The sequence below is a fragment of the Herpetosiphon sp. genome, from assembly GCF_003512625.1.
Lineage (GTDB): Bacteria > Chloroflexota > Chloroflexia > Chloroflexales > Herpetosiphonaceae > Herpetosiphon > Herpetosiphon aurantiacus.
Map to the genome: position 1 here is coordinate 32,589 of NZ_DOPT01000097.1, position 43,456 is coordinate 76,044.

Annotated in this window: 24 protein-coding genes; 5 read left to right on the forward strand and 19 right to left on the reverse strand. The window is 49.4% G+C overall.

The window, feature by feature from the left end:
• The first annotated feature begins 329 nt into the window (after window positions 1–329).
• Window positions 330–542 (forward strand): hypothetical protein, encoded by a 213-nt coding sequence (locus DEF47_RS21600; RefSeq protein ID WP_041304420.1) that lies wholly within the window; start codon window positions 330–332, stop codon window positions 540–542.
• Between the two features lie 22 nt (window positions 543–564).
• Here the strand turns inward: DEF47_RS21600 and DEF47_RS21605 are convergent, their stop codons facing one another.
• The 4 genes from DEF47_RS21605 to DEF47_RS21620 form a co-directional block, all read right to left on the reverse strand.
• Window positions 565–1,365 (reverse strand): hypothetical protein, encoded by an 801-nt coding sequence (locus tag DEF47_RS21605; RefSeq protein WP_012189700.1) that lies wholly within the window; start codon window positions 1,363–1,365, stop codon window positions 565–567.
• Window positions 1,366–1,382: 17 nt separating this feature from the next.
• Window positions 1,383–3,953 carry an ATP-binding protein gene (locus DEF47_RS21610; protein WP_012189701.1) on the reverse strand — a complete coding sequence of 857 codons (2,571 nt, stop codon included), beginning with the start codon at window positions 3,951–3,953 and terminating at the stop codon, window positions 1,383–1,385.
• A 47-nt stretch (window positions 3,954–4,000) separates the two neighbouring features.
• Window positions 4,001–5,302, reverse strand: a complete 1,302-nt coding sequence (locus DEF47_RS21615) for a hypothetical protein (RefSeq protein WP_012189702.1) — start codon at window positions 5,300–5,302, stop codon at window positions 4,001–4,003.
• 97 nt (window positions 5,303–5,399) lie between these two features.
• A complete protein-coding gene (locus DEF47_RS21620; protein ID WP_012189703.1) occupies window positions 5,400–5,729 on the reverse strand; it encodes a glutaredoxin family protein in 330 nt (109 codons plus the stop codon).
• A gap of 130 nt (window positions 5,730–5,859) precedes the next feature.
• Here DEF47_RS21620 and DEF47_RS21625 point away from each other — a divergent pair, with 130 nt between their 5' ends.
• A complete protein-coding gene (locus tag DEF47_RS21625) occupies window positions 5,860–8,922 on the forward strand; it encodes a GAF domain-containing protein (RefSeq protein ID WP_012189704.1) in 3,063 nt (1,020 codons plus the stop codon).
• A 132-nt stretch (window positions 8,923–9,054) separates the two neighbouring features.
• Here DEF47_RS21625 and DEF47_RS21630 read toward each other — a convergent pair whose 3' ends face one another.
• The 8 genes from DEF47_RS21630 to DEF47_RS21665 all read right to left on the reverse strand — a co-directional run bounded on the left by DEF47_RS21630 (window position 9,055) and on the right by DEF47_RS21665 (window position 31,756).
• Entirely contained in the window at window positions 9,055–9,870 is an 816-nt protein-coding gene (locus DEF47_RS21630; protein ID WP_012189705.1) for a menaquinone biosynthetic enzyme MqnA/MqnD family protein, read from the reverse strand.
• A 76-nt stretch (window positions 9,871–9,946) separates the two neighbouring features.
• On the reverse strand, window positions 9,947–11,050 hold the full coding sequence (gene mqnE / locus DEF47_RS21635; RefSeq protein ID WP_012189706.1) for an aminofutalosine synthase MqnE: 1,104 nt from the start codon (window positions 11,048–11,050) through the stop codon (window positions 9,947–9,949).
• Window positions 11,051–11,173: 123 nt separating this feature from the next.
• A complete protein-coding gene (locus DEF47_RS21640; protein ID WP_012189707.1) occupies window positions 11,174–12,214 on the reverse strand; it encodes a class I SAM-dependent methyltransferase in 1,041 nt (346 codons plus the stop codon).
• 172 nt (window positions 12,215–12,386) lie between these two features.
• Entirely contained in the window at window positions 12,387–14,126 is a 1,740-nt protein-coding gene (locus tag DEF47_RS21645) for a glycosyltransferase family 4 protein (protein WP_012189708.1), read from the reverse strand.
• A gap of 9 nt (window positions 14,127–14,135) precedes the next feature.
• On the reverse strand, window positions 14,136–16,622 hold the full coding sequence (locus DEF47_RS21650) for a glycosyltransferase family 4 protein (RefSeq protein WP_012189709.1): 2,487 nt from the start codon (window positions 16,620–16,622) through the stop codon (window positions 14,136–14,138).
• Window positions 16,622–17,806: a class I SAM-dependent methyltransferase gene (locus tag DEF47_RS21655; protein ID WP_012189710.1), complete on the reverse strand. Its 1,185-nt coding sequence runs from the start codon at window positions 17,804–17,806 to the stop codon at window positions 16,622–16,624. Before DEF47_RS21655 ends, DEF47_RS21650 begins: the two co-directional genes overlap by 1 nt.
• Before the next feature lie 256 nt (window positions 17,807–18,062).
• Complete coding sequence (locus DEF47_RS21660) at window positions 18,063–18,542, reverse strand: hypothetical protein (protein WP_012189711.1); 480 nt, start codon at window positions 18,540–18,542, stop codon at window positions 18,063–18,065.
• Between the two features lie 140 nt (window positions 18,543–18,682).
• Window positions 18,683–31,756, reverse strand: a complete 13,074-nt coding sequence (locus DEF47_RS21665; RefSeq protein ID WP_012189712.1) for a LamG-like jellyroll fold domain-containing protein — start codon at window positions 31,754–31,756, stop codon at window positions 18,683–18,685.
• Between the two features lie 549 nt (window positions 31,757–32,305).
• Here DEF47_RS21665 and DEF47_RS21670 point away from each other — a divergent pair.
• The 3 genes from DEF47_RS21670 (at window position 32,306) to DEF47_RS21680 (ending at window position 34,884) form a co-directional block, all read left to right on the forward strand.
• Window positions 32,306–33,622: a sensor histidine kinase gene (locus DEF47_RS21670; RefSeq protein ID WP_012189713.1), complete on the forward strand. Its 1,317-nt coding sequence runs from the start codon at window positions 32,306–32,308 to the stop codon at window positions 33,620–33,622.
• A 3-nt stretch (window positions 33,623–33,625) separates the two neighbouring features.
• A complete protein-coding gene (locus DEF47_RS21675) occupies window positions 33,626–34,282 on the forward strand; it encodes a response regulator (RefSeq protein ID WP_012189714.1) in 657 nt (218 codons plus the stop codon).
• A gap of 473 nt (window positions 34,283–34,755) precedes the next feature.
• A complete protein-coding gene (locus tag DEF47_RS21680; protein ID WP_287045342.1) occupies window positions 34,756–34,884 on the forward strand; it encodes a hypothetical protein in 129 nt (42 codons plus the stop codon).
• A gap of 49 nt (window positions 34,885–34,933) precedes the next feature.
• Here the strand turns inward: DEF47_RS21680 and DEF47_RS21685 are convergent, their stop codons facing one another.
• The 7 genes from DEF47_RS21685 to DEF47_RS21715 all read right to left on the reverse strand — a co-directional run bounded on the left by DEF47_RS21685 (window position 34,934) and on the right by DEF47_RS21715 (window position 43,355).
• A complete protein-coding gene (locus DEF47_RS21685; RefSeq protein WP_012189715.1) occupies window positions 34,934–35,329 on the reverse strand; it encodes a hypothetical protein in 396 nt (131 codons plus the stop codon).
• 27 nt (window positions 35,330–35,356) lie between these two features.
• Window positions 35,357–35,923, reverse strand: a complete 567-nt coding sequence (locus DEF47_RS21690) for a hypothetical protein (RefSeq protein WP_012189716.1) — start codon at window positions 35,921–35,923, stop codon at window positions 35,357–35,359.
• Window positions 35,924–35,972: 49 nt separating this feature from the next.
• Window positions 35,973–36,866, reverse strand: coding sequence for a hypothetical protein (locus DEF47_RS21695; RefSeq protein ID WP_012189717.1), 894 nt, complete (start codon window positions 36,864–36,866; stop codon window positions 35,973–35,975).
• Between the two features lie 182 nt (window positions 36,867–37,048).
• Window positions 37,049–37,912 carry a glycoside hydrolase family 19 protein gene (locus DEF47_RS21700; protein ID WP_502697258.1) on the reverse strand — a complete coding sequence of 288 codons (864 nt, stop codon included), beginning with the start codon at window positions 37,910–37,912 and terminating at the stop codon, window positions 37,049–37,051.
• Window positions 37,913–38,701: 789 nt separating this feature from the next.
• Complete coding sequence (locus DEF47_RS21705) at window positions 38,702–39,214, reverse strand: hypothetical protein (protein ID WP_012189719.1); 513 nt, start codon at window positions 39,212–39,214, stop codon at window positions 38,702–38,704.
• Window positions 39,215–39,518: 304 nt separating this feature from the next.
• Window positions 39,519–41,255 (reverse strand): discoidin domain-containing protein, encoded by a 1,737-nt coding sequence (locus tag DEF47_RS21710; protein WP_012189720.1) that lies wholly within the window; start codon window positions 41,253–41,255, stop codon window positions 39,519–39,521.
• Between the two features lie 78 nt (window positions 41,256–41,333).
• On the reverse strand, window positions 41,334–43,355 hold the full coding sequence (locus DEF47_RS21715; protein WP_012189721.1) for a cellulase family glycosylhydrolase: 2,022 nt from the start codon (window positions 43,353–43,355) through the stop codon (window positions 41,334–41,336).
• Between the last annotated feature and the right edge of the window lie 101 nt (window positions 43,356–43,456).

The following is a 43,456-nucleotide window of genomic DNA, read 5'->3' on the forward strand; positions in this document are numbered from 1 at the left end:
GGGTGGTGAGTCACCATGATTGTTAAAAACCTACCATTGTAAGGAGATGACTAGGGGGTGAGGGCATATTAGCCGTTGGTCATGCAATAAACCATTACAACTAGACGATGATGGCTTGAGCCGCTATACTAGGTCATATCTCCTCACTAACCATCAGTGACGAAGGCTACAGTGATTGAATCACGAACCGCGACGATGCACCGGAGATAGTTGCCAAAATGCTTGCTACCACCAGCTTAGACACCGATCGATCCATCATTCGCTGTAGGCCGAACCACCGCACCCAACTCAGTGCAGAGTTGACTTAAGCTTCAATTCAAGGAGATCATATGTCAACTACTCATCCAAATTTGCCAAGCCTCGCCGCAATTGACCTCGATTCACTAGCGCTTGGCCCACAAACCCGCTTGACTCACAACCATACAAAGCACTACTTACCACAATTTCAAACGGGTTTTGCCCCAATTGTGCCGCTTATAGCCGATATCAATGACCTTGAATGCGAATTAAGTGAAGCCATCGATTCACCACCTGATGTTTAAAGTGGTAATTGTGCGCTAATCGTTAAGCTGCTGGTAGTGAGCTAATTGGCACCAAAAATTCACCATAGAGTTTCAAACGTTGGCTACTGGTACAAATTACCACCAAATTAGGGGCAATTTCAAGCAAGCGCCGCAACCACAAGGCATCATCGGCATGGACTTGATAGCCACATAAGATTAACAAGACATGCCGACCTTGAAACAGTTCAAGGATTGAATTCCCATTCAGGCTAGGCGTAAGTTGCCCATAATCGCGCAACCGTAACCCTAAAGCTTGCGACGAACTGGTAGTTAAATCAACCCATAAACAGCCGTGAGTAAATTGGGTTTGAACCTGATGCGCCACATCAAGCACCAATTGCTGCTGTAAAACCTGATCATTACCCACAACATTGATCAAACGCACACCCTGTTGCAGCAATTGTAGCGTCCGCTGGTAGGCTAGCAAGGTTCGATCAGTGCTTAAATGCGACGGCAATCCCGCCGAACGTTGGAAGTGTTCAAACAACGAACTTGGAGCCTGTGCGATACTTTGTTGGTTCAGAGCATGGGTAAGATTTCGCAATAATTTGCGTTGATGCCGATGAAACGTCGCTTTATGAATATGCAACTGCTGAAGATAATCATCGACCGATGCACCTGGTTGGGCTAAAATCGCCAATAATAAACGATACTCAGCATCATGCAACGGAATGCTCTTCAAGGCTTGATAACATGGCTGAATTCCGCCATATGCTTGAATCAGTTGAGCAATTTGAGGTTGATCGATGACTTTTTCCGGTGCATAAATTAAATCTGCAATTTGTTCTTCAGTAAATGGCATAGGTATTCCAATCTCCATCAATTAATACTATAGGAGTTTGAGTGAAATCCATAGATTATTCGCAAAAAATAATTCATTGTATCATTAAAACTATTCAAATCCCAATAGAAATCAGCATCGATCAGTGCATCAAAATCCTCACAGTATTGATTAAGAATAATTTTTGTTCGTTCTAGAAATTCAGATTCGTACCAACGCATTTCATAATGTTCAAGATATAATATATTTAAGAGATATATATATGCTGAATATGCAACTAAATAATATTCTTTAAATATAGCTATATAGATAATCGTCTCACAAAGTGTAAATACTTGTTCAATAAAAAACAAACTTCCCATCGATATAGGATACAATTTATGCACATAAATATCTATATCATCGGCTCTTCTTAAAAAAGAATAGATTTTAATTAATCGCAAATAAATGTCGAAGTCTCCAAGGTAAATATCGATATTTTTCCGATCCTCAGCTTGTTTAATGAGGTAAAGAAATTTCTCCTCGGCTTCATAATATTTCTCTTGGCAAACATAAATTACAGCAACATTCTTAATACTCGAATACATTCCATCATAGTCTTTAATTGCCTCAAATTTAATTATTAATTCATCATAAATATCACATGCTTGCTCAAATCTTTTTGTTTTATACAGAAGATTGGCATAATTCAGCATAGGTGTTAGAAAATTATCCTCATCGCCAATTTGGCGATAGATAGTAGCTGCATCTAATAATAAATCACCGGCTTCAACTAATTTATTTTGTTCCATTAAGATCAAAGCATAGAAATTTTTGGCTTTTGCTTCGAGTACATAGAATTGATTATGATGAGCAAGGTTAATTAAATAATGATAAGTCGCCAAACGCGAATAACTTGCAGTATCCTTAGCACAAAACAACAAAATTGAATACAATACACGGCATTGCAGATATGGCTCGCTGGTTGGTTGCAGCACCACTGGAATTGTGGGTTCGAGCCATGATTGGGCTTCAGCAATTAATTGAAAATTCCACCAACAACGATATAACGAACCCAGCAATTGCCAAAAACGGCGCGGGGTTGGATCGGCTTTGGCCGTATGCAAGGCCAATTGCACATTTGGGTACGATTGCAAGAACGCACAATGCCAAAATGCCGCATCCGGCCCAAGCATGATCTCCTCGCTTGGTGCAACCCAAATAATATAGTAATCGCAATGCTGCGAACGAAGTTGGTGTTGTTGTTCAGCAGGCGATAATTGCCAAGCATATTGACGAATTGGCTCTAAGATCGTATATGGCTGCTGCTCAGAATCCAGGCGATAACTAATTAAGTGGTTATCCAATAATAAGGCTAGATGATCTTCCATCAACTCAGGCTCAAGCCCACAAATGGCCGCTGCTGCGGCTGCATCCCATCCGGCGCGAAACACCGCCAGTTGCTGCATGATATGTTGCGATTGAGCCGGCAACAGTTGATAGCTCCAACCAATAGTCGCAGCCATCGTCTGCTGCCGCGCATCCAAATCCAGCGGGCCTTCAGCAATAAATTCAAGATCGGTGGTAATCGCTGCGAGAATCGTTTCCAAGGAATACTCGGCGGTTCGAGCGGCAACCAACTCAATCGCTAAAGGCAGGCCTGCTACCTGCCGACAAATTTGGCCAACAAGGTCAAGCAATTGATGGTTTGTACGATCCACCAGTCGCACAGCTTCCATGCGATCAAGGCACAATTGGACTGCTGGCGATTGATTAAGCTGCTCGAACGAAGCTTTTTCCGCAGGACAATCCAATACGGCAACTTCATAAAGCTGTTCGTTGGGTACATTCAGGCGCACCCGACTCGTTGCAATCACCTGTTGCTGCGGTACTGCTTGAAATACTTGGGCAAGCCACAAGCCTGCTGCTGGAATATGCTCCAAATTATCGACGATCACCAAGCTGCGCCGTTGCTGAAAAAATTGTTGCAGCGTCTGCTCGAGTGATTGGGCTTCCGTAATGACCAATTGCAATTGCTGGATACAAGCCAAACCCACATCTTCAACCCGTTGCACATCGGCAAAGCGTAGCATATGCACTTCATCACAGCACGAACCAATGCTCTGTTGGGCCAACTCCATCGCCAAGCGGGTTTTGCCTACGCCACCAGCACCAATTAACGTTATCCAGCGATGGTCGTCTGCTAAAAGCGTCTTTAAGGTCGTTAACGCCGCATGTCGCCCAATAAAACTCGTCCATGGCACCACAAAACTCACTGGGTTCGCCACTGGAGTAGCCAACACTTGCGGTTCAGCTGGAGCTTGCACTGTATTAAGAAACTGACTTAAACTTCGACAAAGGGCATTTTGCTGCCGATGAAAGGTGGCATGATGGATCGCTAGCAGGTCGGTGTAGCGCACCACCGAATCTTCAGGGTTGTTCAAAATAACTTCTAAAACCCGCCGTTCCTTGGCTTTTAGCGGAAAATCAAGCAATTGCTGACGCATCTGCTGTAAACCGCCTGCCTCGGCGATCACTGCCGACCAAGCATGGTGCTGTAAAAGCCGCTGAGGATAATGCAACAGATCATGCACCACTGCGTCGTTCCATTGAAGAGTTGATTGCGTCATAGGGGTATCTCATTCTTTCATGCTGCGCGAAACTGCGGCGAACCTAACTAACCAGCGATAAAGCGTTGGATACTCCCTGGAATTGCATACCAATGCCCTAAATCAATCAAGAAATGTTTAATTTGGGCTTCCTGTAAACCGCTAGCAATCTCACTAGGCTTAACTTCATTTGAAGCATAAAGTTCAGTTCGCCATGCATGCTGCGCCAGCTTCAACAATTGCGCCAAAAGCTGTTGCGTTGTTGGTTGGAGCGCAGCATGGCTCAGTGCAATGAGCAATCCTAGAGCTTCAGACGCAGCATTAAGTGCATCGATCAGTTGAAGTTGGGCCACAAGCGTCGCTAAATCATGGGTTACAGCTAAACCAGCAGCTAACTCTAAGGCCAGCGGCTTTCCGTCAAGCAGCTGACAAATCTGGATGAGCATTCTGCGCTGTTCTAGCTTGGTCAGATCAATTGGCTGAAATGGAGTTAATCGTTCAAGCAAGAGTTGCAGGGCAGGATTCTCAGCAAGTGAGGTAGGTTGAGCATCATGCTGTGGATAGTTAAGCGGCTCAACATGATGTAAGCATTCATTCGGCACATTTAAGCGCTGGCAACCAGTGGATATAACCCGCACAAACGGCGCAGCTTGTAAGGTGTCCTCAAACCAAGTTGCAAGCTCTGGCTGATCCAGGTTATCAAGAATCAGCAAGATTTGGCGTGAACCAAAATAGGCTTGAAACCGCTGGCGTGGATCATCGCATAACGGCTCAAGCCCAAGTTGGCTTAAACAGTATTCAGCCAGCGTTGCTAGCTCAACGCCAGCATTCAGCTGCAATAGGCAAATCCCATCGCCAAACATTGAGCTAACCCGTTGGCTCATTTCCAAGGCCAAGCGCGTTTTCCCCGTTCCAGCCGCGCCAACCAAGCTAATCCAATGACAACCTTGATCAAACAGCAATTGAATTCGCTCAAGATCGAGCGCTCGGCCAATAAAGCTGGTTTTAGGCTTGATATAGGGCAATTGCGCCAATTCGGGGGCAGGTTGATCATCGGCACGTGGCACAGGCAATAAACCACTCAAGCGTTGGCAGAGTGCCTTGTGTTGGCGATGAAAGGTAGCCGGATGCATTGCCAACAGGTCGCAATAATATTCAACTGCGGCATCGGGATAGTCGAGCAGCACCTTGAGCAAACGCAATTCTTTGGCTTTAAATGGATAAGTTAAGAGGTGTTGACGCAGTTGCCGAATGCCGCCAAATTCGGCGATAACCAGCGCCCAAGTAGGATGCTCCAGCAGCCGTTGCGGGTAGTTTAACAGCGTATGTACAACGTCGGCTGTCCATTGTTGTGTTGTCGGTATGGTCATAGCAGGGTCGCCCTATCGTACCCAAATTAAGCTAAAACCATTCTCATCGGTTGGCTCTCATGCCAACCTTCACCCCTCAACTCCGCTCAAGATACGCTTAACTCAACAAACCGTTGCGCTTCAAGAAGCCCGTTAAGGCCTCGTCGCTTGGCTCAGTAATCACTGTGCCACGATCATACGAGCGGGCTTGGCGGCCTGCTGGCAAAGGCGCTGGCTCCTCGAAAGGCAAATTACTGCCAGCTTCGGCAATCACAATTGTGGGCACACTGCGATGACCAACCCACCCCTCGACCAAAGCACCTGCCTCGGCATCTTGATCGATATTGATCTGGGTGTAGGCCACATTGTTAGCGGCCAAAAAACGTTGCGAACGAGCTAAATCCGGGCAAAAACTCGTTCGACCATACACAACGACATGTTTACTCACAAGAAACCTCCATAAGCACCGCTGGACAAGTATAAAATGAGGTGCGCTATGATCGTACTTCGCTTTATGCCATTGTCAAACGCCAGAACACCTCGTACAATGAAGGGCAGCGACGCAATGGAGAACTCCCATGCCTGATGCAAGCAATGGCCATGTGTTAATCGTCGAAGATGACCTCAGTATTAGCCGGATGTTTCAACTGCTGCTGCGCGATGCTGGCTATCGCGTATCGTTGGCTAATAGCAGTGAAGAAGCTTTGCAATTCGTTCGTGTCATCACTCCCGATATTATTTTGTTGGATATTTCCTTGCCTGGCATGAATGGGGTTGATCTGACCCGCCATTTGCGCAGTAACCCCGCAATTCCCTTTATTCCAATTATTCAAATCACGGCGCTTGGCGATTTGCGCACCAAAGTTGCAGCGCTCGACGCAGGAGCCGATGATATTTTGGTCAAGCCAATCGAGCTATCCGAGCTTTTGGCGCGTTTGCGGGTGATGCTGCGGCTACAAAAAAATCGCCGTGGCCTCGAAGAATCGACCCGCCAAATGCATATTTTATATGCGATCAGCCAAACGCTCAACAGCTCCCTAGATATTAATAGTATTTTGCGCGATTTGGTGCTGCAATTAGCCAATGCTTTGGGCGCAGTTCGCACCTCGATTATTTTAGTTAACGATCATAACACGCCATTTTATGCCTCATCGGTTAAAGAGACCCTCAACACCGAGAGTATTCAACGGGTCATTCGCGATGGTGTGGCGGGCTGGGTTATGCGGGCCATGAAACCGTTAATCATCGCCGATACAACCCGCGATCCCCGTTGGATCTCACTTGATCGCCGCACTGAAACCACCCGCTCGATTTTATCAGTGCCGTTGATTCATCAAGGGATTGTGGTTGGTGTGGTCACCGCTGCACATACGCGTACCAATTATTTTACCCAAGAGCATCTTGAATTAGCCCAAAATATCGGCAATCAAAGCGTTACGGCGTTTAATCACGCTCAACTTTTTCAAACGACTGTTCAGCAAAAGAGCTTGCTCGAACGCCGTTCGCAAATGTTGGAGGAATTGTTGAACGTCGGCGAGCGCTTGAGTCTCAATTTGCCCTTACAAGATGTCTTGAATGAGCTAGCTCAAGCGATTCATCGTTCGTTGGGCTTTCGCCAAGTGATTATTCATGTGTTTGGAATTGATGATGTTGAGCCAGCCCAAGGCGTAGCTGGGGTTCAGCGCGAACAAATTCAGCAACTCTGGACAAATGCTCAGATTCAGCAAAGCATTGTGCCCTTGCTGCGTGAGCGGTTTCGCATCAGCCGCTCGTATTTCGTGCCTTCAGGCTATAAACTCGACGATGAAGAAACCAATCAACTGCCGTTTGGAGCGATTGGCATTCGCCAAGCTGATTATCTGTTTGTGCCCCTAGGCAGCCCGCAACAATTGCTTGGGCTGATGATCGTCGATCTGCCCAACAATCTGATCACCCCCGATTTGGCCACGATTCAGGCGCTCGAAGTCTTCGCCAACCATGGCACAACCGCCGTCAACAATAATCGCTTGTTTGCTCGCGAACATACCCGGGCCAATCAATTGCAATTATTGGTTGAGCTAGGCCGTAATTTCGCCGAGTTAATGACTCCTGATCAATTATTGCGCTTGGTTGCCTCATTGGTTCGCCATAGTTTTGGCTTTAACAGCGTAGCAATTTTGCTCAAGCACAACAATGAATTTATGCTGCGGGCCGGAACTCACAATTTCGCCCATCATCCCTACAACCAGCCACTGAGCATTGATGCGCGGATTTTACAAGCCTTAGAGCATTACCAAAGTTGGCTCAGCAGCAATAGCGAGCAATTTTGCTTGAATTATGAGTGGGGCGAGCCAACGATCGTCGCCGAATTGATCGTGCCCCTGCATACCCACGAAGGAATTCAAGGCCTCTTGGTAATTGGGCATAGCGATGCAAGCGCCTTGGATGGCCTCACTCAATCAATTTTAGGGGCAATTGCCGTTCAGTTGACGGTTGGTTTGGATAACGCCAAGCTGTTTTTGCGCGAACAAGAATATATTCAACAACTCAATCGCGTTAACGACATAGCCCTACAACTAACCAGCACCACCACCGAGCCAGCATTTCATGAGATTATGCAGCAAGTTGCAGCCATGTTTCAGGCTCCCCAAAGTATGTTGGTGTTGGTTGATCCCGAGCAGCGCCAGATTAACCGCAGCATTGCCTATCCGCAATCATGGTTGCACGAGCTACCAGCCTTGCCTGAACTGTTGGCTAGCCTTGATGAAAGTCGGGTACAAATGCTCAACCATCAACATGCCTCGGCCTTAGGTCAAACATTACGTCAATCAGAAATTAACACGATCGTGGTAGCCCAATTGTATAGCGCCGAACGCTTGCACGGCCTTTTGTTGATTAAGCCCGCTGATATACACTACGTTTGGCGCTCGAATGACCGTAATTTGCTCCAAACCCTTGCCACCTTATTCGCCCAAGCCTTGGAAAACCAACAGCTGCAAGCCCAACGCCTAGAACGCTTACGCGCCGATTTGCAGCGCTATATGGCTCCACCACTAGTTGAACAATTGCTGAGCGAAGGTGGTTTTGGCGAGGCCAGCGAGCGTGATATTGTGGTGTTATTTGCCGATTTACGCGGTTTTACGGCGCTCAGCGAAAATCTCGCGCCCCAAGTCGTGGTCAAGCAAATTCTCAATCGATTTTTCGATGAAATGACTGCCGTGCTCTATCGTTATGATGCAATTATCGATAAGTTTTTGGGCGATGGCCTGATGGCGGTTTTTGGCTCAGTGCGACCATTGCCCAACGATGCAGAACGCGCCATGAACGCCGCGATCGATATGCAACAAACCTTTGCCAAATTGCAAACAGAATGGCAAGCCAGCTTTGGCTATGCGATTGGCCTAGGCATTGGCATGAGTTGTGGGCGGGCGGTGGTTGGCAATATCGGCTCAGCCCAACGCATGGATTACACCGTGATTGGCGATGTGGTAAATACAGCTAGCCGCTTGGTGGGGATTGCCGAGGCTGGGCAGATTATCATCACCCAGCCGTTGGCCCAACGTTTAAAGCGGCATAAACGCCAACTAGAGGAGCTTGAACCAGTCCAACTCAAAGGTAAACGCGAATTACAAGCGATCTACGCCATTCGCAAGTCGCGCTAAATGCCCTCACCCTCAGCCCCTCTCCCACTGCGGTTGGCGAGGGGAGCAGGCCATTTGAATTTTAATTATCTAGCCGCTTGGAATGGTGATTCCCCTCGCCTGCTGGGCGGGTGAGGGGGTGAGGGCATGCATTTATTCGCTAAACCACTCCAATTGGCTTGGTTGAAAACTTGGCACGGCATAGCGCAAAAACGTGTGCAAGCCTTCCAAATCCACCGAGGTTAAGTGGTAGCGCAAATCGCGCAGATATTTGGCACAAACGCCAGGCGATACGCTGATCCGCGGCGCATACAGCTGAGCCAATTCATCAATGCGGGTGAGATTTTCAGCTTTAGCAGCCCGCAAGGCTGGCACAATTCCAGCTTCGCGCACAGCCTCAGCCTGATCGCGTCGCACCACCCAAACCGCAAAGACAAACGGCAAACCACTGAGTTTCAGCCATTCGTCGCCAAGATCAAAGCAGTAGGGCAAACCACGTTCGCCCAAATGCCGCCGCGTGGCGGCTTCAACCAACGCTTTATCGCCAATCATCAAGCCAGCCTGACATTCCGCCAGCATCGCATCAAGATTTGAAGCCATCGAACGCCACTCTGGTTGAATGCGATAATGGCGTTCGCACAGCACCCTGAGCAAATTGATGCTGGTGGCCGAATCAGTGGTTAATGCGACTGGCTGGCCGTCGAGTTGCCGTGGATCAGCCGACCACGAAAAGAGATTGACACTATTGACTGCGCCAATTGTGGCAATGGAAAAATCGCGCACCACCAACAACTCGTCAGCGTGCAAAGCCCACTCATAGACCGACATTGGAGCAACTGCAACCTCGCCGCGTAAAACCGCCGCATTGATCGCCGTTGGCACTCCGCGTTGGACAGGCACATGCGGCAAACGCTCGGTAATGCCATAATCCATCGGTTGTGTATTGAGATAATCGATTACACCAAGCATAAAATTTAAAAGCGTGAGTACGCTAGGCGACTCACGCGATAGGCAAGGCTTTGGGCAAGCGCCCCAAACCCTGCTATTAGTTCACAGCGATGTGATTATAAAGTGCATCCCGCTCAACTGCGGTTTTGCCAGCAGTCGTCACCAGATGAACTAATTCTGCCCGTGAGATACCTTGTTCGGTTTTAGCCCCAGCAGCGTGATAGATTTCTTCTTCGATCACCGTGCCGTCAACATCGGAAACCCCAAACGACAAAGCGACTTGGGCCAACCGTGGCGTGAGCGAGATCCAATAGGCTTTGACATGGGCAAAGTTGTCGAGCAACAAACGGCCAATCGCCAAATTCTTCAAATCCTCGAAGCCTGTCGTCCAATCGAGCTTTTTGACCCGCCCTAAATTGTTGTTTTCGGGGTGGAAAGCCAGCGGAATGTAGGTTACAAAACCGCCAGTTTTATCTTGCTGTTCGCGCAAACGTAACAAGTGATCAACCCGTTGTTCGAGGGTTTCGATATGGCCATAGAGCATAGTGGCATTGGTTTTGATGCCTAATTCGTGAGCAATGCCATGAATTTCCAACCAACCATCGCCATCAACCTTTTCGGGGCAGATTTTACGGCGCACCGCTGGATGGAAAATTTCAGCACCGCCACCAGGCAAGGCATCCAGCCCAGCCTTGCGCAAAATCTCAAGGGTTGTGCGCCAATCAAGATGCGAAATTTGAGCCATATAATCAATTTCAACTGCCGTAAAGGCTTTGACGTGAACATTGGGATAATGATCCTTCAATTCACGAATGATATCGGCATAATATTCAACATCGAGATCGGGCACTAAACCGCCGACAATATGAAATTCACGGGTACGTTCGCTAAACAAACGCCCAACGTGATCGATAATTTGTTCGGGAGTGCGCACAAAGGCATCGGGTTCGTTGCCATTACGCCGAAACGAGCAGAAATTACAGTGAAATGCACAAACATTGGTTGGTGTAATGCGGTGATTTTGCACAAAATACACCACATCGCCATTTTTGCGTCGATTCACCGTATCGGCCAATTTACCCAAGGCTAAAATATCGTTAGTTTGATACAAACGCATTCCATCGTCAAACGAAAGGCGTTCGCCTGCTTCAACTTTTTCAGCAATATCAGAGAGTGGCGACTTCGCCAACAGAATAGCCATACACAGTTCCTTTCCGCGCTACTGTGTTCATTATATCACAATGTTATTTTGATTTTCGAGCCACTTTTCAGCATATTTGGGCAGCAGTTGGCAAAGCACAATAGCCACCTTATGGATCACAAGCTAGCTTAAACGGCGCAAAGCTTTGAGCCAGCGCAGCAATCGACCCGATTCGAGGGTCGTAATCTGGCGCTCAAGCTGCTCAATATGCTTATTTTTCGTATCAATCGCAGTTTCAAGTTGGCCTAGATAGTCGTGCATCGTCTGAGCTGTAGTAGTCAATTGAGCAACCTGTGCTTCAACCTCAGATGTTTGTTTTGACAAGGCCGCCTGCTGAATTTGGGCCTGCTGAAGTTCGGCAAGCAACCATACTGGTGGGCCTAAACGCGCCATTAATCCCTGTGGATGGCATGCATAGACTGTCAGCATTCGATACAGGGGCGATTCATCGCAATAGAACACACATAAGCCCGCCTGCTGGACAAGCTGGATCAAGGTTGCCGCTGTGAAATGCAGCGTATGCACAACATTCAAGAGGCTGCCCGCTTGTTGCTGTTCGATAAATTGCTCACGAAATCGATAGGCGGGTACTTGAATTGCCAAAACCCCTTGTGGCTTAAGCGCTGCCGCCAATTCACGCATAAAGCTTAGTGGTTCGTGCAAATGCTCAAGCACATGCCAACAGGTAATCAAATCGAAGGCTTCAAGCTCAGTAAGGCAGGTTGAATCGCCATAAACGGTCAAACCATAGCGCTCACGGGCAATTTGAGCAGCCACCGATGAAAGTTCGATGCCAATTGGTTGCCAGCCACGGCTTTGGGCTGCCACCAACAATAAGCCCCGATTACAGCCGACATCAAGAATTCGGCCAGGTTTAAGCAAGCCTTGTTGCTCAATATGCCCAATAATGTCAACTTTTATGTCAATTTCATGGCGTTCTTCGACCTCGGTATAGGCATAAACCTCGCTCTGGTTTTCTAGGATGGTGGTACTTTCTAAAGTTAGGCGTGGATTAAGATAAATTTGGGTGCAGGCTTGGCATTGGTACAAACATAAGCCTTCGGCAATAAATGTTTCAGCTTGTTGCCAAACCAAATCAGCTTGCGCTTGACCACAAACTGGACAAGTGGCGAGCATTTCGGTTGGCAATGGTTGCAGTTGCATCGTTATGTAATCCTATAACAGACCTAATCTATCAAATGTATCTTCTAGAGAATACCTAGCTTAAAGAGCACAAATATTCAAAATATGCTGCTGCTTAAAGTATTGCTTCTACACCCAACGTGGGATTCACCAGCGAAGCTCCTCATTGAGTTCCGCTGATGTGTGGTTAATGCTAGCGCCGCAATTGCTGTTTAGCTCGATCGTAGACCCAACGGCCATATTGCTTGGCTTCAGCAGCTAAACCGTTGAAATTTCCTGAGCGTAGCATGCGCCATGTTTTGGCACCACGCTCCTGCCACGATTTTTTGGGCACAATCAAGTTGTGCAACCGTTCGGCAAATTCGCTTAATTGAATATATTCACTACTAATCAGGGCTTTTTGGGTTGTTAGGTAGGCCACATCGGGCGTTACACTCGGTTCAGTTGAATCATAGGCAGGTTGATATAACACGCGACAGCAAAGTTGCCCCAACTGTGGCATTGCATTAAAACTCAGTGAACCGTTTGCTGATGCTTTGAAATCAAAGCGCAAGCTTGAACCATTGGTTGCGCTCAGCACAAAATGCAAGGCTTGGTTGCGGCTCGCTGGCAAGGGCGGAAATTCGAAATGCAGCCATTGTTGGTTAACTGTGCTTGAAGTAACATCAACCAAGGTACGATTCGGATTGATCAAGGCATCGTATAGTTGTAAGCGCCAAGGGCCAGTTGCCGGTTGAGCCAAGGCCACCTCAAAAGCACAGACTCCATCGTGTTGACAAACCAAACGTTGCCCAACTTGAAAATCGCCAGTCAAAGGGGCGGTAACTCCATCGCCATTGGGATGTTCATGATCAGTCAAGAGCCGTTGGATCAGGCTGCCAGAGGCGGTTGTGGCAAGTTTCAACAAGGCTTTTTCAACCTCACGCGCCGAGCTTTCCCAACGTAATGTTTGGGCATGCTCCAAGCCAGCTTTGATCAAGCGCTGGCGCAGTGATTCGTCGTTGAGCACATTTAATAAAGCTTCGGCCAATGGTTTCGGTTCAGCCGTCGCGAGTAAGCCAGTTTTGCCATGGGTTACTAAGAAATGGTTCGGAGCCAAGTCAATATCAACAACTGGACAACCCGAGGCCATCATTTCTGGTGGCATCAGCGAAGGGTTGGTTGAGGAAATAACTAAGCCCAAGGTTGCCGAAGCATACAATTCCGCTAATTCATCGGGGTTTAAAATGCCCATGGCCGTAAATTTGAACGGCGCAGAATGATGGCTCAGATGTTTATCACCAAAGAGCACAATTTCTACATCAGGCCGTTGCTCTTTGACAATCGCCAAGGCACGCATCCCCAAATCGAAACAACGGCGTGGCGTTGAAGGCCGGGCATAAAAAATAACCCGTGGTTTTTTGGTTAACAAATGTGGGCGCGGATAGTAACGCTCATGTTCAACTGCAAAATCAAACGGATAGGTTGTCGCCTTGTATTGCTCGTGTAGATGCTTGGCCAGCCAATGACCTAAAGTAATACATGGCCAACCTTGTTTATACGTTGCCTCAGCTCGTAGCCATTCGTCGCCCATGGCATAGAAAAATGGCTCAAAATCTTGCACAAAGTAGGCGCGTGGAATCGTCGGATCACACATCTCAAAGCCCATTGTGGTCGTCCATTGAGTTGCTAAAACCACATCAAAACCCCGAATATCTTGGGGCCAGAAATAAATTGGCGCATGAACCATGCCAAAATAGCGTTGCACAAAATGCTCAGGCCGATCAAGCGCATCGGTTGGGTAATCGTGCGGGTTCATAAAGATAACTTGCTCGTGTCCAAAGCTCGCCAAGAGATTCATAATTCGAAAAATATTAGTATATCCACCAGAACCGACAATTGGCGCAGTTAGCAACCACGCGATTCGTAAGCGGGGATGTTCAGAAACTTGCATAAGGTGATTCTATCCTTTACGGTTGATAAGACGGTGTAATAGCCCTTTGGCTTTACCGCTGAACTGCATGAAGATACCATTGGCAATCTGTTGCAGCTGAATCTCTAATTGATGGGCATAAGCCTTGGCTTGAGCATTGTCGCGCTCAAGCTCCTGCACTCGATAATGCAACGCTTGGTTGCTGGTAATCAAGCCATCGATATGCATCACTAAAACTTCATTGCCCTTTGAGAGCGATTTATTAGCACCCAACAACATGGCATTGCTCTTGATCAAGGACATTTGGCGGGTATACATGCTCCAAATTTGTTGAAGCACATTGTGCAACTCGCGGCTACGGGCTTTTGGGCTATAGCGGGCATGGGCATCAGCCAAGGCCTCATGGCCTAGGCGTTGGCGCAATGATGGATCAGTTACCAAAGCTTCAAGTGCCTCAATCCATTCTTGCTCATTTGCCGCCAACATACCGTTGATGCCATGGGTAATTGCATAACGAAAAGCTTCAATCGGGGTTGCAATCAAGGGCACACCAACCAAAGCAGCTTCCATATATTTAACTTCGCTCTTGGATTGGCAAAATGGATTATCAAGCTCCAAGGGAGCAAGCGCAAAATCAACAGCAGCAATTTCGTCGGCCAGTTGTTCGAGCGGCACAAGTTCGCGGCGCTCAATCCGATCAATATATGGATCAAAGGCCTTCGATAATTGCAATGGCCCCACAATGCGCAAGCGCACATGGGTATAGGTTGCCAAAATATGCAAAATTGCTTGCTCGGCTTGCATAAAATCGCGATTATGGGTAGCTGTACCGCTAAAGTAGCCAATCAACACCGGATCATGCGGTTGGGCCAGTGGCTTAGCTTGGCGCTGAGCAGCAATTGGCTCGGCATAGCTGATTTGGTTTTGGCTCAAGGCATTGCGCACCACATAGGCATTCAGGTCGAATGCTCGTACCTGCTCTGCCAACGGCTCAGTCGAAACAATCACTGCATCGCACAGCAGCATGGTTTTGAGGTAACGCTCGACTCCATCGCGATAGAGGGCCACTTCGTCAGCTGGCCAATCTTTAATTGCATCGATATGATGCAGCAAATCGGTACGAAACACCAAATCATCGGTATCAAAAATAACCGGATGGCCCAAGGCTTGATGCGCATCAATCAACGTGGCAATATTCGAATCAAGCGCAACCCGATGGAGAATCAAGATCCCAAACTTAATGCTATCGGCAATTTTAAATGGCTCATTGTAAAGGCTCGTTACGCCGCTATACATATCAAACCAATCGAGTTGCTCTTGACGATGGCGGCAGCGGTAATTGCCTGCGTTGCCAATATCACAGCCTGTGATCATATGGACTGAGCGATCGTGGAAGGTCAAATCACGCTGAAATTGGCTGAGTAGGGGTTGCAATGCCGGCTGAGCAGGTTTGGTCGGAAACTGCTGCAAGATGGCTAACAGCATCGCTTCATAATCAGCCGCTGCGGTTGCAATTGTGTAATGACCAAGCACATGGGTATAGGCAGCTTGCCCAACCCGCTGACGTAACGTGGCATCGGCCAGCAAATTGCTTAATTGGCTATACCATTCGGCTTCGGAAGTAGCTAAAAAGCCGGTTTCTCCATGCCGAATTGCCTCGGCAAAGGCCGGAATCGGGCTAGCCACCACGGGCAAGCGCAAGGCGGCGGCTTCGAGGTACTTCAATTCGCTACGGCAGCGAGTAAAAGCATTATCCACATCCAAGGGAGCCAAAATAATATCGGCTTTGGACATGAGTTGCGGCAATTGCTCAAGCGGCACAAACGGCAATTGCTCAATTTGGTTGGCAACCGGGGCTAAAATATCAGGCACCGTGATTTTGCCACCCAGCATTAAGCGTAGTTTGGGCTGTTGTTGCAACAGTTTTAGCAAAGCTGGGGCAATCAAACGCAGGTCGGCATCGTGCGAAAAGGTGCCACTAAAATAGCCAATTGTTACATGGGCTTGAGTTTGGCGCTCGCGATAGGCCGCCTCACACCATGCAATCCAATCGTCGCCCAACACATTACGATGCGCCCAAACCGGTTTTTGCAATGCTTCAGCCGCCTGAGCCAAGGGCGTAGTGCTGACAATTGCTGCATCACAACGAGCAAACACTGGCGGATTGCCCCGGGCATAGCCACGCCAAAATTGCTGTTCAAAGCCCGTGCTCTCAGCCACAATTGGCATCGAATCGATCAAGGCTGGGTCAAACAGCAAGTCGTCGGTTTCATAGACCACGGGTTTGCCTTGTGCTGCTTGCTGAATCGTTTCCCAAAAGTGAGTTTCTTTAGGACGATGCACAACCACCAAATCGGCAGCAGCAACCGCTACAATCGCCGCTTGATCAATCTGATTAAACAATTGGGCTTTATGCCCACGATACTGTAATTGCTCAATTGCATGCTGACAGCGATAACGCTGGGTCTCGCCACCACAACCACTCCAGAAAACGACATTTAACTGACGTTTACTCATTAGCGAAATCTCCTCAAAAGTTGGCGTAAACCAGTCGCGATGCGCTGGGCTAGTGAACGATTAAGCGCTTGCTGAAGGAGTGAATGCTGCCAATGCACATAATCGAGTTGGGCTTGCACGCCACGCTTTTCAGCCTCAAGTTGGGCTGCCAGCACTGAGGCATCGAGCAAGCGCCGCTCGAGATCACGCACCACCTCAATGGTTGTCGCATGTCGCTCTAGGGTTTGCTGAAGCAGCTGGGTTTGGGTCTGTTGCTGTTGTTCGAAGCCATCCAAACGTGTGGTTAGGTTGTGTTGAAACAACACTGTATCGTAGGCTGTGCTGGTGAGCACAGGTAAGACAATGCTCAACAAATCACTCGCCGGATTAGTTGGAGTTGGGCGTAATGAACGTTCGACCAAGGCCTGGAGGCTGGGAGCAAGCTGGCCCGTAGTGGCAATCAGATAGATTCGGCGATAGCCAGGCCCACGTTGATCGTATTCATAAAAACGCTGATTATAGAGCGCATCGAAATTGGCGTGCATCGCATCGCGTTGTGGTTGGCGAAATAACAAATGTTTCAGCACCATCAACAATTGCCAATGCGGCAAGTAACCGCTCTCAAACGCCAGATAATCGAGCTTTTCGCTGGCGAGCCAGGCCTCAACCAAACTCGATTGGGGCAAACCATAGTGAACATGCTCATCGAGCATGGGGTTATTCATTTGTAATTGGGTCAGATACTGGCGCAACATCGCCTCAGATGTAGCGACATTGGTAAGCGCGTGGGGTGCTGCTAAAAAGACCGCCCGCCGAGCTACGCGCCGTAATTCGGCCAAAAAACTATCCCGACCTTCCAGCGGAATGTGTTCGAGCGTATCACAACTTAAGACAATATCAAACGCCTGATCATCAAAAGGTAACTGCGTGCCATCAGCCTGCTGATAGCCAGCACCTACATACTCAGCCGTATCAACGACTAAAGTTTGATCATTTGAAAAAAAAGCTTGGAGCGGCATCACGCCATTGCGTGGGGGGAAAAAGCCGCCAACATCAAGAATGCGCCAAGGCTGATCGCTGGCTCCTGCTGCCTCTTTGAGTAAGCAAATTGCCTCAGCACTAACCCGATAACGCTGATATTGATCAAAGGGCATCGCAAGCAAGGCATCGGAATTCCAATGCGCGAGCACAGGGATGATTGTCATTGCCACCCTTTCCAAAGTACACCTACAAAATGCGAATTATAGCATACTCTTTGGATGGGCCTAGCCGTAATGACTATATAAATCTAGCTAGCTAGCAATTAATCGAGTCGTCTCTTGAAATATAAATGGGTTATAACAATTAATATGCGCAGTTTCAGCACAATATTATTGAAATTCAGTACATTTGAATGGTTGTTCTAATCCGACACTGCACAGACTAATCAGGCGTTGTAATTTTATTATTCTATGCGTTTCTTTAAAATCTGCATAGAAAAAAATCAGTATATTCACCATACATTCTCTTTAAATTATTGCTAAATTGATAGATCGCTGAAATATATTGGCGCGGCTGGCGTAATTCAAGATCGGGTATTTTTTGAGGATGCCCAGCTTTTTTAGCAAGCATACTGATTGGAATATCAAATGCTGCGATCACAATACTTTTTTGATAGATCATGCTCAAGGCTTCATGAGTTATCTGATCAACCGTTGTTTGATCAAGATACACAATCTGGATCTCGCTTTCATTTAAGTGACGATAGAGTTCTTCGGTTGAAGCAACAATCAGCATGCCATCGATTAATCCAGCCTCCTTGATGGGGGTTGTCGAAAAGTAAAGTGTATCGATTGGTATCGTTGGGGTTGGCTGAGGCATCAATCGAGCAGCAGCCTCCGATTGACAACCAACGATACTAATCCAGATCAAAAGATATAAGCTAAATCGGTGTACAACCACTTTCTCCTCACTTGTTAATTGTTTGCTGCTTGGAATTGTATCAAATAACCCTTAAAGCCAAGCCCCTCATGGTCAAGCTGCATCCAAAAGAGGTTTGGCTCGACCATGAAGGGCTAACAATCATTGGATTGCAAATGCTTTTAGCGCATGGCAATCGGCAGATAAATCCGATATTCGCTTGCGCCCAGCGTTGGTGTTGGACTTGGCGTATTTGTGACCGTTGGACTTGGCGTTACGGTCGCCGTCGCGGTGGCCGTGATTGTCACGGTTGCGGTGGCGGTTGGCGTATTCGTGGCCGTTGGACTTGGTGTATGCGTCGCGATTGCCGTCGCGGTTGGACTTGGTGTAACGGTGAGCGTGCTGGTTGCCGTCGCGGTGGCGGTTGCTGTCGTTGTTGGCGTGGCCGTCGCGCTTGGCGTTGGTGTTGATGTGCTGGTTGCCGTTGCGGTTGGGGTTAGCGTTACCAAATCGAAACGGGCTGATACGGTATGGGCACGATCGATCGTCAACACACAACTGGCAGTTCCGCTACAATCACCGCTCCAACCAACAAAGCTAGCATTCGCAAGCGGTGTGGCCGTCAAGGTCACCACGGTTCCCGCACTGAAGAATAGCAAACAAGCTGGAGTTTGGCGGGTACAATTAACCCCATTTGGCAGAATATTAACCGTGCCATCACCAGTGCCCGCAAAACTAATGCCCAACGGATAGGTCTTCAGGCTAAAGCTGGCGGTAACACTCTGTGCTTGGGTCATGGGCACAACACACAGGCTATTGCCACTACACGCGCCACTCCAACCACTAAACACTGAATTGCTCGCAGGCGTAGCGGTCAGGGTGATAACATTACTTTCGGCAAAATAGACGCTGCAAACATCACCACAATTGATACCTATTGGCTCGCTGCTAATTGTGCCGCTACCCGTGCCTGCACGATTGACGATTAATTGGTAGGCTTCGCGCACGCTGATCGTGGTTGTATCGGTGTAAACTCCACCGTTGCTTGCAGTTAATATCGCCGTAATCGTGTAGCTGCCACTCGCCTGCGGTTGCCAATTTGTGGCCCAGAGCGTATTGGTAATGCCAACGCCATAGTTGATCGTGCTCAGATTTTGACCATTAATCAACACTGCCACGCTTTGAATCCCAATCGGTGCAAACGCTCCCCCAGTAATGCTGATCGGCGCGGTTCCAGTGATGCTGCCGCTTGGACTGCTAATCAGAATCGCTGGGCTGGTGTTCGGCATTGGCAAATTAAAGGATGTGCTGGCTTGGTTGCCCGCCAAATCGCGAATAGTTGCACTGACGCTCCCTTGCTGATGGCCTACAACGCTGCATGTCACAATTAGCGAGCTAACTCCGCCCATTTCGTTGTAGCTCAACGTACTGTTGGCAGTTTGACATGGCGTGATCAAGGTCGCTGGATCAAGGAACAGATCGCTGGCGGTAATGGTGTAGACCGTTGAGGCCGCAAAGCCACCGCCTTGATGGGTTGCGCTAATCGAGACGTTAGGTGCAACGCTATCGAGCATACCACGCCAAACCGTCGCGATACTTTCGGTGTTGCTGAATGTATCAGTGCCGCGCAAACTCAGCTTATATAAGCCTTGCAAGCCATTAGGAATTTGATAATTCCAGTCGGCGCTAGCAGTATTTGTCTCGGTCAGGCTGGCATTCGTCCAGCTTGAAGCCAACAACCCAATATCGGTGGCCGAAAGCGCTCGATCATAGATACGCACTTGGTCGATCGCGCCTTTGAAATAGGTATCAGCCTTGCCAATCTCCAGCTTGGAAACGGGATAGGGCGTGCGTCCAGCGCTAGCAGTTGAGGTATAAACCGCCGTGCCATTGACATAGACGCGGTAGGCTTGACCATCAAAGGTAGTCGCGATGTGATTCCAGGCATTGGGCGTTAAGACTGAGCCAGTTTCCAATGATGTGAACACGCTGCCATCGCCAAACCCAGCATGAATCCGCGTTTTCTGGGTAATGTAGATGCTTGGCGGGCGGCGCTGATTGAGTGATCCTGGCTGATAGCCCATCACTGAATGATAGCCATTATCGGTTGCCGTTGAATAGATCCAAGCGGCTTGGGTAAAGTTTGCCAAGCTCAGATTATTAGTAATCGTGGCGCTCAGCCCATCATTAACTCCATCAAAACTCAGTGCCTCAGCATCAGTCCAGCCATTGGTTGCGGTTGGACAGCTGGTACATGTCGCGCCATGACCATTGCCGCTAGCATCGGCAAAGCTGGTTGCGCCACGCACTTCAGTAAAATCGTAGCTGATCAGCGGGCTAGCTGGGATCATCGTTTCGTCGGGAGCTAGCCAAACTTGGGCCTTGCTCACCCCTGCGACCTTACTTTGGGCTAAGGCATACACTTCAGCCGCTGATAAATCGCGTTCGTAGATCGTAACCTGATCAAGTTGGCCTGCCCAAAACTGGCTTGTGCCATTTGAACCGATGTGCAGCGGCAAGCCAGTGCTTGAGCCAAACGCTTGCTCGATCGTGCCAATTGCCACCCCATTCAAGTAGCCAGTCCAGCGATCGCCTGCTTGCACCAAGGCCACGTGCGACCATTGATTGGAGGCCAAGGTGAGTGGCAAACTGGTGGTTGCGCTGCCATTGTGTAATTGCATGCTGCGGTAATCGGCGCTCATCTGCCAGCGCCAATTACTATTGCTGCCAGCGCTTTGGGCCAAAATCGTTGGCGCATAGCCCAATGTGCCCGAAACCCAACTTGGTTTGACCCACGCACTGAAACTTGCCACGCTCAAATCAAGGGTCGTGGTGTTGGCAATCGTCAAGTTATCGTTGTTGCCATCGAAGTTGAGCGCTCGGCCAAATAGGCCACTTACACCACTTGGGCATGCATTTGCACTACACGTAGCCACTAGATTGGTATCCGAGTAATCGCTAAAGTTGGTTGCACCACTGGCTTCGGCAAAGTGGAAGGCCGCGACTTCGCCGCCCCAAGCTGGTTGCTCAACTAGCAAGCCATTCAGATTAGGAGTTGTGCTGATAATCCGTGATGTAAGCAGGCTTGGCTCAAGCTGCATACTGGGAGCACGTCCATCTAGCACGATGCTGCCAACGATTCCCGACCAATTGTTGCCAACCAAGTCGGTAGCGCTGAGGCTCAGGTTATAGCGACCAGCTGGGCGTTTGTTGGCAAAGCCATAACTGATGCTCCAGGTATTGCCGCTCACCGTGGCAGTTTGAGCCTGATCAAGCCCCGCCAAAGCTCCAGTGCTATCGAGCAAACTTAGTTGCACTGAGTTTGGATCGATGCCGCTGCCCGTATCATTGACGGTTCCGTTGAGCGCTACTGTCCAAGCAAGCTCATCGCTGTTGCTGGTGCTCAGTTGTTGCCAGGTTTCGCTATAGCTGCTGGCGGCAGTCGGGGCGGTTGTATCAATATTAATTGTATAGACTGATGAGATTGTTTGGTTGCCAACCGCATCGACAGCGCGGAATTGCAAACTATAGTTGCCAGCCCCGCCCAAACTCGTTGGATCAAAGTTGTAGCACCAAGCGGCATTGCTCGCGACGCTGAGCGATTCGGCACACAGGCCAGCACTCGACCAGGTGTAGCTGCTGGCATTAGGCTGTTTAACTCCAACATCCAGCAAGCGCACGCCCGAAGTCGCATCGATCGTCGATACCACCAAGGTTGTTGGTTGATTTGCCAGATAATCGGCAGCGCTAAGCAAGGCGATCGCTGGCGCATCAGTATCAATCTGGAGTTCAACGGTGCTCCGAGCGCTATACCAGCGTAAATCGCGCAAATAAATGCTATAGATCTCGCCAGTGGTCATTTGGCGGTCGTAAACCGCAAGCTGATCGAGTTGGCCACGGAAAAAGCCTTGCAATACGCCAATTGGACTAGCGCTGCCACCGATATAAGTTGGATCGTCGCTGTTGGCTTTGGCAACCGCAGAACCGTCGATCGTTTGTTGCAAGGTGCCGTTGACATAGAACAAGGCATCGTAGTTGCTATCAAAGACCAAGGCCACATGCTGCCAAACTTCGGCTCGCACGCTGGCAGTGCTGGCGTAGGTCTTGACCCCCAAGGTACGGAATTGCAATAGGTCGTCGTTCAGCTCAAGGCTAAACCCATTGTTGCTTGTGGCATCTGTGCCGCTGGCGATCAGCTGCTGGAAGCCTGCAACATCGTCAGGATTGATCCAGCCCATCAAGGTAAATGTGCTGGTGAGCGCTGAAACAGCAGTTGGACTTTGCACTTCAATCGCGCCTGAACCACCAAAGGTCATGTTTTGGCCGATTTTGCCATCGGTCAGGCTGGGAGCGCTGCTGCTGGTCGGCGTGGCGTAGCTATAATTCAGCACAATATGGTCAAATGGATATGAACCAACATTGACATCAGTGGTTGTCCCCGAATTCGCTGCATTCAGGCTAATCGCACCATAGCTCGAAGTTGTGCCATTGCTGGCAATTTCCTCAATGATTAGGCTATCGATGCCACAAATCGGCACGCTAACATTCAACTGCTGCAACGCGGTTGTGATTAGCGGCATACTCAAAATTAGCTGATCGGTACTCTCCAAACGAATATTAATCCCATCAGCGCCAAAATTGCCAAAATCGGCTGAATTCAGGGTGACAGTGTTGCAGACTGAGCCGCGTAACACGCCAGCATAGCTATTAGCTGAAGTGTCGATCACTGTGCTTGCACTGCTGGCATCGGCATCAAACGTAAAGGCCATCGCCGGAGCCGATTCGCTGTAGAGTTGTTTGATTTGGCTAGCCGAAAGCGTTACGGTATAGCCGCGCAGATCATCCATAGAGCCATGGAAGAAATCGCCATCGGCTCCAAGGTTGCCAAAGGTTCCAGCCCGATTTGCCCCAATCGATGGGAAACTACCGCTGTATGTGCCAGTGCTGCCAAGGCTGGTCGAGCCATACAAGGCTCCATTGACGTAAACCTTGGCAATTCGGCTGGTCATATCAACCGTAGCCGCAACATGCACCCACTCATTTTCAGGCAAGTCGATTGCAATTCGATAGGTTGTACTATTGATAGTCACCTTGAAACTATTGAAATCTAGCTCGATTCCGTTGGCTCCGATCGAGCCACGGAAATCAGCAATCGTGCCACGATCGGCTTTGACCCACGCGGCCACCGTGCGAATATTAACTTCGTTCCAAGCACAGGGCAAGCCCAAAACCCCAGAATAAGTACAGCTCAGCCAATCGCCGCTGCCATTGAAATAGGCGGCGCGGCCATCTACCCCAGGCAAACCAGCGGTTGGGCAGCCAATTGAGCTATAGCAGGTTGGCGATTTCATCTCGTTGTTTTGGCTATAGCCTGTGACTGTGCCATAGTTGCTAAAGTTGGTTTCGCCTGGAACTTCCTCAAACGGCAACAAGATTGGCAAGCTGGCAGCATTGCTATCAGTCACCGGATAATCAATCGCCGATTGTAAATCGATCGCCGCCTCAACTTCTTGGGTAAAGCTATGCCGGCTCGTGACGGCATTACTGCTGACGTTGGCGATGGCGCTGATGCTGCTAGCCGAAAGCGCATTTAATTGGAAGGTTGTAACAGCTTCGGTAATGTCGATGATTGGATAGGTGGTTTGCATCAGCAATTTAGCCCCAGCCAGATCGACCGCTGCTGGCACAATCACAATTTCATCGAGCAAGCCAGCATAGGCGTTGTAGCCAGTTTGGATCATACCGATGCGCAGATAGGGTGGTGCACTCAGGCTAGCAGTATTGCCTGTGCCACTAGCGACGAGCACGCCATCAACATACAAACGCATTGCGCCAGTTTGCTTGACGCGGGTCGCCACCACATGATGCCAAGTGCCATCGGCGACACTCCCGCCTTTGAGGGTTGTATCGCTGGCCGCAGGATTCCCAATCCCAAACAGCACTTTGCCGCCATCACCGAGGCTAATCCCAAAGTCATTGGCATTACCAGCAACTTCGCCATCGATTAAGCCATTGCCCTGCCACCAAGCGCTAGCGCTGCCCGTGGTTTGGCTCGATTGCATCCAAAAGGCAATTGTAAAATCATCGCCAACCGTATGATCAAGCAGCAAATAATCGTCACTGCCATCGAAATTGAGGGCTGCCCCAAATTTGCCAGCGCTGCTTGATGTGGGGCAATTGTAGAAAGCGGCACAAGCTGCGACCCGCCCATCATTAACCCGATTGATTTGCTCGACATTAAAGCTTGGTTGGTCAAAACTTAGGTTATAGCTGGTTGCCACCAGATCATCAAGCGCACCCTTGAGCGGCAACGTGCCACCAACGCGGCGACCAAATCGCGCATTACTATCGGTCGTGATCAATGGCCAGTAGGTGCTGGTGCCGCTGCTGGTTGCGGTGATAGTTGAGCCATTGTGGGTTGTGGCAATTGCGAAATTGCTGGTTGAGCCAGCCGCTGCCGCCAAGCTCCAGCTGATTGTCACGGAGACCCAACTGCCAAGCTTGCCGCTAAAACCACCAGCAGCAGTCGTCGAGAATGGGCCAAACGCCACGCTGCTCGAAGTACGGTTGATCAGGCCGAGCGTAACCAAGCCCGCTGAGTCGATATAGGCGCGTAAACAGTAGCCTGCTCCGGCTGAGCTAGAACAAGCATTATCAAGCAAATAATAGTAGGAGCCGCTGGCTGGCAGGGCACTCAATTTCAGTTTGAAGCTAAATGAGCCACTTGTCCCAGCCGCGCTACTTGCTGTTGCGGGCAGTGGTAAATAATCGTCGCTGCCATCAAAAAGCAGGCCTTCGTGGGTCGCACCTGCGGTCAAACTTGGGCAGGTTGCGGTTGAGGCACAGCTGACGATGCTGCCACCACTGGCGGTGTTGGCGAAACTGGTGCGCAGGCTGTTGGTATTATGTTCGTCAAAGCCAAACGCAAATACGGTCTCAGCATTATTGTTGACGATGCTGATGTCGTTGAGATTGCCATGCAGCGGACTAGCGCCGTCGATGCTATTGCCCAACGTGCCAGCACCAACCACCAAACGCAAGCGCACATTGTTGTTCAAGCCACTATCAAGCGAGCCATTCTGATAAACCCGCAATTGCTTATCATTCACATTAATTGTGATGGTGATCCAGGTGTTGGTGGCCATGGTGATAACGCCAGTCAAACTTGGGCTAACATCATTTAATGCCACAACCAACTTGCCGCTGCTATTGACCGAAACGTTCAAGCCATAGGCCTGAGTTGATTCGGTTGCGATCAAGCTCATGGTTTTGTCAGCACTAGGCAGGGCGTTCAATTTGACTTTGAACGAGAAGGTTGAGGCTTGAAAGGCATTTTCATAGGCCAGCGTGCCAATCGCCAGCTGATCATCCACGCCATCGAAGGCCACTGAGCGATCAGTACTGCTCACCAAGTCGCTAGCGGGGCAACTTGCGCCAACACAGGTCGCAGCTTCGCTCTCACCCGAAGCTGGGCTAAAACCGCTCTTTCGATCACTTTCTTCAAAGCGTAAGGCAATCTTTGGTTGGGTGACGACTGGATCGCTAGCGCTGGTCGTGCCAAGCAAATTGCCATGGATACCTTGGGTGGCCAGGGTATTGGTGACGCTGGTTGAATAGCTCAAGGCCGCGCCTGGCTGCACAACCAGATCATTGGGATTGTAGCGGCCATCTTTGAGCGCTACAACTTCACTGGCCGAAAGTGCGCGTTCAAACAGGCTTACTTCGTCGATTGAACCTTGAAAATAGTTGTCGATGCGACCAACCCGCAAGGTATCAATTGGATAGGGCACTTTGCCAGCGGCAGCCGCCGAATTGGCTTGCTCAACCCCGTTGATATACAAACGCATGGTCGTGCCATCGAACGTTGTGGCGATGTGGCTCCAGGTGTTGCTGCTCAGCACCACTCCGCTGGTTGATAAACTGTTCCAATTCGTGCCATCGCCGAAGCCAACTTGCACCCGTCCAGCCTGAAACATGTAGATGCTGGGTGCTCGTTGCGCCAAAATCCCGCCATCATAGCCCACAATTCCATGGAAATTGCTATCAGTGCTGGTTGGATAGACCCAAACTGCTTGGGTATAGGCTGTTGGCGCAAGGCTCAGGCTGGCTTGTAGATAATCGTTTAGGCCATCGAAGCTGGCCGCATTGCCATACCGCCCAGTTTGCGCCGCGATTGGGCAAGTTGTCGTGCTGGCGCAACTAAAATTGTTGGAGCTAGCGCTATTGGCAAATACGCTTGCATCGGCACTTTCCTCAAAGCGTAGCAATACTGCGGCGGCATCGCGCTCGCTCACGTCCATGTCGGCAAATTGCACCAAGTTATCAATCAACGAGGCATCAGTGGCGACCCACGGGTTGAATCCATAGACGAATTCTTGCAAATCGTTCAAGCCGTCGTCGTCAATGTCGCCAACATTGGGGTTTGACCAAACGCGGGTATAGCTGCGATTGCCCGCATCATCGTTGTAGCTAATCAACCAACCAGTTGTGCTTTCAGTGCCATCATCAAGCCCATCGCCATCGCTATCGTTGAGCAACGGATTGGTGCCAAGGCTCAATTCGCGGGCATCATCAAGCCCATCGCCATCAGTATCGATTGCTTCAGGATCAGTGCCCTGGGCCAATTCGTAGGTATCGAGCAACAAATCCGCATCAGCATCGCGGGTCAAATCATCGGGGTCAACTCCACCCGCATCAACACTGAACAGCCCATCGCCATCGTGATCACGCTGGCTGGGGAAACTCAACTGGCCGCGATCATTCCACTCCATTGCATAGAATTCGCTCAGCGTGGACGGGAGTATATCCAGCGTTTCGCTTGCACCAATATTCAATTCGCTGGAGCCGCCATAGGTTTCGGTGCTACAACTAAAGGCATCAAGCCAGCAACCAGTGTAGGGCAGTTGATAGGCTTCATTCAAATAGAGTAAGCCATCAAGCGAGCGATTAATCCCCGTGCCAACTCGATCCAAATCCAAGGCATCGACCGAAACGATCGTTCTGCTCAAGCGAATTTTGTGCCCGCCAATCGCATCCCAATCGCCGCGCATATCGCCTTTGCTAATTTGATCGTGATAATCAACTGGTTCATCGTCGAGGGTATACAGGAACGAGGCTTTATTGGCATCGGACGCTGAATATTGCGTGCCATACAACAACGTATTGGTCACGCGCATCGTGTAGGTGATGCTGTTGGAGACCACAAAGCCATCTTCAGGCTCGGCCAAACTGCGATCTACAATATCGATCGCCAAGCGATCGGAGGAATCCATATTTTTAATTACAATATCAACATCGTAGAGCAGCTTGGCAAGCGCTTCAGTCATGCGATCTTGCACCGTGCGCACGCCAAAAATTGCTAAAATCCCATCGACAAAATAGAGCATCAGGAAGAGGAACGAAAAGATTTGGCCGATACCAGGTACATATTCCAAGGCAAACATCACCACCGTGATGATCGTACTGGCCAAGGTGTAGGCTACATAGACGGTGAGCGCAATGCTGCCGCCCTCACCAGTCGTAATCATCTTCCAAAGCACACTACCCGATGTCGAGAGGAAGATGATCCAAGGTACAACTGTACCAAGCACCAAGCCTAATTTACCTACCGCCTTAAAATTAGCCATGGTGGTCGATTTAAGAATTGCCGTTACGCCCATGCCACTCTGGTAGAGCGTATAAAATTTATGCATCATATTGGCGATATACAAGCCAACCCCAACAATCGTGGCCGCATTCAGGATATAAATGCCCGCTTGGAAGGTTGTATCATCGCCAGTCAGGTAGCCAACTGCAAACAAGGTTGCGCCAACTGCCAAGCCAATTGTGGTTATGCCGATTAGGCCATGCAAGGCCATGCTCTTTTTGTTTTGCAGCAAGCGCTCAAAGGAAAAGGTATATTGAGTAAAACTCTTTTTGTAGGCATGGTTGATCACGCTCCAGAAGCTATAGCCGCTGTAGCCCATGGCTTTGTATTTAGCAAATTTGCTCACCGATTCGATGATTGTGTTGAGGTAGGCCGAACCAATAAAGGTAAAGCCTTTGGGAGTCGATGAGGGCCAAGCTGGGGTATAGGCGCTTTCAGGAACCTCAGTGCTTTGCGTCCAAAGCAGATCACCATCGCTTTCGATGCTCTCCGAGAGGCCTTGCAACAAAGCGGCATAATAACTTTGGCCCCAAATTTGCTTGCCGCTGATTTCATCGAGGCTTGTGCTTGAGCCATCGCCTTGAAAAAATTCATCGCTGGTCAACAGGGTGTTCAGCAGCAGCAAATATTGCTCAGGATCGTAATTGCCCCAAACGCCATCAGTATATTGATACGGTGCCCAGCTCATGCTAGCTGCGGTCACCAACGGCACTGTATCAGCGTCAAAATCAAGCGCAATTGCGGCGCTAGTGATGGTGTTGTCATCAACATTGACCGAGCGGCTGCGATGTTCGCTGGCAAATAACAACGTTGGATTGGTTTGGTTGGCATAGGGTGTGAACACACTATCAAGCAATTCGGCAGTACGGGTGATCGTCAAATCTTCAACATAATCGTCGTTATGGTCATAACTAAAGCTTTGAACTGCTAAGCTATGATTGGCCGCGCCGCCTGCCCAGCCATCAATGCTACTCGCCAAATTGCTGATTGTCACATCGCGGCTGCCGTTGCTGCTGCATGTGCCACTGCCATTGATGCTTGAGCAATCGCGACCGCGCAAAAAGCTGTTGCTCATGTTCCAGCTGGCAACCCACAAATCGCTATCCAGCGCGAGATTGGTATCCTCAGTCGGATTTTCATAGACAATCGCTGTATCGGTGCCATGCTCCTCGGTCACGGTCAGGCCAGCCAATTTCCACTCATCGTAATAGGTTTGGATGATTGCGTAGCTGTCTTCGCAGGTGCTGAGGTCGGTGTCGTCTGTGCAGCTATCGGTCAACATTTCGACCAACCAAACCAGCCGAACTTCATGGGCTGCGCCCCACGTTGCCAGACCGTTGCTGCCTTGGCTCGGTTGATAGAACATCCGCGCCGCAAAGCCAACCACTCCACCATCGCTTTCATCGGAAACATAACTGACTGGGAGATAGGCCAAAAGGTCGCCATCGCCGCTGTTTGAATCGTAAACACTCAGATCATAACGATCAATGGCGCTACTATCGAGCCAGTTATCAACCGCCATCTCCAAACTACGATCAATCCCGCTGTAGCTGGCATTGATTGGCAAATTGGCGTAGTGGCCACTGGTGTAGGGCATGCGAATTTGCAGCATTGGCACAAGCCGAACATCGCCATTGGCAGCGTTAGTATCGCTGCTGCGCAAGGTCAGATTTTCGGTGTTAGCAAAGTTGGTTTCCAGGTGGCGCTGAATTTGGCCTGCACTGTCACCAGTTGGCCAATCGAGCACCGTGCCAAAATAATCAAGATGGTCAGCATTGGTTGGGGTAATTTGAAAATCAACATAGACCGGTTTGTTAGTTTCAAGTTGATTAATACTTAGTTCAAGTGGCGTATCGCCATTGAAAGTTTGGGCAATCACACCATTGGGCGAATTATCAACCGCATCGTTGACCCCATCATTATCATTATCAAGGTCAAACACGTCGGGTGTGCCATCAGCATCAGTATCGGGGCAGGCTGCGCTTGGATCATAATCGCTGGAAATTTCAACCCATACTTGACACTCCATGCCATCGGTCAAGCCATCGCTGTTGCTATCAGTGGCGTAGGGATCGAGATACCATTGCGTGCCACCAAAGCTAAATCCCGCCACTTCCAATTGATCATCAAGCAAATCGCCATCGCTATCGGCTTCGTCGGGCAAAGTGCCAAGTTGATTAACTTCGATGCCATCGCTCAGCCCATCGCCATCACTATCAGTCGAGTCGGCGACCCCAATACAATCGTTGCTACTTGAGCTAGCACTTGGACAAGCACCCCAAATTGCTTCATCGTAGTCGGTTAAGCCATCGCCATCAGTATCGGTCGTATCACTTGAAGCCAGCATGCTTGGCAACGCCAATTCTGGCCGTGCTTGCAATAACGCCGTTAAATCGGCATCGGGCAGCGCAACGTTGGGGGTCGTGCTACGCGGATTTTGATGGGGGTTCCAATTGCTGGTTTGTTGGGCAGCGACGGCCTCGCTCAAAGCCTCATGCTGCGCACGTTGTTGGTCGTATTCAGCCTGCTCAGTTTGTTGCTCGGCAGCAAAGGCCGCCGTGAGATCAGCACGAAATAAAGGCATTGTCAGCAGTGAAATAATCACCAAGCCCACGGTGAAGGCATGAATTTTGCGGTTGTGCAAGCGCCGCATCCACCAGCCAATCAGCGCCAGCACCAGCCCAATACTCACGATTTGCAACACCAACAAGCGCAAAGCTGGCAATTGTTCAGTTAATCGAAAGCTCAGCCAATTGATTGGGTTGGCGCTAAAAGGCGTGGTCGCCAAGGCTAAACGGCTTTGATCGAACCCGCTGTAATCGCCAACAATCATGGCTGTCGAGCGACCTTGGCCTTGTTGCGCCGGAAATTCGAGGGTTAATGCGATGCGGCGGGGCAGGCCTGTTTGGTCGATCCAAATTTCGCCGTGGCCCTGCATATCGCGGTAGGCTCGCCCAGCATCGAGTACCACATGGGCTGGAATATTGCGGCTTGCGCGAATTTGGGCTTCGAGCATTGGCCCAAGTTTTTCAGCCAACGCTGTTCCATCAAGCTTAAAGCCATAATGCTCGTAGGTTAGGGTTAAATCGAGCGCTGCTCCAGCGGCTGTATCAAACGAGCGAGTTGCTTGGTCAAGCAATTGCACATCGTCAGCCCCGATCAAAAAGCTCAGCAAATTGCCGCTAGGCGCAATGCCGTTGAGATCTTGCAGATCGCCTGCTTGCCATGGCCCTAGCCCTTGGCGTTGCTCAACCTTACCATCCAGTAGGCGCAACGAATGGGCTTTGGCTGGATTACGATCGGCACTATTCCAAAGCTGCATTTCAAGATAATTCGTGGTTGCATCAACTTGGCCTTCGAGCGCCAAGCGATCGATTTGTGGTTCGCGGCCAGCACTCGTGATCGCGGCAACTGGATAGGTTGTTTGCTCGATAGTCGCTTGGTAGCGATAGCTGCCACTGGCTCCGGCCAACTCCCATGCACGTTCGATCGCCGTTTGCGGCATTGCAGCCTGATCAAGCCAACCAAGCAAAAACGGACTGATCAGCAGTGCCAACAGAGCTAGCCAAGTTGCTCGGACAATCAACGAGCGCGATGATCGAATATGCATGGAACCTCCAGAGCCGTGATAGAGACGCAACACAACCAACCGCCACCATAGCTGAATATGGCAGAACTAGCCCAATTTGAGCAGCATGATCGTGTAAGAGTGATAATGTTTGGCGAGTATACAGCTTCACTGATTAATTTTTGAGTGCAAAATGTCATTATTTGGCGAAACTAGGGGGATGACATTTGTCATTGTTTGGGGCATGCGGATGGTGACATTTGGCACTGCTAGGGCACAAACGACCATGCTATAATGCCCTGAGGGTTGTCAGATTTTTTGCAACGCTTGGTACGACCGCACCCCCTAGCCCCCTCCTTTCAAAGGTAGGTTTTAATAATGGTTGGGTAGGATCTAGAGTCGATGTTCATGCCCTCACCCCCTAGCCCCTCTCCCGCCGAGCGAGGCGAGGAGGAACCATCCCAGCATGATACCCCTCTCTCGCCGCAGTGGGAGAGGGGTTGGGGGTGAGGGAACGGTTGCCATACCAAATCACTTGAAATCAATTCGTGACGAGAAGTGGATAACCCACCAGCACTGCAAGGAACGCCTATGTTATTCCAAGATTCAGCTAAGCTTCGACAATCAGCAGAAACTCAAGCAATACCCATCCCTAACCACACCCATGAAGCTGAGCAATTCAGCGGTGGCCTATCGATCAAACGCATCCTACAAATCGTGGCCTTGCTCTGGATTAGCTATTTTTTAATTTTAACGGGCCTTGATTGGGTTTCGTTGATGTCGCGACCTGATACCAGCCCCTTGCCATGGTTCTACTACGCGATTCATATCACCTTGGCGGGAGTTGTGTTTGGTTTAGCAACTTGGGATGCGGCTCAACAGCGTTTGGGGCGGGTATTTATGCCCTTGATCATTGGGCTGATTTCGGTTGTGCCCATTCTGCTGACCCCATTAATTACCAGCGGGCCAGGCCCAATTACCACTGAGCCAGGTTTAGTCGTGATGCGTTTGTGCCCGATGCTGTGTGTGGCAGTGGTGATTGTGGCGTGGCAATATACTTGGCGACAGGTGGTTTGGTTTTGTTTGGTAACTGGGGCATTAATTTTGCTGCCAATTTTGCTCCGTGCCCCACGTTTTAGTTCAGCGGTTGCGATCACAATTGTCCAAACCAGCACGTTTTTGGTGTTTGGCTATGCGCTATCAGCCTTAGTGCAACGTCTGCGGCTGCAAAATGCGGCCTTGATTCAAGCCCATGAGCAGTTGCGTGATTATGCTGGTACTCAAGAGCGGTTGGCAATTAGCCGTGAGCGCAACCGCGTAGCTCGCGAATTGCACGACACCCTGGCCCATGCCCTGAGCGGCTTGATCGTGCAACTTGAGGCTGCCAAACTCTACCGTGAAATTGAGCCGACCACCAGCCATAAGCTGCAAGATTCGGCGCTCGATGCCGCCCGCCATGGCTTGCAAGAAACCCGTTTAGCGCTCAAAGCCCTCCGTGCCCGCCCGTTGGATGATTTAGGCCTAGCCCTAGCATTACGTCAACTTGCTGAGCAACTGGCAAGTACCGCGCAGCTTACGCTTGATCTATCGATTTCGCCGAAACTGCCACCCCTAGCCCTAGAAGTTGAAACCTGTGTTTATCGGGTTGCCCAAGAAGCACTGCGCAACGCGATTCGCCATGCCAATGCCAACCGTTTAGATGTCAGCTTAACCTGTATTGATACCGAATTATGTCTAGTTGTCCGTGATGATGGCTGTGGCTTTGAATTCCAATCATTCTCTACAGCAGACCATTTTGGCTTAGCAGGAATGCATGAGCGAGCTGCTGAGTTGGGCGGCCAGCTGAGCATCAACAGCCAGCTTGGGCTGGGCACTTGGGTCGAATTACGCTTTACAACAAAGGGTTGAGCAATGATCAAACTATTAATTTGCGATGATCAGGCGGTTGTGCGCGATGGCTTGTCGATCATGTTGAATCTCGCGCCTGATCTTGAGGTGATTGCCGTCGCCAGCAATGGCCGCGAGGCGGTGCAGCTTAGCGCAACGTGGCAGCCAGATCTGATTTTGATGGATCTTAAAATGCCGATTATGAATGGAATCGAGGCCACGCGCCAAATTAGCGCAGCCCAACCACTGGTTAAAATCTTAGTATTAACGACCTACGACGATGATGAATGGTTGTTTGAGGCAATTCGGGCGGGAGCAGCAGGCTATTTGCTCAAGGATATGGCGCATAGCGATTTGGTTAGTGCGATTCGCGGCACAGTTTCGGGCAAAGCCTATGTTGATCCCAATGTGACGGCCCGCCTGCTCAGTCAAGTTGCCACCTCGCGCAATCAACCACCAGCCAGCCAATTAACTGGCCGCTTGACCGAGCGTGAGCTGGCAGTGCTCAATTTAATTGCCACAGGCCACACCAACGCCAGTATCGCCGAACAACTCCGACTTTCTGAGGGCACGGTGCGTAACCACGTCAGCACCATTTTATCCAAGCTCGATGTCGCTGACCGAACGCAGGCCGCTCTGTTGGCAGTGGAACATGGCTTGCATCAGCGCGACCATTATTAAAAATCCCTACAATGCTCCTTATTCAACAGCCCGCCCCACGATCCATTATCCAAACGCTAACTCCAACTCATATTTGATATACAAATGTGGGTAAATCTGGGGCTAGCGTTTTGATTTAACGCCCCAATTCGTCGTCAATTTCTCACACCCTCCTCGCTATAGAAGTAGTCAAGCTCCAGCCATCAAATCATTACTACCCAGCAAAAAAGGGATAACAAAAATATCCCTTTTTTAGGATATTTCCACGCCTGAGCTTTTTGTATAGTCAATTCATCGAGATTGAACTGCAATCAAATGACAATACATCCCGGGGTATTTCACAGGCTTGCAAGCGCGATCTCGGTCAATTGAAACGGTATTCGGCAAATCGTTTACTTGGCTGATTGAAATAGTTTGATTGATTAAAAACAGAAAAATCCTATCAAGAGAATACAATCATCAAGTAGCAGTCAACATCAAAGGAGTTTCAGGCTATGGTATTGCGTAAATGGATTTCGTTGCTGCTCATTGTGGTAGCCTTGACCGGTGGAGTAAGCTCAATTAACCTCAATCATCGCGAAACCCCAACCGATTGTGACCCAACCGGCTGTGGTGGTGGCTAAAATTCAAACGCCCCTCGCCCAATCAAAGGGCGAGGGGCGTAGATCGAATCTAGGCCTCTGATCGATTAATCGCCTCTTCGACGAAACTGATAATTTGCTCAACTGGAATATTAAAAACCCCGGCTTTGCCTTGCACGAAGGCCTCACGCCATGATTCATAGCCCTCAAGGTAGCTTGGGTTATCCACATTGGTATCGACTAGCTCGGTTAAACTTTGCTCAAGGCTAGCCGCGACGACTGGAAAATGACCAAGCTGGGTGAGTGGCTCCTCACCATGCGGATTTTTGACCTGCACTCCAGCAATGCTGATGTGGAAGATCGCGCCCAAGCCGGAGTGATACTCGATTTTGTTGATCAAAATTGCCGATTCTGGCTCGTTGGGGCGGGTATGGTAGCGCCAAACTTGGCCTTCACTAAAATAGTAGGCGTTTGCGGCTTCGCTCATAATCAAGTTCCTCTCCAAAAAATAATTTCAGCTAATATACCAAATAATTGACTCGTTAGCAGCATGCGCTTGTTGCGCCATTATGCGAATACTATCAAGACAACTCAGCACTACATTGTAAACACCTTGTTTTTCCTCAACCGTCATATCGGTAAATTCAGCAAAATCAGCATCAAAGGCTTGTTTAAGCTGCTCATAGGGAACGTGTTGCAGCAAATCCAGCAGTGGCGCAAGCTCATGATGGAAAATAAGGTAGATATAACTGTAACAAGGCCATAAATCACCAATATGAACTGGATAGTCCTCGTGAATTGGCCACCAATCAACAACTTGATCGCGAATAAGCTGAACCATCAAGTCTTCCAGTAACGACCAATAGCTTTTCTCGATTGTGAATTTGTAATAAGCCTGCTCAGGACTAAGTTTATCCAATGGCACCATTGTATATTGTTGCAAGTGGCTACGTCGATCAAGCACCTGATACAGTTGAGGAGAAATCTCTGCGTATGATAAACTACTATGCTCGATGGCAATTTGCTCTAGCTCAGCAAGTTGTTCGGCGGTTATGCGAACGAACGATTGACGAACACCCATACCTTAGTTCCTCTAACTACAACGTTTCAGCCTAAATCATACGAACAACCTACCAGGTATACCACACCAACCAATCTTGATCGCGAGCGGCTTGCTCAAACAATAAGATCAATTTCTCTACCATCCTCGATTCCCAACAAAAAAATGGCATAAGCAACGCATCATTCCGTTCGCGATTCATAAGGCGTTGCATAAAAAAATAGCGTTTAAACAATCTGGGTGGTAGCTGCTTGAGGGCATGCAAATACAATGGAACTTCAACCGCCTGCAGACGATACACCGTACTGTAAACAAAATGTAAATCGCCAATGCAGGCAGTCTGATGATCATCTTCAGCAAAGATCTTAATCGGCCAATCGGGTAGTTTTTGTTCAGCAACCAAGGTTTCCATGCACGTTTCGACAGGTTCCCAAAGATGTATCGTTGCACTCAACGCATAATAAGCCTGTTGTGGGTCGATATCCGTGGTAGCAATATAGCCTAAATCGGGGCCTTTACGTTGCTCCAGTACCGCAGAAACTTGTTTATATACTTCATTAATATCAGGGTACGTGGGATAATCGATTGGTTCAGCGGCTGCATAATAAGCTTCAAACGGCGCAGAGGTTGTTAATTGCGTGTGATCAGTGGGGTCATAATAGGCCTCAAACGGTAAAAAATACGATAAGAGCGGATTATCAGTCAGTTCTCCACTTGACATCCCAAGCATCACACTCTGATCAGGTAAGCTCGCTGGCGCAAGGTAGTCATCAAGCCATGGATTTCCAGTCAATTCGGGGGTATCAGAAACGTGCTCAACGCGAAAATCATCAGCCTGTTCATAGATTTCAGCCGCGCAAATTGAGGCACTGGCCTGATTCTCCTCGTGCAAGCGTGCGGCACACGCTTCAAGCTCTAGCAGTTGTTGGTTGGTAATTCGCGTAATTGTTATATCAAAGCCCATTGCTATCACCTTTGGCTTTTAGAACAAATGTTCTATTTTGTGTACGCGAATTATAGCATAACCGCTATGAATGTGCACAGGTTTTGGTATGCGCAACCACCAGAAGACGATCTTAATACCGAGGATTAAAAAAATCCGCCAGATCGAGCACTATCGATCTGGCGGATTGGCATGCACTTAATCTAGCAGTAAAGGTTGTTGCCTGGGCTTACGCCAAGAATGTTGGTAATTGTTTGATACGAACTGACACGGCTTTGAACTTGGCCCGGATTGCCACCGTTGCACTCCAACGAGCCGTTGATGCTGCGGATGGTTTCGCCGAAGCCATTGCCATTGACCATGGCATCGTGCGGAGTCATCAAGCCTGGGCCGCGTTGGGTCATCCAATACCACAAGGCGGTTTTCCAAGCCACGGCGGGGTCACGCGAGACCAGATCAGGATCGTTCAGCAAATTCAGGCCCAATGCTTGGCCGGCCAATCCATAATTGTAGTTCCAGCTCAATTGAATTGGGCCACGGCCAAAGTAGCGTTTGCCAGGGGCACACGGCCATTGAGCGCTATTTTGGCAGTATTCACCTTGAGCAATTTCAGTCACATGGACAAAGTTGCCAGTTTCGTGGGCGAAGTTGGCCAAAGCAGCGGCAGCTTCGCGCTTGCGAGTTTCGGTCGAGCCAGTGCCGGCAAAAGCTGGGTAGAAGGCTGCGGCCTGTACCAGACCTTCATAGGTGTAGAAGGGATTGCGATTGGGGAACATTTGATCGAATTGGGCTTTACTAACGATCGAACTAAAGCCCGTCGTTGGTGGTGGGTTGGTTCCGCCACAGGTGGTTGGCTCCCAGAACCACGTGCTGATGGTTGGGTCGTAGCCTGGGTTATCGTGCTCGGCTACATAAAAACTGCCGTTGTAGCGCACAATATTGCCCGTGTAATATTGACGGCCAGCCACCCAATCGCTGTAGTTACAGGTGCTTGGTGGTGGCGTTGGAGTTGGTGGTGGAGGATTGGTTCCGCCACAGGTGGTTGGCTCCCAGAACCACGTGCTGATGGTTGGGTCGTAGCCTGGATTATCGTGCTCGGCCACATAAAAACTACCGTTGTAGCGCACAATGTTGCCCGTGTAATATTGACGGCCAGCCACCCAATCGGTATAGCTACAACTGCCGCCGCCACCTCCACCACCGCCGCAACTTGTCGGCTCCCAATACCATGTACTAACGGTTGGATCATAACCGGGATTATCGTGCTCAGCCACATAATAATTGCCATTGTAGCGCACGATATTGCCCGTGTAATACTGCTTACCTGCAACCCAATCGGTAAAATTGCAACTCTGAGCAAGGCTCGCCTGTGAATTAGCAAATGATTGACGCGCCATCCCAGCCTGTGGATTGACCATGCTGCCCCAAAATGCACTAATCAAGAGTGGTGCTAACAACAACTTGCTTAGCCTTGATGGGTTCAGGTGTGGAAATTTCATGGGGTCTCCTTAATCTACGCTTCAATTGCCTAGCAACGTTGCTAGGATTGAATTGATTCGTATGTTCCACCTTTGTTATTCCAGTGGAATTATGAAGAACTTAACATGGCAAACAAGGCTTGTCAAGGGTTTTTCTTAACAAAAAGTTTAAATTAGTATAAATATGATTAAAAATAACTAGGAAGCTCTGCTTGATTAGGATTAAGCTATGGCAGACCTTAGGGCTTGATTGGAGGGGAATCGAGATGAAGGCTTTAACCACGAAGAACGCGAAGAAGCGCAAAGATCAATAGCTTCGTGTTCTTCGTGCTCTTCGTGGAGCATCAATCGCGATATCTTCGAGGAGTAGCTTGCGACCTAATTGGATAAATCGATTGTTGTGCTATAGGTTTGCTGTTTGCTACAAGCGTCATCGAGAAAATAGGTTATATCAAGCTTGACCGTTTGGGTTGGGGAGACCATGCGATAGGCTGGTAGCATTTTGATTTCCCCTGTGCGATCAAGCAAATGTTTGCGCTCGCCAATATGCTGGTAGAGCGGTAAACCAATCGCCAATGGATGTTCGTGATTAATTTTATTGCAGCCAACTTCATCGCACATTCCAGCAACAAAATTGAATTTATCATCAAGATAATGCGGCTGCATAATAAAATCTTCAAGCGGCAGCCAGCCATCAGCAGTCTGAATCGACAAGACTGGATCAGTTAAGCATGTTAGCTCATAGCCAGGCACAACAATCGCAATGTAATTAGGAAATACTGTTACATGCTCGCCTGTCTCAGTGATAATTGGCTGCGGCTGGCTATTTTTTGAGTTTACACTACATCCGACTGTTAGTATCAGTAGAAGCATCCATCCAAATCGGCGCATAGCTCGCTCCTCAACTGCTGATTAGCTTTTGGTGCTAACGCGGAGGTGCATGGGTTTGTTCCAATAAGTTTTTGGTTGATCCAAACCAGTAAACCAGCGAATTGAGTTTTAACGCAGATGTGGAGAGCCATGAAACGACGAGGAATGCAATTTAACCACGAAGAGCACGAAGATCGCTCAGGATCAATACCTTCGTGCTCTTCGTGGTTAAATTAATCACGATAGCTTCGTGACCTTCGCGCTCTTCGTGGTTAATAAAATATCAACCCTGACCTCTGGCTCCTGACTGCTGACCCCTCGGAGTTTAGCGCACGGTTAATTCGTGGATCGACCACCAACTGCCGCCGCCAGTGCTGGTGAGCCATACCCGCAGATAACGGCTATTTTGAGCAGCGAAGTTGACGGTTACTGCTTGGGTTGTACCAGTGGCAGTAGCTACGGTTGCCCAGCTATTGCCATCGTTGGAAACTTGCACTTGGAAGTTGCGTGGATAATCGCCGTAGGATGGGCCTGCATCAAGCGTGATTTGGCTGAAACTTTGGTTATTGCCAAAATCGACCCGATACCACTGGCCTGCTGCTTGGGGCAAGCCTGCGCTCCAACGAGTAGTGCCGTTAGTATCAATCGCGTTGGTCGTGCTGCCGCCTGCTTCGGTCGATGAAGCGCTGGTTGCCAACGCATTGCCATAAACCTCGACTTCCCAGAGCGAGTAGCCCCACTCGGTGGCGCGAGTTGTGGCGTAGACGCGCAGATAGCGCCCAATGCCGGAAACTGCTAAATCATCGGTTGCGCCATCGCTATTGGTTGTACTATAGATCGAGCGCCAGGTATTGCCATCGTTGGAAACTTGCACTTGATAGGCGCGGCCAAAGGCGGCTTCCCATTTTAAAACCACTTGTTTGATCGCATACACCGCGCCTAAATCAACCTGTAGCCATTGTGGATCGCTCCATGTGCTCGACCAACGGGTGGAGCTGTTGCCATCGAACGCGAGATTTGCGCCATAGCTGCTATTTTCGGTTGATGAAGCAGTAGCGGCTTTGTTCAGGGCTAAATTGCCAGTTGGCGTGCTGGGTGTGCCAAGCTGATCGGCAATGGTTTTGAGCAAGGAATCGCTGCTGGTAACAGCCGTATCTTGGCTCAATTCCCAAATCATAATCCCACCGCCGCCCTTGCTTTTCATCAAATCGATTTTGGCGCGCATGGTTGGGCGGCCCGTGTAGTATTGGGTTGCGCCGCCATACCAGCAGCTATCGCTATCGGCTGAGCAACCACCAGCGCGTAAGGTGTTGTAGCCATACCAGCCTGGGCGAGCATAAAACGGCACGCCCAAGATTAATTTAGCCTTATTGCTAGTTTTGGTGCCCCAATAATCGAGCGATTGCTGAGCTAAACTATAGGGCGAATGACCAGCGCCGCCATCACCATCGTAGGCCATGAGCGTGATGTAATCCATAATTTCGATGGCATTGCTAGTTACGCCTGAGCCGCCAGCATTGGTTGCAGCGACTGCCGCAGTTAATAATTTGCCCGAGCCGATGCGATTGCGGATCGCCGACATCGTTTCAAAGTAAAAATCGCCAGCCTCAGGATATTCCCAATCAATATCAACCCCATCGAGATTATATTGGTTGACGAAATTATTGAGGTTATTGGCAAAATTCGTGCGATAGCTGGCGTTGGCGGCGATACTTTCGAAGGCACTATCATCGCCGTCGTTCCAGCCACCAACTGAAATTAGCACTTTTTTGTTTTTGCTATGAGCGACCGATACCAACTCTTGCAATTTGCTGGAGTTTTCGATTGGCTTGAGGCTGCCATCGTTGTTGGGCAACAGAAAAGCATAGTTAATGTGGGTCAGTTTATCAATTTGAGTGCCGTTGACACTGCCTTGCCACGATGGCAAATAGCCCACAATTTTATAGGCGATTTGGGCTTGGGCTGATTTGGGTTGATCAAATCCAGCACCAAAACTCCCAGCCAGCATGATCAGAGCCAACAGCAAATAAACCTTCATGCTCAAGGCGCGTTGACGATTCATTATCAGCTACTCCTTTAATTAATAGGTGGGGAAGCGCCACCAATCGGCTCATTGGTGGCGCTTGCGAGGAGGCTACTGCTATGGAGCAGTCGCAACGAAGGTGAAGGCTTCCCATGCGCCGCCGATCGCATCGCGATTGGCAATCAACATAGGCGAGCCACTATTCAGATCAGTGGTGACATATTTATTGTTAGCGATTGCTTGGAGGCCAAAGGTTCCGTTGCCAAGATCAACGCGGCGGAATTTTTCCCAGCCCAATACCCCGCGTGATTGGGCGATCAAGCGCCCACCGTTGTTCAAATCGGCGGCCACATATTTGTTGTTGGCCAGCGACATAAACGAAACCGTCCCATCGGGATTCGTGATCATGCGGAATTTTTCCCAGCCTTGGATGCTTGGGCGATTGGCAACCAAGGGATTGTTGCCATAGTTATCGGCGCTAACATAGCTATTATTGGCTCCAGCTTGTAGCGCAACCCACGAACCTTCCGGCGCATAAGCTCGCACCGTATTTTGAAACTGGGTGTTTGGTTGGAAATAATTGGTGCTGAAGCGTGACCATTTATCGGCGATCGTGGCAGCACTATCATTTAATAGATCTGGTACGGCTTGGGTATTGTTTTGATAGAAGCCCCAGTTGCCGCCGCCATTGACCTTGTATGTCCAGTTGGTCCATGAAACATTCAAGGCATTCAAGCCAGACATAAATTTTTCATACAGATCGTAGTGAGTTGAGAACCAATATTCGCCAGCAAAGCCAGGCACATTCCAATCCTTGGTGAAGGTGGCGTATTTATCCAAGGCACTTTGAATGAAATTATTGGTTACATTCCAATCAGTGACCGTATCAAAGTTGTAGTGGTGTAATTGATACATCACATTCGTCCAGCCATAGGTTGCAGGCGATAACGCTTGGTACCAATCATAGAAAGCTGCCATCACAATCATATGATCGGGGTCTTTGGCGCGAACAGCATCATACAAACGATCAAAGAAATCAAATTTTTGGCGCACCTGTTGCTCGTTTTCGGCTGCGCCGTTGCTCAGCAATGGCTCGTTGAGCAAATCGTAGGCGGCCACAGTTGGGTTACCACGATAGCGTGTCGCCAAGCGTTCCCAAATTTGCACCGTCCAATTTTGGTAGGTTGGGTTAGTCCAGAGTTGGTTGGTGCCAGTTTGACCACATGAATGCCATGGACAAGCAGCACCAGGAGCGCCATGCAAATCGAGCATCACATATAAATTGCGCTTGCTACTTTCACTAATCAGCCAATCGAGCTTGCGGAACGATTCAGTATCCGATTTCATCGTGCCATTAGTGTTCATCAGCACCAGCCAATGAATCGGCACGCGCACCATGTTTAAGCCCATAGCTTTAATCGTATCGAGGTCGCTGGCTTGAATCCAAGTATCTTGGTAGCCGTTGATCAAGCTATCGGTAGTGCTTGTGCCAAAGCGGTTGGTCAAGGCTTGGCGCAAATTAAATTCATCAGCAATTTGAGCATTGAATTCGTGAATTGACCACCAACTGCCGCTTGAGCCAGTTTGCAATACGCGAATCAGGCGGGTTACTTGAGTGTTATTGAATTGGACGGTTACCACTTGGCTTGTACCGCTGCCACTGCCAACTGTGAGCCAAGCATTATTAACAAAAGCCTGAACTTGATATTGGCGCGGATAATCGCCCGTTGAGGAGCCAGCGTCGATCGTCACCCGTTCGACGGCTTGGTTGCCGCCAAGATCGACTTGGAACCATTGACCATTAGCTTGGGGAGCGTTGCTCGTCCAGCGCGTGGCCGGATTGCCATCGATTGCGGCAGCAGCTCCACCAGCTGATCCGCTGGCAGTCCAGCTGGTGCGCGGTAAAGCGGGATATCCCAAGGGCGACATCCAGCCTTCTTGCAACAACCAACCGCCGAGGTTGGTGCCTTTGAGCGTGACGATTGCCCCATTACCAGAATTATTGCGCACTGTCGCGCCGTTGGCCTTGAGAAAATCGCTAGCCCCAAACGCAGCTTGGGCTTTGGGCGTTGCTGAATGTTGGGCAAAAATACTACAAATAAGACCAAGAACAATAATCAGCCTACTCAACTTTTTCATGCTGTTCCTCCTTGAACGATGATCTGCCTGTCGTACAACACTGCTTGGACAAGTCGGGCGCTCAATTGTTGGAATAACTCGGTATCGTTTCCGGAAACGAT

Bases quoted from the DNA above. Each gene is read 5' to 3' on its own strand.
- mqnE (WP_012189706.1), bottom strand. From the start codon at position 11,050: ATGGCTATTCTGTTGGCGAAGTCGCCACTCTCTGATATTGCTGAAAAA.
- DEF47_RS21695 (WP_012189717.1), bottom strand. From the start codon at position 36,866: ATGGGCTTTGATATAACAATTACGCGAATTACCAACCAACAACTGCTA.
- DEF47_RS21705 (WP_012189719.1), bottom strand. From the start codon at position 39,214: ATGCGCCGATTTGGATGGATGCTTCTACTGATACTAACAGTCGGATGT.
- DEF47_RS21710 (WP_012189720.1), bottom strand. From the start codon at position 41,255: ATGAATCGTCAACGCGCCTTGAGCATGAAGGTTTATTTGCTGTTGGCT.
- DEF47_RS21690 (WP_012189716.1), bottom strand. From the start codon at position 35,923: ATGGGTGTTCGTCAATCGTTCGTTCGCATAACCGCCGAACAACTTGCT.
- DEF47_RS21610 (WP_012189701.1), bottom strand. From the start codon at position 3,953: ATGACGCAATCAACTCTTCAATGGAACGACGCAGTGGTGCATGATCTG.
- DEF47_RS21625 (WP_012189704.1), top strand. From the start codon at position 5,860: ATGCCTGATGCAAGCAATGGCCATGTGTTAATCGTCGAAGATGACCTC.
- DEF47_RS21685 (WP_012189715.1), bottom strand. From the start codon at position 35,329: ATGAGCGAAGCCGCAAACGCCTACTATTTTAGTGAAGGCCAAGTTTGG.
- DEF47_RS21640 (WP_012189707.1), bottom strand. From the start codon at position 12,214: ATGCAACTGCAACCATTGCCAACCGAAATGCTCGCCACTTGTCCAGTT.
- DEF47_RS21645 (WP_012189708.1), bottom strand. From the start codon at position 14,126: ATGCAAGTTTCTGAACATCCCCGCTTACGAATCGCGTGGTTGCTAACT.
- DEF47_RS21665 (WP_012189712.1), bottom strand. From the start codon at position 31,756: ATGCATATTCGATCATCGCGCTCGTTGATTGTCCGAGCAACTTGGCTA.
- DEF47_RS21630 (WP_012189705.1), bottom strand. From the start codon at position 9,870: ATGCTTGGTGTAATCGATTATCTCAATACACAACCGATGGATTATGGC.
- DEF47_RS21615 (WP_012189702.1), bottom strand. From the start codon at position 5,302: ATGACCATACCGACAACACAACAATGGACAGCCGACGTTGTACATACG.
- DEF47_RS21600 (WP_041304420.1), top strand. From the start codon at position 330: ATGTCAACTACTCATCCAAATTTGCCAAGCCTCGCCGCAATTGACCTC.
- DEF47_RS21675 (WP_012189714.1), top strand. From the start codon at position 33,626: ATGATCAAACTATTAATTTGCGATGATCAGGCGGTTGTGCGCGATGGC.
- DEF47_RS21670 (WP_012189713.1), top strand. From the start codon at position 32,306: ATGTTATTCCAAGATTCAGCTAAGCTTCGACAATCAGCAGAAACTCAA.
- DEF47_RS21655 (WP_012189710.1), bottom strand. From the start codon at position 17,806: ATGACAATCATCCCTGTGCTCGCGCATTGGAATTCCGATGCCTTGCTT.
- DEF47_RS21650 (WP_012189709.1), bottom strand. From the start codon at position 16,622: ATGAGTAAACGTCAGTTAAATGTCGTTTTCTGGAGTGGTTGTGGTGGC.
- DEF47_RS21715 (WP_012189721.1), bottom strand. From the start codon at position 43,355: ATGAAAAAGTTGAGTAGGCTGATTATTGTTCTTGGTCTTATTTGTAGT.
- DEF47_RS21680 (WP_287045342.1), top strand. From the start codon at position 34,756: ATGGTATTGCGTAAATGGATTTCGTTGCTGCTCATTGTGGTAGCCTTG.
- DEF47_RS21605 (WP_012189700.1), bottom strand. From the start codon at position 1,365: ATGCCATTTACTGAAGAACAAATTGCAGATTTAATTTATGCACCGGAA.